Source organism: Pseudomonas sp. RIT288 (genome assembly GCF_000631985.1).
GTDB lineage: Bacteria > Pseudomonadota > Gammaproteobacteria > Pseudomonadales > Pseudomonadaceae > Aquipseudomonas.
In genome coordinates this window covers 1-56,974 of sequence record NZ_JFYN01000019.1, presented here as the reverse complement: position 1 = coordinate 56,974, position 56,974 = coordinate 1, and the positions used below count along the sequence as shown (strand labels likewise).

At 55.3% G+C, this 56,974-nt stretch carries 55 protein-coding genes, 5 tRNA genes and 2 pseudogenes (1 of these 62 cut by a window edge); 37 read left to right on the top strand and 25 right to left on the bottom strand.

The features are described 5' to 3' along the window. Positions 1-807 carry the end of a sensor domain-containing protein gene (locus BW33_RS17380; RefSeq protein WP_047600198.1) on the top strand. It extends 2,472 nt beyond the left edge of the window, so 807 of the gene's 3,279 nt are visible here — the last part of the coding sequence; its start codon lies off the left edge, out of view; its stop codon occupies positions 805-807. A gap of 48 nt (positions 808-855) precedes the next feature. Here the strand turns inward: BW33_RS17380 and BW33_RS17375 are convergent, their stop codons facing one another. The 10 genes from BW33_RS17375 to gltX all read right to left on the bottom strand — a co-directional run bounded on the left by BW33_RS17375 (position 856) and on the right by gltX (position 6,873). Next, positions 856-1,299, bottom strand: coding sequence for an Hsp20 family protein (locus tag BW33_RS17375; protein ID WP_007969230.1), 444 nt, complete (start codon positions 1,297-1,299; stop codon positions 856-858). 120 nt (positions 1,300-1,419) lie between these two features. Continuing rightward, a complete protein-coding gene (locus tag BW33_RS17370) occupies positions 1,420-2,379 on the bottom strand; it encodes a tRNA dihydrouridine synthase (RefSeq protein WP_047600197.1) in 960 nt (319 codons plus the stop codon). Between the two features lie 168 nt (positions 2,380-2,547). After that, entirely contained in the window at positions 2,548-2,985 is a 438-nt protein-coding gene (locus BW33_RS17365; protein ID WP_047600196.1) for an acyl-CoA thioesterase, read from the bottom strand. 46 nt (positions 2,986-3,031) lie between these two features. Continuing rightward, positions 3,032-3,865 (bottom strand): alpha/beta fold hydrolase, encoded by an 834-nt coding sequence (locus tag BW33_RS17360; protein ID WP_047600195.1) that lies wholly within the window; start codon positions 3,863-3,865, stop codon positions 3,032-3,034. A 30-nt stretch (positions 3,866-3,895) separates the two neighbouring features. Continuing rightward, a complete protein-coding gene (locus tag BW33_RS17355; RefSeq protein WP_047600194.1) occupies positions 3,896-4,435 on the bottom strand; it encodes a TetR/AcrR family transcriptional regulator in 540 nt (179 codons plus the stop codon). A 181-nt stretch (positions 4,436-4,616) separates the two neighbouring features. Beyond that, positions 4,617-4,692: transfer RNA gene (locus tag BW33_RS17350), tRNA-Glu, on the bottom strand. A gap of 81 nt (positions 4,693-4,773) precedes the next feature. Beyond that, positions 4,774-4,849: transfer RNA gene (locus tag BW33_RS17345), tRNA-Ala, on the bottom strand. Between the two features lie 53 nt (positions 4,850-4,902). Then, a tRNA-Glu gene (locus BW33_RS17340) sits at positions 4,903-4,978 on the bottom strand. A gap of 79 nt (positions 4,979-5,057) precedes the next feature. Continuing rightward, positions 5,058-5,133: transfer RNA gene (locus BW33_RS17335), tRNA-Ala, on the bottom strand. A 258-nt stretch (positions 5,134-5,391) separates the two neighbouring features. Then, positions 5,392-6,873: a glutamate--tRNA ligase gene (gene gltX, locus BW33_RS17330; RefSeq protein ID WP_047600193.1), complete on the bottom strand. Its 1,482-nt coding sequence runs from the start codon at positions 6,871-6,873 to the stop codon at positions 5,392-5,394. A 229-nt stretch (positions 6,874-7,102) separates the two neighbouring features. Here gltX and BW33_RS17325 point away from each other — a divergent pair, with 229 nt between their 5' ends. Both BW33_RS17325 and BW33_RS17320 read left to right on the top strand, forming a co-directional pair. Then, positions 7,103-8,152, top strand: a complete 1,050-nt coding sequence (locus BW33_RS17325; protein ID WP_047600192.1) for an HlyD family secretion protein — start codon at positions 7,103-7,105, stop codon at positions 8,150-8,152. Between the two features lie 49 nt (positions 8,153-8,201). Then, on the top strand, positions 8,202-9,692 hold the full coding sequence (locus tag BW33_RS17320; RefSeq protein WP_177327501.1) for an MDR family MFS transporter: 1,491 nt from the start codon (positions 8,202-8,204) through the stop codon (positions 9,690-9,692). A 117-nt stretch (positions 9,693-9,809) separates the two neighbouring features. On the opposite strand, the gene uvrB is transcribed toward BW33_RS17320, so the two are convergent. Continuing rightward, a complete protein-coding gene (uvrB, locus tag BW33_RS17315) occupies positions 9,810-11,825 on the bottom strand; it encodes an excinuclease ABC subunit UvrB (RefSeq protein ID WP_047600190.1) in 2,016 nt (671 codons plus the stop codon). A 337-nt stretch (positions 11,826-12,162) separates the two neighbouring features. Between uvrB and BW33_RS17310 the strand changes: the two genes are divergently transcribed. Beyond that, complete coding sequence (locus BW33_RS17310; RefSeq protein ID WP_027611521.1) at positions 12,163-13,359, top strand: amino acid aminotransferase; 1,197 nt, start codon at positions 12,163-12,165, stop codon at positions 13,357-13,359. Positions 13,360-13,584: 225 nt separating this feature from the next. Then, positions 13,585-13,785 carry a hypothetical protein gene (locus tag BW33_RS17305; protein WP_047600189.1) on the top strand — a complete coding sequence of 67 codons (201 nt, stop codon included), beginning with the start codon at positions 13,585-13,587 and terminating at the stop codon, positions 13,783-13,785. Here the strand turns inward: BW33_RS17305 and BW33_RS17300 are convergent. Then, complete coding sequence (locus BW33_RS17300) at positions 13,782-14,012, bottom strand: hypothetical protein (protein WP_047600188.1); 231 nt, start codon at positions 14,010-14,012, stop codon at positions 13,782-13,784. The two genes, BW33_RS17305 and BW33_RS17300, sit on opposite strands and share 4 nt — an antisense overlap. A 219-nt stretch (positions 14,013-14,231) precedes the next feature. Here BW33_RS17300 and BW33_RS17295 point away from each other — a divergent pair. From BW33_RS17295 to BW33_RS17285, 4 genes and pseudogenes are all read left to right on the top strand, one after another. Next, a tRNA-Asn gene (locus BW33_RS17295) sits at positions 14,232-14,307 on the top strand. A 162-nt stretch (positions 14,308-14,469) separates the two neighbouring features. After that, positions 14,470-15,792 carry a tyrosine-type recombinase/integrase gene (locus BW33_RS17290; protein WP_047600187.1) on the top strand — a complete coding sequence of 441 codons (1,323 nt, stop codon included), beginning with the start codon at positions 14,470-14,472 and terminating at the stop codon, positions 15,790-15,792. 27 nt (positions 15,793-15,819) lie between these two features. Beyond that, a pseudogene (locus tag BW33_RS30250) lies at positions 15,820-15,969 on the top strand (integrase domain-containing protein); the annotation flags it as partial. Beyond that, the gene (locus tag BW33_RS17285) at positions 15,966-16,301 is read left to right on the top strand and encodes a hypothetical protein (RefSeq protein ID WP_052032732.1); all 336 of its coding nucleotides are present in this window, start codon (positions 15,966-15,968) and stop codon (positions 16,299-16,301) included. The pseudogene BW33_RS30250 and the gene BW33_RS17285, both read left to right, overlap by 4 nt. A 379-nt stretch (positions 16,302-16,680) precedes the next feature. Here the strand turns inward: BW33_RS17285 and BW33_RS17280 are convergent, their stop codons facing one another. Further along, a complete protein-coding gene (locus BW33_RS17280) occupies positions 16,681-16,950 on the bottom strand; it encodes a hypothetical protein (protein ID WP_152546139.1) in 270 nt (89 codons plus the stop codon). Between the two features lie 443 nt (positions 16,951-17,393). Here BW33_RS17280 and aepX point away from each other — a divergent pair, with 443 nt between their 5' ends. The 7 genes from aepX (at position 17,394) to BW33_RS28570 (ending at position 24,909) form a co-directional block, all read left to right on the top strand. Beyond that, positions 17,394-18,299 carry a phosphoenolpyruvate mutase gene (aepX, locus tag BW33_RS17275; protein ID WP_052032731.1) on the top strand — a complete coding sequence of 302 codons (906 nt, stop codon included), beginning with the start codon at positions 17,394-17,396 and terminating at the stop codon, positions 18,297-18,299. A 53-nt stretch (positions 18,300-18,352) separates the two neighbouring features. Then, a complete protein-coding gene (gene aepY, locus BW33_RS17270; RefSeq protein ID WP_047600184.1) occupies positions 18,353-19,495 on the top strand; it encodes a phosphonopyruvate decarboxylase in 1,143 nt (380 codons plus the stop codon). 34 nt (positions 19,496-19,529) lie between these two features. Next, the gene (locus tag BW33_RS17265; protein ID WP_160168819.1) at positions 19,530-20,645 is read left to right on the top strand and encodes a nucleotide-binding protein; all 1,116 of its coding nucleotides are present in this window, start codon (positions 19,530-19,532) and stop codon (positions 20,643-20,645) included. Between the two features lie 28 nt (positions 20,646-20,673). Continuing rightward, a complete protein-coding gene (locus BW33_RS17260; RefSeq protein WP_047600182.1) occupies positions 20,674-21,405 on the top strand; it encodes a sulfite exporter TauE/SafE family protein in 732 nt (243 codons plus the stop codon). 30 nt (positions 21,406-21,435) lie between these two features. Beyond that, positions 21,436-22,815, top strand: coding sequence for a phosphonoacetaldehyde dehydrogenase (gene phnY / locus BW33_RS17255; protein WP_081794229.1), 1,380 nt, complete (start codon positions 21,436-21,438; stop codon positions 22,813-22,815). A 75-nt stretch (positions 22,816-22,890) separates the two neighbouring features. After that, a complete protein-coding gene (locus BW33_RS17250; RefSeq protein WP_081794228.1) occupies positions 22,891-23,946 on the top strand; it encodes an aspartate carbamoyltransferase in 1,056 nt (351 codons plus the stop codon). Positions 23,947-24,048: 102 nt separating this feature from the next. Then, on the top strand, positions 24,049-24,909 hold the full coding sequence (locus tag BW33_RS28570; protein ID WP_081794227.1) for a TauD/TfdA family dioxygenase: 861 nt from the start codon (positions 24,049-24,051) through the stop codon (positions 24,907-24,909). Positions 24,910-24,992: 83 nt separating this feature from the next. Here the strand turns inward: BW33_RS28570 and BW33_RS17240 are convergent, their stop codons facing one another. Next, positions 24,993-25,763 (bottom strand): class I SAM-dependent methyltransferase, encoded by a 771-nt coding sequence (locus tag BW33_RS17240; RefSeq protein ID WP_047600180.1) that lies wholly within the window; start codon positions 25,761-25,763, stop codon positions 24,993-24,995. A gap of 721 nt (positions 25,764-26,484) precedes the next feature. Beyond that, on the bottom strand, positions 26,485-28,011 hold the full coding sequence (locus tag BW33_RS17235) for a nucleobase:cation symporter-2 family protein (RefSeq protein ID WP_047600179.1): 1,527 nt from the start codon (positions 28,009-28,011) through the stop codon (positions 26,485-26,487). A gap of 253 nt (positions 28,012-28,264) precedes the next feature. Here BW33_RS17235 and BW33_RS17230 point away from each other — a divergent pair, with 253 nt between their 5' ends. Together BW33_RS17230 and BW33_RS17225 are read left to right on the top strand one after the other, a co-directional pair. Further along, a complete protein-coding gene (locus tag BW33_RS17230; RefSeq protein ID WP_047600178.1) occupies positions 28,265-28,549 on the top strand; it encodes a BrnT family toxin in 285 nt (94 codons plus the stop codon). Positions 28,550-28,552: 3 nt separating this feature from the next. After that, the gene (locus tag BW33_RS17225; protein ID WP_047600177.1) at positions 28,553-28,885 is read left to right on the top strand and encodes a BrnA antitoxin family protein; all 333 of its coding nucleotides are present in this window, start codon (positions 28,553-28,555) and stop codon (positions 28,883-28,885) included. A gap of 2 nt (positions 28,886-28,887) precedes the next feature. Here BW33_RS17225 and BW33_RS17220 read toward each other — a convergent pair whose 3' ends face one another. Beyond that, a complete protein-coding gene (locus BW33_RS17220) occupies positions 28,888-29,715 on the bottom strand; it encodes an arylamine N-acetyltransferase family protein (protein ID WP_047600176.1) in 828 nt (275 codons plus the stop codon). A gap of 100 nt (positions 29,716-29,815) precedes the next feature. After that, entirely contained in the window at positions 29,816-30,610 is a 795-nt protein-coding gene (gene xth / locus BW33_RS17215) for an exodeoxyribonuclease III (RefSeq protein WP_047600175.1), read from the bottom strand. A 127-nt stretch (positions 30,611-30,737) separates the two neighbouring features. On the opposite strand from xth, the gene BW33_RS17210 reads away from it, so the two are divergent. Beyond that, entirely contained in the window at positions 30,738-31,322 is a 585-nt protein-coding gene (locus tag BW33_RS17210; protein ID WP_047600174.1) for a GNAT family N-acetyltransferase, read from the top strand. Positions 31,323-31,412: 90 nt separating this feature from the next. Continuing rightward, on the top strand, positions 31,413-31,712 hold the full coding sequence (locus BW33_RS29885; RefSeq protein ID WP_047600173.1) for a hypothetical protein: 300 nt from the start codon (positions 31,413-31,415) through the stop codon (positions 31,710-31,712). 91 nt (positions 31,713-31,803) lie between these two features. Here the strand turns inward: BW33_RS29885 and BW33_RS17200 are convergent, their stop codons facing one another. Together BW33_RS17200 and BW33_RS17195 are read right to left on the bottom strand one after the other, a co-directional pair. Continuing rightward, positions 31,804-33,372, bottom strand: a complete 1,569-nt coding sequence (locus tag BW33_RS17200; RefSeq protein WP_047600213.1) for a sensor domain-containing diguanylate cyclase — start codon at positions 33,370-33,372, stop codon at positions 31,804-31,806. Between the two features lie 382 nt (positions 33,373-33,754). Next, positions 33,755-34,420, bottom strand: a complete 666-nt coding sequence (locus BW33_RS17195) for a ribonuclease T2 (RefSeq protein ID WP_047600172.1) — start codon at positions 34,418-34,420, stop codon at positions 33,755-33,757. A 255-nt stretch (positions 34,421-34,675) separates the two neighbouring features. Here BW33_RS17195 and BW33_RS17190 point away from each other — a divergent pair, with 255 nt between their 5' ends. The 8 genes from BW33_RS17190 (at position 34,676) to BW33_RS17155 (ending at position 42,152) form a co-directional block, all read left to right on the top strand. Then, positions 34,676-34,972, top strand: coding sequence for a hypothetical protein (locus BW33_RS17190; RefSeq protein WP_047600171.1), 297 nt, complete (start codon positions 34,676-34,678; stop codon positions 34,970-34,972). A gap of 73 nt (positions 34,973-35,045) precedes the next feature. After that, entirely contained in the window at positions 35,046-36,617 is a 1,572-nt protein-coding gene (locus tag BW33_RS17185) for a hypothetical protein (RefSeq protein WP_047600170.1), read from the top strand. 229 nt (positions 36,618-36,846) lie between these two features. After that, a complete protein-coding gene (locus BW33_RS17180; protein ID WP_047600169.1) occupies positions 36,847-37,317 on the top strand; it encodes a hypothetical protein in 471 nt (156 codons plus the stop codon). A gap of 102 nt (positions 37,318-37,419) precedes the next feature. Continuing rightward, a complete protein-coding gene (locus BW33_RS17175) occupies positions 37,420-39,126 on the top strand; it encodes a copper resistance system multicopper oxidase (protein ID WP_047600168.1) in 1,707 nt (568 codons plus the stop codon). 11 nt (positions 39,127-39,137) lie between these two features. Continuing rightward, positions 39,138-40,028, top strand: coding sequence for a copper resistance protein B (locus tag BW33_RS17170; RefSeq protein ID WP_047600212.1), 891 nt, complete (start codon positions 39,138-39,140; stop codon positions 40,026-40,028). A gap of 32 nt (positions 40,029-40,060) precedes the next feature. Beyond that, a complete protein-coding gene (gene copC, locus BW33_RS17165) occupies positions 40,061-40,435 on the top strand; it encodes a copper homeostasis periplasmic binding protein CopC (RefSeq protein ID WP_047600167.1) in 375 nt (124 codons plus the stop codon). 3 nt (positions 40,436-40,438) lie between these two features. Then, positions 40,439-41,308, top strand: a complete 870-nt coding sequence (gene copD, locus BW33_RS17160) for a copper homeostasis membrane protein CopD (protein WP_047600166.1) — start codon at positions 40,439-40,441, stop codon at positions 41,306-41,308. A 58-nt stretch (positions 41,309-41,366) separates the two neighbouring features. Next, complete coding sequence (locus tag BW33_RS17155) at positions 41,367-42,152, top strand: transporter substrate-binding domain-containing protein (RefSeq protein WP_047600165.1); 786 nt, start codon at positions 41,367-41,369, stop codon at positions 42,150-42,152. A gap of 135 nt (positions 42,153-42,287) precedes the next feature. Here BW33_RS17155 and BW33_RS17150 read toward each other — a convergent pair whose 3' ends face one another. Beyond that, the gene (locus tag BW33_RS17150) at positions 42,288-42,503 is read right to left on the bottom strand and encodes a hypothetical protein (RefSeq protein ID WP_047600164.1); all 216 of its coding nucleotides are present in this window, start codon (positions 42,501-42,503) and stop codon (positions 42,288-42,290) included. Positions 42,504-42,635: 132 nt separating this feature from the next. On the opposite strand from BW33_RS17150, the gene pseH reads away from it, so the two are divergent. Continuing rightward, positions 42,636-43,187 (top strand): UDP-4-amino-4,6-dideoxy-N-acetyl-beta-L-altrosamine N-acetyltransferase, encoded by a 552-nt coding sequence (gene pseH, locus BW33_RS17145; protein ID WP_047600163.1) that lies wholly within the window; start codon positions 42,636-42,638, stop codon positions 43,185-43,187. A gap of 75 nt (positions 43,188-43,262) precedes the next feature. On the opposite strand, the gene rimA is transcribed toward pseH, so the two are convergent. The 3 genes and pseudogenes from rimA to BW33_RS30520 all read right to left on the bottom strand — a co-directional run. Beyond that, positions 43,263-44,042, bottom strand: a complete 780-nt coding sequence (rimA, locus tag BW33_RS17140; protein ID WP_047600162.1) for a S6 modification regulatory phosphodiesterase RimA — start codon at positions 44,040-44,042, stop codon at positions 43,263-43,265. A gap of 135 nt (positions 44,043-44,177) precedes the next feature. Next, positions 44,178-44,957 (bottom strand): methyl-accepting chemotaxis protein, encoded by a 780-nt coding sequence (locus BW33_RS30525; RefSeq protein ID WP_442965404.1) that lies wholly within the window; start codon positions 44,955-44,957, stop codon positions 44,178-44,180. A gap of 78 nt (positions 44,958-45,035) precedes the next feature. Beyond that, positions 45,036-46,112: pseudogene (locus tag BW33_RS30520) on the bottom strand (methyl-accepting chemotaxis protein); the annotation flags it as partial. Positions 46,113-46,632: 520 nt separating this feature from the next. On the opposite strand from BW33_RS30520, the gene BW33_RS17130 reads away from it, so the two are divergent. The 3 genes from BW33_RS17130 to BW33_RS29445 are packed head-to-tail and all read left to right on the top strand — an operon-like array spanning position 46,633 to position 48,276. Further along, entirely contained in the window at positions 46,633-46,932 is a 300-nt protein-coding gene (locus BW33_RS17130) for a hypothetical protein (RefSeq protein ID WP_177327500.1), read from the top strand. Further along, the gene (locus tag BW33_RS17125; protein WP_052032730.1) at positions 46,929-47,285 is read left to right on the top strand and encodes a DUF7079 family protein; all 357 of its coding nucleotides are present in this window, start codon (positions 46,929-46,931) and stop codon (positions 47,283-47,285) included. The genes BW33_RS17130 and BW33_RS17125 overlap by 4 nt, the downstream gene beginning before the upstream one ends. Next, positions 47,278-48,276, top strand: coding sequence for a hypothetical protein (locus tag BW33_RS29445; protein WP_152546138.1), 999 nt, complete (start codon positions 47,278-47,280; stop codon positions 48,274-48,276). Before BW33_RS17125 ends, BW33_RS29445 begins: the two co-directional genes overlap by 8 nt. Positions 48,277-48,409: 133 nt before the next feature. Here the strand turns inward: BW33_RS29445 and BW33_RS17120 are convergent, their stop codons facing one another. After that, on the bottom strand, positions 48,410-49,357 hold the full coding sequence (locus tag BW33_RS17120) for a hypothetical protein (protein ID WP_047600158.1): 948 nt from the start codon (positions 49,355-49,357) through the stop codon (positions 48,410-48,412). Between the two features lie 252 nt (positions 49,358-49,609). Here BW33_RS17120 and dusA point away from each other — a divergent pair, with 252 nt between their 5' ends. Both dusA and BW33_RS17110 read left to right on the top strand, forming a co-directional pair. Further along, positions 49,610-50,596, top strand: coding sequence for a tRNA dihydrouridine(20/20a) synthase DusA (gene dusA, locus BW33_RS17115; protein WP_081794226.1), 987 nt, complete (start codon positions 49,610-49,612; stop codon positions 50,594-50,596). 75 nt (positions 50,597-50,671) lie between these two features. After that, positions 50,672-51,052, top strand: coding sequence for a DUF2388 domain-containing protein (locus BW33_RS17110; protein WP_047600156.1), 381 nt, complete (start codon positions 50,672-50,674; stop codon positions 51,050-51,052). On the opposite strand, the gene BW33_RS17105 is transcribed toward BW33_RS17110, so the two are convergent. Then, on the bottom strand, positions 51,053-51,883 hold the full coding sequence (locus BW33_RS17105; protein WP_047600155.1) for an undecaprenyl-diphosphate phosphatase: 831 nt from the start codon (positions 51,881-51,883) through the stop codon (positions 51,053-51,055). 507 nt (positions 51,884-52,390) lie between these two features. On the opposite strand from BW33_RS17105, the gene BW33_RS17100 reads away from it, so the two are divergent. The 3 genes from BW33_RS17100 to BW33_RS17090 all read left to right on the top strand — a co-directional run bounded on the left by BW33_RS17100 (position 52,391) and on the right by BW33_RS17090 (position 55,838). Beyond that, entirely contained in the window at positions 52,391-53,131 is a 741-nt protein-coding gene (locus BW33_RS17100) for a winged helix-turn-helix domain-containing protein (RefSeq protein ID WP_047600154.1), read from the top strand. Between the two features lie 278 nt (positions 53,132-53,409). Then, on the top strand, positions 53,410-54,054 hold the full coding sequence (locus BW33_RS17095; protein WP_047600153.1) for a winged helix-turn-helix domain-containing protein: 645 nt from the start codon (positions 53,410-53,412) through the stop codon (positions 54,052-54,054). A gap of 389 nt (positions 54,055-54,443) precedes the next feature. Next, positions 54,444-55,838, top strand: coding sequence for an undecaprenyl-phosphate glucose phosphotransferase (locus tag BW33_RS17090; RefSeq protein ID WP_047600152.1), 1,395 nt, complete (start codon positions 54,444-54,446; stop codon positions 55,836-55,838). The last annotated feature ends 1,136 nt before the right edge of the window (positions 55,839-56,974 follow it).

The window sequence follows — 56,974 nt, the reverse complement described above, 5'->3', positions numbered from 1 at the left end:
CAGATGTACCACAACACCATGCAGAAAGCGGCCAGCGAACGGCTGCGCATGGAGACCGATCTGCGCCTGGCGTTGTCACGCGGTGAATTCAACGTGCACTACCAGCCGCAGGTCGATGCGCAGGACAACCGCATCATCGGCGCCGAAGCGCTGGTGCGCTGGAATCACCCGGAACTCGGCGCGCAATCGCCCACCGAATTCATCAAGGTGCTGGAAGACAGCGGCCTGATTCTGGAGGTCGGCACCTGGATCCTCGATGAGGCCTGTGAGGCGTTCAAACAATTGATCGCGCTGAAACTGGTCGACCCGCTCAACTTCAGCCTGTGCGTAAACATCAGCCCACGGCAGTTCCGCCAGAACGACTTCGTCGAACGCATCGAACACAGCATGAGCAGCCACGGCCTGCCGTACTCGCTGCTGAAACTGGAGATCACCGAAGGCATCGTCATCCAGAACCTGGAAGACACCATCAGCAAGATGCGCCGCCTGAAAAAACTCGGCGTGAGCTTCGCCATGGACGATTTCGGCACCGGCTATTCATCGCTGACCTACCTCAAGCGCCTGCCGGTGGACACCCTGAAAATCGACCAGTCGTTCATCCGCGACGCGACCACCGACCCCAACGACGCCGAGATTATCCGCGCCATCGTCGCCATGGCCCGCAGCCTGGAACTGGAGGTGATTGCCGAAGGCGTGGAGACGCCGGAGCAACTGGCGTTCCTGCAAGGGTTGGGCTGCCATTTGTATCAGGGCTATCTGCACAGTCGGCCGGTGGCGCTGGAGGCGTTGAAAAAGATGCTCGAATGACGAGCACAAAAAAAGGGCGCCAGTGGCGCCCTTCTTTTTTGCTCGGCCTTATTGCAGAACCGGCTTCTGCGCTCCATTGATCGGGATGCGCTTGGCTTTCGCTTCTTCCGGGATCACCCGCAACAGGTCGATACTCAGCAGACCGTTGCTCAGATCGGCGGCCTTGATCTCGATGTGATCGGCCAGGCGGAAGGACAGCTTGAAAGCACGCTGGGCAATGCCTTGATGCAGGAAGGTCACGCCTTCGTTGGCATCACGCTTGCCGCCACTGATGGTCAGCACACCCTTCTCGACTTGCAGCTCCAGGTCTTCTTCCTGGAAACCGGCTGCCGCTACGACGATGCGGTATTGATCGTCACCGTGTTTTTCCACGTTGTAGGGTGGGTAGGTGCTGCCTGGCTCGTTGCGCAACGCGGTTTCGAACAGATCGTTGAAACGGTCGAAACCAACCGAGGAACGGAACAGTGGTGCCAGGGAAAATGCAGTACTCATGGTTCAAATCTCCTGAAAACAATCAGCAAGGTTTTGTGTCTCCGCGACCCGAATTCGGCATCGCGTAACCCTTAGATAGGGACCGCCAAAATGATTTCAAGAGCGTATTTGCAGATTTTTTCAGGCTGCTTCGGCGACCGGCAAGCCGAGTAAACGCGAGACCTGGTCCGGCTCTGTCTCGCGGCGCAGCACGGTAAACAGCTCGGTAGCTTCGGGATAATTGCGCGTCAGCATCGCCAGCCATTGCTTCAAGCGACCCGGCGATTGGCGTGCGGTCATCTGCGCCTTGGCTTGCAGCCAGAAATCCTGAATCAGCGGCAGCAGCTCGGCCCAGCTCATCTCGACCACTTCTTCACCGGCGCGCGCGGCAGCGATCTGTTTGGCCAGATCTGGGCGCGATACCAGACCGCGACCGAGCATGATGTCTTCGACGCCGCTGATCTCGCGGCAGCGGCGCCAGTCCTCGACGCTCCAGATATCACCGTTGGCGAACACCGGCACCTTGACCACGTCCTGCACCCGCGGAATCCACTCCCAATGCGCCGGAGGTTTGTAGCCATCAACCTTGGTTCGGGCGTGAACCACAATGTGTTCGGCGCCGCCCTCGGCCAGCGCTGTCGCGCACACCAGCGAGCCGTCCGGGCTGTCGAAACCCAGGCGCATCTTCGCGGTGACCGGGATATGTGCCGGCACGGCGCGACGCACGTGTTCGACGATGGCGTTGAGCAGCTCCGGTTCCTTGAGCAGCACCGCTCCACCCCGCGACTTGTTGACGGTCTTGGCCGGGCAGCCGAAGTTCAGGTCGATCACTTGCGAGCCGAGCTCGCAGGCCAGCGCAGCGTTTTCCGCCAGGCACACCGGATCGGAACCCAACAATTGCACGCGCAACGGCACACCGGAACGGGTGCGGGCGCCGTTGAGCAGCTCCGGACCGAACTTGTGGAAGTAGGCCGGGGTGAGCAACTGATCGTTGACCCGAATGAACTCGGTCACGCACCAGTCGATGCCGCCAACGCGGGTCAGCACGTCGCGCAGGATGTCGTCGACCAACCCCTCCATGGGCGCCAGGGCAATTTGCATGGGGAAAACACTACTCAGGAAGAAAAAACGTGCGGCAGTTTACTGGATTACGCAGGTTAAACCCACGACCACCTGTAGGAGCTGCCGAAGGCTGCGATCTTTTGACGTTGATTTTTAAAGATCACCATCAAAAGATCGCAGCCTGCGGCAGCTCCTACAGGGATCGGGTCAGGCCAGGGACAGGATCGCCGGGCCGTAGCCCTCGATGAACTCCGCCGGCATGCGCTTGGGTTTGCCGCTGGACAGTTCGATGCAGACGAAAGTGGTCTGGGCGCGCAGCAGGGTGGCGTTGTCGCTCGGGCGGATCAGTTGGAAGTGCCGGGTCATTTTCAGGCGCTGATCCCAATCGACGATCCAGGTCGCCAGTTGCAGTTCGTCGCCCTCGTAGGCCGCCGCCAGATAATCGATTTCGTGACGCACCACGGCCATCGCTCGATCCAGGCGCCGATACTCGACCAGGTCCAGCCCCAGACGCTGCGAGTGGCGCCAGGCGCAGCGTTCGAGCCAGGTCACATACACCGCGTTGTTCGCGTGGCCCAGCCCGTCGATGTCCTCGGCGCCTACTTGCAGATCAATGGTGAACGGCGTTGTCCGATCCCAGCCCATGCCCCACTCCCGGTCAGATTATTCAACCGGGGCAGTGTAACGGATGTCAGGCCGATTGCCGCGCTTGAAGGCTGCGCCCCGCCAACAGTGATAACACGCCATCAACCACCCGAGGGTCGGCCAGCACGCGCTGGTGGCCGCCGCTTTCCAGGCGGAGCAGGCGACTGTCGAACCATGACTCATGGATCAATTGCGATTCCTTGACCGAGACGAAGTTATCGTCCTCGGCATGCACGATCAGGCCCGGCATATCCAGTTGATAGTGCGCGACATCGAGGGTCGCGGCGCGCATGCCGACATCCTGCTCGACCTGGCGGATGAACGCCGAGCGCGCCCGCGGTGGCATGCCGACATAGCGAGCGAAACCGCGCAGCACGCCGAGGATTCTTGCGGGAGCTGCGATGCTGACCAGGGTTTCGGTGCGCAGGCCCAGTTGCACCGCGAGCATGGCACTGGCGCCGCCCATGGAGTGACCGATGACGGCTTGAAGTGGTGGCAGCTCCGCAGCGGCTTCGAGCATGGCACGGGCGAACAGTACGACGTTGGCTTCACGCCCCGGTGAGCGGCCGTGAGCCGGACCATCCAGCGCGACAACGGTGTAACCGGCCTCGACCAGCGCCGTGATCAACGCCGCAAACTGCGTGGGCCGCCCTTCCCAACCGTGCATCAACAGCACCGCCGGTCCCTGGCCCCAACGCAGCGCCGACAGGCCGAAGCGCAGCGTGATGCGTTCGGAACTCGCCAGCAGCGGCAACTCCCAATCGCGCAGTGGCAACGTGCGCGGCGTCATGAACGCTTGACGCATTTTGTTCGCTACTCGTTGCGGTGCAATCCAGCCCAAGGTGCCATTAACGCCACGAACCCACTTCAACGTGTTCATCGCTCTCTCCTCAGGCGTGTTGCCTTCAGGTCAACGCACCGCCGACTTGGCAGCGCGCAGCAATCGATCGGATAAATCGCCCGGGCCCAACGCGCGTGCCAGCGCCAGACCACCCACCATCAACGCCACATCGGCCAATGCTTTGTCGGTGTCCTCGGGGCTGGACGCCAACTGCGCAATCATCAGTTCCAGGTGTTCGTTCAGCGCGATGCGGAAGGATTCCGGCAGACGCCCCAATTCGCCAATGGACGCCGGAATCGGACACGCCGAATCGCTGGAATCACGGTGTTTGCGCGACAGATAGAATGCAGCGACCAAGGCACGACGCTCTTCACCGGTCAGCTCGGAGTCCATGTCGGCAATCAGGTCGCGTCGACGGCTGAGCAGTTGCTTGAACGCCTCGAGCATCATCGCGTCCTTGCTTTCGAAGTGCGCGTAGAAACCACCAACGGTCAGGCCGGCGGCGCCCATCACTTCGCCCACGCTGGGATCCGCCGGGCCACGCTGCATCAGTGCGGCGCTGGCAGCCTTGAGGATCCGTTCGCGGGTTTGAGCTTTTTTATCGTTCATCGTTGCCTCCGAATATTACGACTAGAATATTATTCTCATAATAATATTCTGCAAGTCGAGGATATGACCGCTGGTCTGAAGCACAGTGTAAGGAAAAAGGAGAGTTGGCCAAACGCCAGACAAACAAAAGGGCCATTCAATAATTGAATGACCCTTATAAATCCCGCAGAGCGGGTAATCGTGGCGTCCCCTAGGGGACTCGAACCCCTGTTACCGCCGTGAAAGGGCGGTGTCCTAGGCCACTAGACGAAGGGGACACAAACCCTTCTATACAGCTGATCAGTGCTGAGACCTGATCTGATTCAAGGCCGGTGTGGCCAGGCCTTGAACTGTAAAATTGGTGGAGCTAAGCGGGATCGAACCGCTGACCTCCTGCATGCCATGCAGGCGCTCTCCCAGCTGAGCTATAGCCCCGGATTTTTCGCCTCGCGGCGGAGCGACATCTTGCAACATCGCTTCTGTAAAACTGGCGTCCCCTAGGGGACTCGAACCCCTGTTACCGCCGTGAAAGGGCGGTGTCCTAGGCCACTAGACGAAGGGGACGCAAACCCTTCTATACAACTGATCAACGCTGAGTGTTGATCGCTTCGGAGCCGGTGTGGCCAGGCTTCGAAGTGTAAATTGGTGGAGCTAGACGGGATCGAACCGTCGACCTCTTGCATGCCATGCAAGCGCTCTCCCAGCTGAGCTATAGCCCCTCATCGTTGATGTCATCGCTGAGGACGGGGCGAATCTTAAGGGCGTATCGAAAGCCTGTCAAACTTATTTTTGAAAAATTTCAAAGTTTTTTGTCGGCATAACAATCACTTACCGCCCTCCCCCCGAAAATCCGGGAGGTTCACAACCAACGCCGACCTGTAGGAGCTGGCGAAGCCTGCGATCTTTTGACTTTGGTTGTTAGAAACAAGACCAAAAGATCGCAGCCTGCGGCAGCGCCTACACCAAGCCGCAAGTGCTTAGGCTATGGCGCCCAGCAGCTTTTCCCATTCTTTGTTTTCTTTCTTCGACACACCGCCCAACAGGTCGATCGCCTGGCGCAGACGGAAACGGGTCAGGTCCGGGCCGAGGATTTCCATCGCATCGAGCACCGACACCGAACTCGCCTGCCCGGTGATCGCGGCAAACATCAGCGGCATCGCATCGCGCAGCTTCAGCTCAAGGGATTCGACCACCGCCTGAATCGTTGCGGTGATGCTGTCCTTCTCCCACTGACGCAGGCTTTCCAGCTTCCACAGAATCAATTGCATCAGCTGACGCACCTGATCACCGGAAAGCTTTTTCGATTCGAACAGCCTGGCATCCGGATTGACGCCACCGGCAAAGAAGAAGCCGCCCAGCGGTGCAACCTGGCTGAAGGTTTCCACACGGCCCTGAACCAGCGGCGCGATCTTCATCATGTACTCGGAATTGAACGCCCACTTCTGCACACGCGCGGCGAATTCTTCCACCGGCAGATCTCGCAGCCACTGGCCGTTGAGCCACGACAGCTTCTCGATGTCGAAGATCGGCCCGCCCAGAGACACACGCTTGAGGTCGAAGTTGTCGACCATTTCCTGCAGCGAGAACTTCTCGCGCTCGTCGGGCATCGACCAGCCCATGCGACCGAGATAGTTGAGCATCGCCTCCGGCATGAAGCCCATACGCTCGTAGAACGTCACCGAGGTCGGGTTCTTGCGCTTGGACAGCTTGCTCTTGTCCGGGTTACGCAGCAGCGGCATGTAGCACAGCTCCGGTTGTTCCCAGCCGAAGTATTCGTACAGCAGAATCAGTTTCGGCGCCGACGGCAGCCATTCCTCGCCGCGCAGCACGTGGGTGATGCCCATCAGGTGGTCGTCGACCACGTTGGCGAGGAAGTACGTCGGCAGGCCGTCGGTCTTCATCAGCACTTGCATGTCCATGCGATCCCACGGGATCTCGACATCGCCACGCAGCATGTCCGGCACCACGCAGACGCCTTCGGTCGGGACCTTCATGCGGATCACGTGCGGTTCGCCGGCGGCCAGACGGGCCGCGACTTCTTCCTTCGACAGCAGCAGCGCGCGGCCGTCGTAACGCGGGGTTTCGCCGCGCGCCATTTGCTCGGCGCGCATCTGGTCCAGTTCTTCTGCGGTGCAGAAGCATGGGAACGCGTGCCCCATGTCGACCAGTTGCTGGCAATACTTCTGATAGATATCGCCACGCTCGCTCTGCCGGTACGGGCCGTGCGGGCCGCCAACGTCCGGGCCTTCGCTCCAGTCGATCCCCAGCCAGCGCAGGGCGTCGAAGATCTGCTGTTCAGACTCGCGGGTCGAACGCAACTGGTCGGTGTCTTCGATGCGCAGGATGAACTCACCGCCATGCTGCTTGGCAAAGCAGTAGTTGAACAATGCGATGTAAGCGGTACCTACGTGGGGGTCCCCGGTAGGCGATGGCGCGATGCGAGTGCGGACGGTGGTCATGGCATGTCTCGAAAAGAATGAAAAGCAAAACAATCAAGCGGCGAATGGTAACAGGCGACACCCGCCCCGCTCCAGCGGGCAGGGCATTTAAGCCAAGTTTGCGTCTGTAACGCCCATAGACCGTGGTGACGGGTCGAATCTCAGTCATTGGCATTTACCGTTTATCGGCGGTATGCCAGATTCAGCCGCAGATAACTTTCCTTACAATTCCTCGACTACAGTTTGCCTCATGCCTGCCCAACTCAAGCGTCGCCTGTTTATTTTCCTGCTGCTGGTTCTGTTGATTGCCGGGGGCTTCTTCGCCCACTGGTTTTTCAAGGGGCGCTTTTATGAAAGCACCGATAACGCCTATGTCCAGGGCGAGATCACCCGCGTCTCCAGCCAGTTGAGTGCGCGTATCGACGACGTACTGGTGCAGGACAACCAGCACGTGGAAAAAGGCCAGTTGCTGGTACGCCTCGAACCTAATGATTTCCGCCTCGCGGTCGATCGCGCCAATGCCGCCCTCGCCACTCGCGAAGCCGAGCGTTTGCAGGCACAGAGCAAGCTGACCCAGCAATCGAGCCTGATCGCCGCCAGCGACGCGCAAGTGGCCACCACCCAGGCCACGCTTGGCCGCTCGCAGATGGATTTATCGCGCGCCGAAACCCTGCGCAAACCCGGTTACGTTTCCGAGGAACGGGTAACCACCCTTTCCGCTGACGCCCATATCGCCCGTTCGCAAGTGGCCAAGGCCCAGGCCGATGCGCAGAGCCAGCGCCAGCAGGTCAATGCACTGACCGCCGAGATCAAACGCCTCGACGCACAGATCGCCAACGCTCGCGCCGATCTGGCGCAAGCCGAGCTCAACCTGACCCGCAGCGAAATCCACGCGCCGATCAGCGGCATGGTCGGTCAGCGCGCCGCACGCAATGGCCAAGTGGTGCAGGCCGGTGCGTATCTGCTGTCGATCGTCCCGGACGAAGACATCTGGGTGCAGGCCAACTTCAAGGAAACCCAGATCGGCCACATGCAGCCCGGACAGAAAGCCGAGCTGACCTTCGATGCCTACAGCGACACGCCGATCGAAGCGCGGGTCGACAGTCTGTTCGCCGCCTCGGGTGCGCAATTCAGCCTGCTGCCGCCGGACAACGCCACCGGCAACTTCACCAAGGTCGTGCAGCGGATTCCGGTGAAGCTGACCTTCAAGGCCGACAACCCGCTGCACGGCAAGATCCGCCCAGGCATGTCGGTCACCGCCACCGTGAACATCAAAGACGCCCCAGACAATGGCCGGTGATTCGCTGATCCGCCCGGTCGGCGAACCGACCCGGCGGGACTGGATCGCAGTGATGAGCGTAATGCTCGGCGCGTTTATGGCGGTGCTCGACATCCAGATCACCAACTCCTCGCTCAAGGACATTCAGGGCGCGCTGTCGGCGACGCTGGAAGAAGGCTCGTGGATTTCCACATCCTATCTGGTCGCGGAAATCATCATGATTCCGCTGACCGCATGGCTGGTGCAATTGCTCTCGGCGCGGCGCCTGGCGGTGTGGGTGTCGCTAGGGTTTCTGGTGTCATCGCTGCTGTGTTCGATGGCCTGGAGCCTGGAGAGCATGATCGTCTTTCGCGCCATGCAGGGCTTCACCGGCGGCGCGCTGATCCCGCTGGCGTTCACCCTGACCCTGATCAAACTCCCCGAACACCACCGCGCCAAGGGCATGGCAATGTTCGCCATGACCGCGACCTTCGCCCCGTCCATCGGCCCGACCCTTGGCGGCTGGCTCACGGAAAACTGGGGCTGGGAATACATCTTCTACATCAACATCCCGCCGGGGCTGATCATGATCGCCGGGCTGATGTACGGACTGGAGAAGAAAGAAGCGCACTGGGAACTGCTGAAGAGCACCGACTACACCGGGATTCTCACTCTCGGTGTCGGCCTCGGTTGCCTGCAGGTGTTTCTTGAAGAGGGCCATCGCAAGGACTGGCTCGAATCGAACCTGATCGTGGCGCTGGGCAGCATTGCTCTGCTGAGCCTGATCACCTTCGTCATCGTGCAGATTTCCAAACCCAATCCGCTGATCAACCTCGGCATCCTGCGCAATCGCAACTTCGGCCTGTCGAGCATTTCCAGCCTTGGCATGGGCGTCGGCTTGTATGGCTCGATTTATCTGCTGCCGCTGTACCTGGCGCAGATCCAGAACTACAACGCCCTGCAGATCGGTGAAGTGATCATGTGGATGGGCGTGCCGCAGCTGTTTCTGATTCCGCTGGTGCCGAAGCTGATGAAGTTCGTTTCGCCGAAGTGGCTGTGTACTCTGGGCTTTGGATTGTTCGGACTGGCGAGTTTTTCGTCGGGGGTGCTCAACCCGGACTTCGCCGGGCCGCAGTTCAACCAGATCCAGATCATCCGGGCACTGGGTCAGCCGCTGATCATGGTGACCATCTCGCTGATCGCCACGGCGTACATCCTCCCGCAGGACGCGGGGTCGGCGTCGAGCCTGTTCAACATCCTGCGCAACCTCGGCGGCGCGATCGGCATCGCCCTGCTCGCCACGCTATTGGATGCACGCACCAAGACTTACTTCGATTATTTGCGTGAAGCGGTGGTGCCAACCAATCCGCAAGTGGCCGAGCGGCTGGCGTCGATGACGGACCGGTTTGGCAGTGACACGGCGGCGCTGGGCAAGTTGAGTGAAATCGTGCATCAGCAGGCGCTGATCATGGCTTACAACGATGCGTTTCACTTTGTCGGGATTGCATTGGGGATCAGCATGCTGGCGATTTTGCTGACCCGGAAATTGCCGGCAGGGTTAAAGGCTGGGGAAGCGCATTAAACTGAACATACCCTACCTGCAGGAGCTGCCGAAGGCTGCGATCTTTTGATCTTGTTTTTTAAAATCAAAAGCAAAGACCGTAGCCTTCGGCAGCTCCTACAGTTTTAGCATCAGGCTTCAGACTGCCAAAAGCCGCTCGCGCAGTTTGGCAATCTCATCGCGCATCTGCGCCGCTGCCTCAAATTCCAGATCCCGTGCCAGCTGATACATCTTCTCTTCCAATGCGCGAATACGTTTGGTGATCTCGCTCGGCGAACGCAGTTCGGCTTCGTACTTGGCGTTTTCTTCGGCAGCCTTGGCCATGCCCTTGCGCTTCTTGCTGCGCGAGCCGGGCACGGTGGCGCCTTCCATGATGTCGGCGACGTCCTTGAACACACCCTTCGGAGTGATGCCGTTTTCCAGGTTGAAGGCGATCTGCTTGTCGCGACGACGCTCGGTCTCGCCAATCGCCCGCTCCATCGAGCCGGTGATGCGATCGGCGTAGAGAATCGCCCGGCCATTGAGGTTCCGCGCGGCCCGGCCAATGGTCTGAATCAGCGAGCGCTCGGAACGCAGGAAGCCTTCCTTGTCGGCATCGAGAATCGCCACCAGCGACACTTCCGGCATGTCCAGACCTTCACGCAGCAGGTTGATCCCCACCAGCACATCGAAGGCACCCAGACGCAGGTCGCGGATGATCTCGACCCGCTCGACGGTGTCGATGTCCGAGTGCAGATAACGCACGCGCACGCCGTGGTCGGCGAGATAATCGGTGAGGTCTTCGGCCATGCGTTTGGTCAGCGTGGTAACCAGCACCCGCTCCTCGACCGCCACGCGCTTGGTGATTTCCGAGAGCAAGTCATCGACCTGGGTCAGCGCCGGACGCACCTCGACTTGCGGGTCGACCAGACCGGTCGGACGCACCACTTGTTCGACCACGCGACCGGCATGCTCGGCCTCGTAATTGCCCGGGGTGGCCGAGACGAAAATGGTCTGCGGGCTGACCCCTTCCCACTCGTCGAAACGCATCGGCCGGTTGTCCAGCGCCGAGGGCAGGCGGAAGCCGTATTCGACCAGAGTTTCTTTACGCGAACGGTCGCCCTTATACATCGCGCCGACTTGCGGCACGCTGACGTGGGACTCGTCGATCACCAGCAAGGCGTCGGCCGGCAGATAGTCGTACAGCGTCGGCGGTGCGGCACCTGCCGGACGTCCGGACAGGTAGCGCGAATAGTTTTCGATGCCGTTGCAGTAACCCAGTTCGAGGATCATTTCCAGGTCGAAACGGGTGCGCTGTTCGAGGCGCTGGGCCTCGACGAGTTTGTTGTTACTGCGCAGGTATTCGAGGCGCTCCTGCAATTCGACTTTGATGTGCTCGATGGCGTCGAGCAGGGTCTCGCGCGGCGTCACGTAGTGACTCTTCGGGTAGAAGGTGAAGCGCGGCATTTTGCGGATGACTTCGCCGGTCAGCGGGTCGAACGCGGAAATGCTTTCCACCTCGTCATCGAACAGTTCGATGCGGATCGCTTCCAGATCGGATTCCGCCGGATAGATGTCGATCACGTCGCCGCGCACCCGGAACGTCGCGCGGGCAAAATCCATGTCGTTGCGGGTGTATTGCAGGTCGGCCAGACGCCGCAGCAAGGCACGCTGATCGAGTTTGTCGCCGCGATCGACGTGCAGCACCATCTTCAGATAGGTTTCCGGGCTACCGAGACCGTAGATGCACGACACCGTGGTGACAATGATCGCGTCCTTGCGTTCGAGCAACGCCTTGGTCGCGGACAGGCGCATCTGCTCGATGTGATCGTTGATCGACGCGTCCTTCTCGATGAAGGTGTCGGACGACGGCACATAGGCTTCCGGCTGGTAGTAGTCGTAGTAGGAAACGAAATACTCGACCGCGTTGTTCGGGAAGAACGCCTTGAACTCGCCATACAGTTGCGCGGCGAGGGTCTTGTTCGGCGCCAGCACCAGCGTCGGGCGCTGCACCTGCGAGATGACGTTGGCGATGCTGAAGGTCTTGCCCGAGCCGGTTACACCGAGCAGCGTCTGGTGCGCCAGCCCGGCTTCGATGCCCTCGACCAATTGGCGGATCGCTTCTGGCTGATCGCCGGCAGGTTCGAAGCGGGTGACTAGCTGGAATTCGGACATACACACCTCTGGGATCGCGGCTCGCGCAGAAAACAGCCAAGCCGCGGGGATGACCGCAAACGACCGTTGTCGCCCAAGGAAAAACGAAGATTGTGCTCAATGTGGAGCCGATTGCCTCGCCTTTCAAGGCAAACGTCCTACATCCGGTAAAGTCTCTGACAGAGTCAATCGACTAACGGTCAAGAAATAATCGGAAAAACTTGCCTTAAAAGCTGAATCGCCTGTCGCCATTGCTCAGTGATGGCCTCTATACTAGCTCCCCGTTTGTGCACCGCTCTAGTGCATTCGGCTGGAGCGCGACACGTCCCTCCACTCTCCATTCAGAGCCGCCGTAATAATGAGCCTGTTCTCCGCTGTCGAAATGGCACCCCGCGATCCAATCCTGGGCCTCAACGAAGCATTCAACGCCGATACCCGGACCACCAAGGTCAACCTGGGTGTAGGTGTTTACTGCAACGAAGAGGGGCGAATTCCCCTGCTGCGCGCGGTGATCGAAGCCGAAACCATTCGCGCTGCTCAGCACGCCTCCCGTGGCTACCTGCCGATCGACGGCATCGCGGCCTACGACCAGGCCGTGCAAAAGCTGCTGTTCGGTAACGACTCGCCGCTGATCGCTGCCGGTCGCATCGTCACCACTCAGGCTGTCGGCGGTACCGGCGCGCTGAAAATCGGTGCCGACTTCCTCAAGCAACTGCTGCCGAACGCCGTCGTGGCGATCAGCGACCCGAGCTGGGAAAACCACCGCGCGCTGTTCGAAACCGCTGGCTTCCCGGTGCAGAACTACCGCTACTACGACGCCGCCACCCACGACGTGAACCGTGCCGGTATGCTCGACGACCTCAACGCCCTGCCGAACGGCTCGATCGTTGTGTTGCACGCCTGCTGCCACAACCCGACGGGCGTCGACCTGACCCCGGCCGACTGGAAAAACGTGCTGGACGTGGTCAAGGCCAAAGGTCACGTGCCGTTCCTCGACATGGCTTACCAGGGTTTCGGCGACGGCATCGACGAAGACGCCGCAGCCGTGCGTCTGTTCGCTGAATCGGGCCTGACTTTCTTCGTTTCGAGCTCGTTCTCCAAGTCGTTCTCGCTGTACGGCGAGCGCGTTGGCGCCCTGTCGATCGTCAGCGAATCGAAAGAAGAAAGCGCGCGCGTGCTGTCGCAGGTCAAGCGTGTTATCCGCACCAACTACTCCAACCCGCCAACTCACGGTGCAAGCATCGTCGCCGCCGTGTTGAACAGCCCGGAACTGCGCGCCCAGTGGGAAGCGGAACTGGCTGAGATGCGCCTGCGCATTCGCGGCATGCGCGAGCAGATGGTTGCCCTGCTGGCCGAGAAAGCCCCGCAGCGTGACTTCAGCTTCGTTGGTCGTCAGCGCGGCATGTTCTCCTACTCCGGCCTGACCACCGAACAGGTGCACCGCCTGCGTAACGAGTTCGGCATCTACGCCCTGGACACCGGCCGCATCTGCGTCGCGGCACTGAACCAGAGCAACATCAAAGCGGTAACGGATGCGATCGTTCAGGTCATCTGATTTCGCCTGGCAATGAAAAACGGGAAGCCTTGGGGCTTCCCGTTTTTTATTTGTCCCGGAATGACGTCCACACCCTCTAGACTGCACACAAAACAAACTGTAGGAGTGAGCCTGCTCGCGATAGCGTCTGATCAGTTGACGCTTCACTGCTTGACACACCGCTATCGCGAGCAGGCTCACTCCTACAGGTTTTGTGTACACCCAAGATCTCTGAAGAGAACCCAAATGAAAAACGACAACCTGCGCGCCGACCGTGACGACCTGGATGATTTCATCCCCCGCGCCCCGGCCAAACGCGACAAAAGCCTGGTGCTGCAAGTCGCCGCCGGGGTGTTTCTCGGCGGTCTCGCCCTGTGGCTGGTGCAACTGGCGGCCACCGCGGCGTACGCCAAATTGATGCTCGGAACAATTACCTTCGGCAGTTAAGCCAGTTCACTCGCGCGCTGACTCGCGGCATCGTCATAGGCGACGTAGAGCGATTCGGCGATCTGGCTTTTGATCGCCTTGGTGCTTTCCAGGCCGAGCACGAAACCTTCGGCCTTGCCGCCAGCGCGGTTCAGCTCTTCGGCGGTGCTGGCCTGGGTGATCGCGTCGAAGAGTTTTTCGGCGTGGGGGCCAACGCCCTTGGGCAGACTGATTTGCGCGATGCTCATGCGAGCACCTCGTTGTTGCGAATTGCAGGCTTCATGGCGCGTACCTTTTCGGCGAATGGCCGGCAGCGCGTGTGACCACTTCCGGGCGACCATGGTAGACCTGTGAGGCGGTTCTGGTAATCGCTAATCACTGACAAATCACCGTCCGTCCTGCTGACATCAGAAAACTTACACCCAATGCTTGACTTCTCTTTTTGAATCAGTAACATACGCACCAATTCCGCAATAGCTCAGTTGGTAGAGCAAATGACTGTTAATCATTGGGTCCCTGGTTCGAGTCCAGGTTGTGGAGCCAGACAAGGTTCCAGAGAAGGCTTTCAAAATCTCTGAAACTCCCGAAAAACCCGCCTTCTGGCGGGTTTTTTCGTTTTGGCGTTCTGTCGGATTCCGGTGGGTACCAGCCATTTTAAGGGAAGAGTTTGGGATACAGGTCAGTTCGATAAAAGGGAGTACCCTTATGTCGCGCACGACTGCTCCACTCTCCGACGCCGCTTGCCGTTCGGCCAAGCCCACCGACCGCGCCTACAAGCTTTTCGACGGCGACGGCCTTTACCTTCTAGTCCAACCCAATAGCCGCAAAGGCTGGCGTTTCAAATACGTCAAACCTGATGGCCGGGAAGGACTGACCTCGTTCGGCAACTCCCCCATCGTTGGCCTCGCCGATGCGCGCCGCAAGCGCTTGGAGGTCAAGCGAATGCTGGCGGATGGCATTGATCCCATAGGAGCCAAGCACCAAGCCAAGACGCAAGCCCTAATCAAAGGCCGCACCTTTGAAAGCGTTGCTCTCGGCTGGCACACGGAAATGTCAGCCAAGTGGGCACCGGACTATTCCAAGACAGTGATGAGTCGCCTCAAAACTCACCTCTTCCCGCTGATCGGCGCCCGCTCCATTGTCGATCTAGATACCCACGACCTTATGCGGCCCCTGGAAGCGATCAAGAAGCGCGGAACGATAGACATTGCTTTAAGGGTACAAAACTACCTGCAGAGCATCATGCGCGAAGCAAAGCGCCTCCGGCTTATCACCGTAAACCCTGCTTACGACCTCGTAGGCTCGATCAAAGCCTCGCGGGTCGTTCACCGCCCCGCCTTATCCTTATCGCGCTTGCCTGAATTGCAGGAACGGATCGACACCTATAAAGGCCGCGCACTTACCCGGCTGACGGTCTTGCTGTCGTTGCACGTGTTTGTCCGCTCCAGCGAGCTGCGCTTCGCCCGCTGGAGCGAGTTCGACCTCAAGCGTGGTGTGTGGGAAATACCCGACACGCGACCAGCGTTGGAAGGCGTACCCTTTTCCACAAGGGGTACGAAGATGGCAGGCGATATCCATCTTGTACCCTTATCGCCGCAAGCGGGCGCCCTGCTCAAGCAGATCCACGCCCTCACCGGAAAATTTGATTTGGTGTTCGTAGGCGATACCAAGTCTTGGAAACCGATGTCCGAAAACACTGTGAACAGCGCACTTCGGAAGATGGGGTACGACACCAAAACCGAGATCTGCGGGCATGGGTTTCGTTCGATGGCCTGCAGCGCACTGATCGAGTCAGGATTGTGGTCGGAGACAGCCATTGAACGGCAGATGAGCCACAAAGAGCGCAACAACGTCCGCGCCGCTTACATCCACAAGGCCGAGTTCATCGAGGAGCGCAGGCTGATCATGAACTGGTGGAGCCGGTACCTTGAGGCTAATCAGCAGGAGCATGTCAGCCCACGCGAATTCGCCAATCAGACGGGTGCTAACGTCACTCGACTAAAAGCAAAACGTGGCGCAACCGAGTAAGCGCTCGGTCCTCATATCTCAGTGATCCGCTTGTCCACGCATCCTGCGCCCATCAGCGGCGGTAACTGGAGCCGGCTCGACCCACTCCTTGATCGGCGGGCGCGCTCACAAATCAGCTATGAATTAGGGCACGGTCGTACAGACGTAGTTTCGGCTTACATCGGGGGCCTAGCATGAGTAAGGTATTCGATATGGAGCTATTCCTTGCAGGCGTCCTGACCGGGTCGCATTCCACGCGCCAGCGTCACCTCCGCCAAGCGAAGGCCATTCAAGCAGCAATCGATAATCGCTGGCACCGAGATAACCCATGGACCTGGCAGCGAAAGCATCTGACATGGTTTCTAAATCACCACGTGAAGCAGCACGCTGAATCGACACGCTATTACCTTCTGACCGTGCACTTACTTGCTCATCGCCTAGGAAAGCCATGGCAGTTCAGCCGGCGAGCGAAGGCCAATAACCGGCTGGACGGTCAGCCGAAAAACCATCTTATGGCACTTGATGGGTAGCATTGCGATCTTGATCAGGCAGCAGTGGATGGAGTTATTCGATCTCCGGCTGCTCTCTTCCGATAACACCCAATAGGTAGCAGTCAGCTGATTCAAGTAGCGCTGAACTTTTCCTCCAGCGAACGGGTAAACCAACGCCGAGCCTATCCGGTAGTACGTTTGCAAACGAACGAGGTTATAAAATCTGGTCGCACAGCTTCGACTGGGCGTGAGACATCTCGAATAACCTCCGCACATAATTGAGCGAATACGTCGCCGATCTCAGAGAAAAACGTTCTCCCTGCATTTTCACCTTAAAATCCATATCCCCGGCTTTTTCTACCAGTTCGTTATATCCACGACGTTGATCATTCTTGAGCACGTTGATAGCTCGTGCGGGTCAGCACGCATATCCTTGTGAGCAATTTTGCTTTTCTGCTCCAGTGTTTCGCTGGCCTGCTTGAATCCGTTTTTGCAATCCGGCCAGCGCTGCAACGCGGCTTCGAATATCGATAACGTTCCTACAACCAAGATCACTCTCTGTAATCGCACCATCTGAACCGTTTTCACTAGGGCAATTGCGGCAATAGCTTGCCTTTTCGTTCGCCACCGCTCGAACAGCAAGCGTGAACGCGGTACTTCGGTCTAAGAGATCCGTAAAGGTCCGCATGGGCCGCTCCTTCAGTGACGCCTAGAGTTATGCTTATCGACTGAAGGAAACCATGTACTTCTGCTCGCAATGCCCCCCCCCAAAGTCGCTTCCAAACTCTTATCGCTTTGCGCTGAATGTCAGCGACGAGCTGTATCTCATCATCGCGGTAAAGAAAAATAAAATAACTTCATTATCGAATGTAACTTATTTTTCATCTTTGCCCCTTCGAGGAAATGTAACAAATTAGTGACGCACACTTTATGATTGTTTTTTATAGAAAAAATAGTGCTTATGCCAATTTACAAATAAACCTATAACCAATAATCATAAGCCGCCATATTGTAATGTTTCAGTTTGATGATGCATCGTTATATCGAACTTTAAATCGGATCCAAAAATCTAACTGCAAGTATATAGTTCGTTGATAGTCACTATCTTTCCGTCAAAAAAAGGTGCTACAAATGGAATTGCCTATGAAATCTGTTACCTCAGAATTGCGCGGTCAATCTTTAAGAAAGCTCCTCTCGAAAAAAAAAGGAATAAGAGTTATTGAAGCACATAGCCCTCTTTCGGCGATGTTAGTTGAAAAAGCCAGCTACACCAACGGCAATGTTACTGTTGAATTTGATGCCTTCTGGTCAAGCTCCCTGACTGACTCTACAGTGCGGGGAAAACCTGATACTGAATTACTGGATCTTAAAAGTAGACTGAATGGTGTTTCTGATATTTTTGAGGTGACGACCAAGCCTTTAATACTTGATGGTGATACCGGTGGAAAAGCCGAGCATTTGCCCTATCACATCGCAACGGCCGAACGCATGGGGGTATCCGCAGTAATAATTGAAGATAAGACCGGATTAAAGAAAAACTCACTATTCGGAAATGATGTAAAGCAGACCCAGGCGGATCCGATAGAGTTTGCCGAAAAAATCAGACTGGGAAAATACGCTCAGTTGTCATCAGATTTTATGCTTATCGCTCGTATCGAAAGTCTCATATTGGACGCAGGGCTCGATGATGCGCTCAAACGTGCATTGCTTTATGTAGAGTCTGGCGCAGATGGTGTAATGATTCATAGCAGAAAGAAAGACCCCAGTGAAATTATCGAATTCGCAAAACGATTTAGATCACACTACCCATCTGTTCCACTGGTCTGCGTACCTACAAGTTTCAATGACATAAAATTTGATACTCTCGTCGAGAATGGATTTAATGTCGTAATTTACGCAAATCATATGCTCCGAGCAGCTTATCCTGCGATGTTATCGGTGGCCAATCAAATATTAAAATATGGCAGAACACTGGAGGTTGAGGATAGATGCCTTGACATTCAAGAGATTCTATCCCTTATACCTGGAACACGATGATATTAGACGTTCGAACGTGCAAGTTTTGCTGATTAAACTCATAGGACGTTTTTATGATTGTCGCAAAGAATTTTCTTACACTTTTGTTCAGTAAAGGTATTGAGTTTTATACGGGCGTCCCTGATTCATTGCTGAAAAGTTTTTGTTCCGCCATTCAAAATTCAAATCTGGATATCAACCATGTCACCGCTTGCAATGAAGGGACAGCATTAGGTGCAGCAATTGGACATCATCTCGCAACCGGCAAGGTCCCATTGGTCTATTTGCAGAACTCCGGTATTGGAAACCTTATCAATCCCTTCTGTTCGCTTGCTGCTCCGGAGGTATACGGAATTCCTATACTGATGATTATCGGGTGGCGCGGGGAAATTGATGCTACAGGAACCCAAAAGCATGACGAGCCTCAGCATGTAAAGCAGGGAAAAATCACTCTGCCTCAATTGAACGTACTCGGCATTCCTTACTTAGTGATATCAGAATCAGACGCTGATGATATCTCCACCGAGTTGGACTCGCTCTTGGAGATCTCAGTAAATAATGGCTGCCCTGTCGCCATTGTCGTGCGCAAGGGAACTTTCGGAGGTGATAAGAAGGAACACACGAATCCATTTCTCCCGGAACTGATGTCTCGAGAAGAGGCAGTAGCTTGTTGCGTGGATATTCTTCCCGAGGCAATGCCGATAGTGAGTACTACTGGTATGTTGTCAAGAGAACTATATGAACTCAGGACCAGTCTGGGTCAATCCCATGGAAAAGATTTTTTAACCGTGGGTGGGATGGGGCATGCATCACAAATTGCGATGGGGATATCCATAAGTAAACCTTTGATAAAAGTTGCGTGCCTGGATGGAGATGGCGCAGCAATCATGCACATGGGGGGACTACTTAATTCAGCCATGTCGAACATCATTCACGTACTAATTAATAATGGAGCGCATGACTCCGTCGGTGGACAACCGACTATGGCGGCCACTCGAAGCATGGCCGACATTGCCAAAAGCTGCGGGTATACAACGTCCAAAACTGTAGTATCCAGACCTGAGTTAGTCATGAGCTTGATTGATGCGATCGAAACACAAGGAAGCGCGTTTATTGAAGTTCGTTGCAGGACGGGATCTCGTCAAAATCTAGGGAGGCCTGTGGACACACCAAAAGAAAACAAAGTGCGATACATGGATTTTCTGGATGGACTTTGAATTCTGCTGCGCTACTTCTATGAGAGAGCTATTTATGAGCGAGTTGAAAGAGTCAGGATTAAATAAGATTGCTGGTAATGTAAAGTTTGGGGACGTCACCGTCAAATCCATCGCGTCTAACATTAGGAATTTACCTGCCCATGTATTGCAGCAAGCAAGTTTAATAACATCCGGCGAAGGCATAGAAGGCGACATCGTTCTAGGGAAAGTTATTAGTAGCGTCGGCGCGGTAAATCACATAGAAAACAATAATGGTCGAGATGTCACCCTCTATAAAGGAGACCTATTCTTTGGCGTGTTAGGCAATAGAAAATCCAGTACTTCAGAATACGGCGGCATTTATGACAAAATAACTATTTCTCCGGATGCCCCAATCACCCTTGATCTACTTGCAGTTGGCGGAATTCTAGGTTACGGGAAAGCCGTTTCCCCCTTACGAACAGTCAAACAATTCTTAAAAGTGCAAGTCGAAGGTTTTCTTGGGATTCCTGGAGTACATAGCAACTTAAATATTGGAGATCTACGTGGTAGCCCATATAGCGAGAAGCCCCCGACCGACACTCCAATTTTATTTATATGTGGAACCTCAGCCGAAGTAGGCAAGACGACGGCGACAACCAATTTGATTAAAGCACTAAAAAGAAAAGGACTTCGAGTATCTGCCACAAAGCTTACTGGAACGGGACGACTGAGAGATATTTTGGCCATGCAGGACGCAGGAGCGGACTTTTGTCTAGATTTTCCGAGCGTTGGTTTGTCTTCTACCTATACCGATAAAGAAAAAGCCATATCAGCGATATCAGACGTTTTGAATACTGCGTCTGTTGGTGCTGACATCATATTAGCTGAGCTTGGAGGCGATATCATTGAGGCCAATATACCAGCCATATTTGAAGATCAAAGCATAATGAATCGGGTAGTTGGAGTTGTACAAGTCTCAGGCGACGTGCTAGGTATAATTGGTTCACTTGAGCTGTATAAAAAAATGAATTACTCGAAACCAGTCTACTTAACGCTGCCAAAAGGTCGCAATCCGATAGGAACTAAAGAGCGTCTTTTTCAATTCGGACTGGAAGCATATGACCCTCTTTCAGATGAAGACTCCGATGCTACCGTAGAAAAGGTGATGGCCAGCATTAATCCGCTGTAGGTTCAAGACTAACTAGCAAAGGGTAGCGATGATTATAGTTTATAAGGTGATAGCGCTTTACCTCCTGGTGTTGATTTCCTCTGTTTTATCAACGGCCTTCGGTGTTGGTAGCTTTGTACTAATCCCTATATTCACTTTCTTTTTTACTGCAAAAGAAAGCGTTGCAATGGCGTCACTTTACTTCACGTTTCAAAACATAGTAAAGCTTGGTTTTTTTTGGCGATTCATCGACTGGAATATCTCAAAGAAAATTCTGCTTTATGGACTTCCGGGAACTATCGCAGGAAGCGCTTTACTTCTCTATATAAATATCAGCTTTTTTCAGAAAATGTTGGGGATTGCAATACTTGCATATGTCGTAAAGGACTTACTTAAGCTTAAGACTAAGGAGGTTACACCAGCGCAACTCAAGCCCTATCAAATCCCCCTCTTTAGCTTTTTATATGGCGTTAGCTCAGGAGTAGTAGGGAGTGGAAACGCAGTAAAGGGTCCGTTATTTAGCTCCGCAGGTTTGACTAAAGAGACATATGTTGCAACGTATGCGGCAACCTCGTTTCTATTGAACATCCCCAAGATTTTTATCTATGTACAGGGAGGAGTTATCAGCAGAAATGTGCTCTTCGAGTCGTTGCCATTACTGATTGTTTCACTATTGGGAACTTATGTCGGCAAAAAACTTATCTCAAGTATTTCCGAGTCAAGCTTCACACTAATTATAAATGTATTTTTTGTATTTAGCGCTATAGCGTTGATGCTATAGCGTCACTATGAATACCAAGGAGTATATGACATGCAACCTCAGGTTATCACTATCAGAAATCCCTTTAACGGGAGTAGAGTAGGTGAGTTAGCACAGTCTACAAAGTATGATATAGATCGTGCATTATCAATTTGTTCTGATTACAAATCCGAACTATCTCGTTCCGACCGCTCAAAAATATTGCGTCATGCGGCTCATGCACTGTCCGAAAAAATAGATTCTGCATCCGATTTAATTTCCAGTGAAAGCGGCTTATCGAAACAAGACTCTATCTATGAAATAGGCCGAGTTATTGATGTACTGACTTTTTCAGCCATTGAGGCTTTACGAGATGACGGCGAGGTTTACTCATGTGATGTAACCGACCATGGAAAATCTCGCAAATTATTGACAATGAGAGAACCATTGGATGGAATAATTTTTGCAATAACCCCATTCAATCACCCGATCAACCAGGTGGCTCACAAAGTTGCCCCGGCCATTGCAGCCAACAATAGAGTTATTTTAAAGCCGTCAGAAAAGGTCCCACTATCGGCTCTGTTTTTCGCTCAACTTCTTTACGACGCAGGACTGCCAGAGCCAATGTTGCAAATTATTGTGGGGGATCCAGATCGAATCACGTCTATCGTTCTAAATTCACCTAGCGTTAAGTTAGTCTCTTTCACCGGTGGAGTAGAGACAGGTAAGAGGCTCCTGGCAGCTGCGGGTTATCGACGTACCATTCTTGAGTTGGGTGGGAATGATCCTTTGATTGTAATGGAGGATGCTGACTTGGACTTGGCCTCAGATCTTGCTGTTAGAGGTTCCTATGCTAATTCGGGTCAAAGGTGCACAGCAGTAAAACGGCTGCTGGTACAAAAAAGCGTTGTCAAAAAATTTACGGAGCTTGTAGTTGAAAAGACCAGACAGTGGGAGTTCGGTGATCCGTTCTCCCCTACCGTTAAAGTTGGAACGGTTATTAATGAGGCCGCTGCGCAACATATTCAAGAGCGGGTCAACGGCGCCATGTTGGGAGGGGCCCGACTGTTACTAGGGAATAATCGTTGCGGGGCGCTGTATTCCCCGACTGTTCTGGACAATGTTACGCCCAAGATGGAAGTGGTCATGCGCGAGACCTTTGGACCAGTCACCCCGATTTTGACTTTCAACTCAATCGATGAAGCAATATTTATAAGCAACGCGACCTCTTACGGATTATCTGCCGGGATTTGCAGCAATAGGCTGGATTGGATTACTCAGTTCTCCAAAGAGTTGAATGTTGGTTCAGTTAATGTCTGGGAGGTACCTGGCTTTAGAATTGAACTAACACCATTTGGTGGCATTAAAGATTCCGGACTTGGCCATAAAGAAGGTGTGCGAGAAGCGTTCAAGAACTATACAAATTTAAAAACATTAAGTTTTCCTTGGTGAATCTTATGCCCTCGGAATAAATGCTGGATTCGCTCACCCCATAAACTACGCAAATATAAATGTGGACTTTAACAAATGTCGTATTCAATTTCGTACAACGCTAACCCTCAACTGTTGTCTGTAGGACAGCTTACATTGGACAGTATTGCTGAGCTTTTTCACTACGCGGACATGCTCAGGCCTGTGGCATCACGTGTAAAAGTGTGCAGGATTCTTGAAGGCGCTGTTTTAGCTAACTTATTTTTCGAAGCCAGCACGAGAACGCGCATAAGTTTTGGTGCTGCATTTTCTCGACTGGGGGGTGCTGTATGCGATACAACGGGATTCACTTTTTCGTCAATGGCAAAGGGAGAGTCAATTTCAGATACCAGCAGGGTAATCAGCGGTTACGTAGATGCAATCGTTGTACGCCATCCCGAAAAAGGTGCAGTTTCTGAATTTGCTGCTGCCACAAACTTACCCCTCATTAACGGTGGCGACGGACCTGGAGAACACCCGAGCCAGGCACTTCTTGATCTGTATACCATAATCAACGAGTTCTCCAGAGTTGGGAAAAGCATTAACGGATCTCACATCGCGATGGTGGGGGATTTGAAGTATGGGCGCACAGTTCACTCACTTATCCAATTGCTGTCATTATACAAAGGAATCAAATTCACACTCATATCTCCAACCTCATTGCAAATGCCAAGTTATATTCTCGACGCGGTGGAACATAGTGGAAATGTAATTGAACAGCGAACAAGTTTCGGCGAGGAGTTAAAAGGAATTGATATAATTTATGCCACCAGGATTCAGAAAGAGCGTTTTACTTCTGAAGAGGTCGAAGGCTATTCACCTAATTTCCAGGTGAATAAATCTTTTATTGAGGCTCACTGCAAATCTAACGCAATTGTAATGCACCCGCTACCCAGGGATAGCAGGGAAGAAGCTTATGATTTGAGCACAGATTTAGACAGTGATCCCCGGCTCGCAATTTTTCGTCAAACCGACAATGGCGTCCCTATTCGAATGGCTCTATTTTCAATGTTAATGGGTGTAGAGTCTCAGATCGAAAGAAATCTAAGGAATGCCACTTGGAAGTCTCCGAAGTTCATAGGACCTAATGATCATTTTGCCCTGCGTGAGTGATTCACTGATCATCAGCAGCTTGTACTTATCTAAGTATTCACTCATGGTATTAACGAAGGAATATCCATCCTATATTTTGTTTCAGCTTGAGAGGACTTAAAAATGATTATTGCGACCAAGCAGGAATTTAATTGCATTAGTTACGAAACCAATCACCTACTAATCGAACGTACAAAAGAAAATCTACGAGACAGCGGTATAGCATATATAAAACACTTCCCTTTAGCCTCAAGTACATACGTGTCATTGGCGGAACAACTTGGAACACCGCTGATCAACTATTCTTCAAAAAGCACGCTTAACGATGACGCTCCCGACCCAGTGATAAACCGGGTAAAAGTAAAAAAAACCAGTACTAATGAAGCGGCCTCTGTTCGTTATATTAGTGACGACTTGAAGCCTCACAATGCCCGCTCCTGGCTTAACCCAAGACCCTCTTATTTTGCAATGCTCATGGTCAATTCTGGCTGGGTTGATACCCATCAAGGTAATAGAGGCGAGTCTAAAATTGTCAGATGGGAGTCTTTTTTTAAGAAGTTTCATTCGTTGAGCCCGGAGAAATACGACAGATGCTTGAAACGCCTCCTTAATACCAATATAAAATTTTCTGCTGACAACGTCAAAGAAGACACTCTGAATTCACCCTTGATATATACACTTTCGGATGCAAAGAGCGAGTTCGACTACGGCGTTCGATTAAAACAGGATCTTCTTGAAAAATTTTGTACATTTTCCGATTCGCTGGAAAATGCCGAGAGCTATTATTCCGAACTCAAATATTTTGTTGAATCTGTCAGACAATTAGATGCGCACAACTACTACACAATGGAAGAAGGAGATTTAATAATAATGGATAACAATAGGTATGCACACGGACGATACCCTATACTAAGTGAGCGACTAAATAGCGAGAGCATAGTGGAGTCCAATCCGCGAGAGATTTGGAGTTTGACGATAAGCTAACGTTTTTTGCCTTTGAGGGCGACTTTAGTCGCCCACAATCCGTAATGCCTCCGGCAACGATTTAGCAGGCGTAACTCTGTCAATCAATCCAAACGGCGGCATAAATAGGCTTGGGTTTGATATGGGAACTCAATAGTTTCACGCCCGCGCAAGAATGGGTGAGTTTCGATCAGGTACTGCAACTGCTCGGTTACTTTCGCCTTTTCGGCAGGAGGCAGAGCTGCGATGAAGCTTACCGACAGGATCCGGTCAATGATGACTTCCTTGGCACTACCTGAATGCGTGTATCGAAAACAGGTCAGTTCGGGGGTAGAAAAGTGGTGCCCCGTGAATGGTAACCGCCAGAACCCGGTATGAAAGCGCGGAGTATCGCCTTCGTAAGGAGTAATGATGTCAGTGATGGCAGCCACCCAGTCCACCGACTCATCGCGTACGTTCCAGATCAGTCCCAGTCGGCCGTTCGGTTTGAGCACTCGATGAATCTCGGCAAGAGCCCTTTCGTTTGCAAACCAATGGAAGGCTTGGGCGCACACCAGTGCTTGCGCTGTTTCAGATCCGAACGGGATACATTCGGCCGTCCCGTCCAGAATCCTGATGTCCGGTAGGCTCTTGGCAAACTCGGTTCGCATAGCCTCAACAGGTTCGACTGCAACAACATCGATCTCCATGGATTTCAACAATCGAGTGAATTTTCCAGTGCCAGCCCCTAAATCGATAACCGTCGATCCCGGAAGGGTGCCGAGTACGTCTCTAAGCCATGTATGTAGTTCGATTGGATAGCCCGGGCGCCCTTTGGCATAGGTACTGGCTTGCGATGAGAAGCCAATCTGAGCAATCTTTTGAATACCTGCCATGAGTAGCGAACCTCGTTGTGAATGTAATCGAGTTTATAAAGTGTTTTGTGTGCAGCCAAGACTTCATGCCTCACTTGGAGCCGCCTGCGGCAACCGGGTAGCGGCGGTCTGAGCCTGGTCCTCGCTATCGGGCCATAAGCCGTCCTCCAGCGTTACGTTCTCAGCGCGTAAATTTCCTCCTAGAGGTGGACATCGTCACCTTAAGCGTTGGGATGAGGATGCTTTGTAGACCGGATGCTTGCAAAACAGACTACATAGCGCTTGGCCGACTGGCTTGAAGTTTTGACAGGCCGCCACAACCAAAAGCAGTCACTCGGATTTGCTTTTCTGATCCAGCACAGAATGGCCTGCGTACGCCACCTTTGGCAGCTTGCTGCTTCCGTGCTGATGGGTATAGAAAGAATTTGCACAAAATACGGGCTAGATTAGGATAATAGTAAGAATACAAATTTTAAAAATCAGCATAATTTCAATGTAAAACAGATGCTTATTGTTCTATTCGAGTCCAGGTCGTGGAGCCAAATAGCAAAGCCCCTGAATCTAAAGATTCAGGGGCTTTTTTGTGGGCGCTCGAAAAGATTAAAAGATCGCAGCCTGCGGCAGCTCCTACATTTGGAATGCGTTCCCCTGTAGGAGCTGCCGCAGGCTGCGATCTTTTGATCTTCAAATGAAAAAGGCCGATCAGTCTCGTACTAATCGGCCTTTTTCATTCAATCAGCGATCAGACGTGTTCGCTGCTCTTCACCTGGGGCTTCGCCGCGCTGTGCCCATGATCGTGATCCGAATCGACTTCGATCACCGGCACTTCCTTGCCATCGCAATCATGCAGCTTGCCGTCGCTGAAGTAATCGCCCTCACGCAGCGCCGCCAGATCGCGATAACGCAGGGTGCGTTCTTCCGCCGCGGCAAACACCGACTGCTGGTCAGAGTTGCCGGCAGTGAAGTGGTTGAAGGTCAGGTTCAGCACAATCGCCATGATCGCCGACGAGCTGATGCCCGAGTGGAAAATGGTCGCGAACCAGCTCGGGAAATGATCGTAGAAGTTCGGTGCGGCAATCGGGATCATGCCGAAGCCGATCGAGGTTGCGACGATGATCAGGTTGACGTTGTTGCGGTAATCGACCTTCGACAGCGTGCGAATCCCGCTCGCCGCCACCGTCCCGAACAGCACGATACCGGCACCGCCCAGCACCGAAGTCGGCACTGCAGCGATGACCCGGCCCATGAACGGCAGCAGACCGAGAATCACCAGGAAGATACCCCCGGTGGCCACCACAAAACGGCTCTTGATCCCGGTCACCGCCACCAGCCCGACGTTCTGCGCGAAGGCGCTCTGGGTGAACGAACCGAAGATCGGCGCAAACATGCTCGACAGCATGTCCGCCCGCAGACCGTTGCCCAGGCGTTTGGAATCGACTTTGGTGCCGATGATCTCACCGACCGCCAGAATGTCCGCCGAGGTTTCCACCAGGGTCACCATGACCACGATGCACATCGACAGGATCGCGGCGAAGTGGAAGGTCGGCATGCCGAAGTGGAACGGCGTCGGGAAGCCGAACATCGGCCCTTGAGCAACACCGGAGAAATCTGCCATGCCGAGGAACACCGCCAGAATCGTGCCGATCACCATGGCCAACAGGATCGACAGACGCGAGATGGTCGAGCTGCCGACCTTGCTCAGCAATAACACCAGCACCAGCGTCACGGCCGCCAGACCGATGTTCTGCATGCTGCCGAAGTCCGGCGCATGGCTGTTGCCGCCCATGGCCCAGCGCGCAGCCACCGGCATCAGCGTCAGGCCGATGGTCGTGATCACGATGCCGGTGACCAGTGGAGGGAAAAACTTGGTGATTCGCGAGAACACCGGAGTGATCAGCAAGCCGATCAACGACGCGGCAATCACCGCGCCCAGCACCGACTGAAAACCGCCCTCCCCGCCACTGCTGACGATCGCGACCATGGTCGCCACACCGGAGAACGACACGCCCTGCACCAGCGGCAACTGACAGCCAAAAAACGGAAGACCCAGGGTTTGCAGCAGTGTCGCCAGTCCCCCCGCAAACAATGAAGCAGCAATCAACAAACCAATGTCCGCCGGCGACAGCCCGGCCGCCTGGCCGATGATCAGCGGCACCGCAACGATACCGCCGTACATGGTCAGAACATGTTGCAGGCCGTAAGCCATATTCGCGCCGACCCCGAGATTTTCGTCCTCGGGCCGTTGGTGTGAAACATGGGGCGTTTTCATGTGGGGGGTTCCCTGGTTTTTGTTATGCGCACACTGTATTCAATACTCGTGACAAATGTCCATAGAGTTGTATACAACTTATCAGTCACATAATGGATAGGTAGCCACCCAAGCTTCTATCTCGCCACCTCCATCTCCCACAAATCCGGCAACACATCCCCTCCTGTCCCCGGTTTTTATCCCACTAGGCTGAAGTATTCATGGCGACCAGCGGTGCACCGGCGCTCTTTTTTATACATATAAAGTATGCATAATGAAGTCATTCGAAATTCAGTACGACAAAAGCAAGAACGCGGCCAACAAACTCAAGCACAGGGGCGTCAGCCTTGCCGAGACCGAGCCGGTCTTTCACGACGAACGCGCGCTGACGATCGAGGACAACGACCATGACCAACAGCGCTGGATCACCCTCGGCCTCGACGGCAAAGGGCGTTTGCTGGTGGTTGCGTACAGTTATCGCGAAGGCAACGTCGTACGAATCATTTCTGCACGTGTCGCCACACCGAGCGAACGTCGCGCTTATTTTCAGGAGGCTTGATCGATGAAAGACGAATACGACTTCTCGCAGGGCAAACGAGGCGCCTTGGCGCCCCACAAGGGCAAGACCCGCATCACCATCATGCTCGATGACGCCGTCATCGAAGCCGCGCGCAACGTGGCGGAAAACGAAGGCTTCGGTTATCAGACGGTGATCAACAACACCCTGCGCCATGCCCTGCTGGAAGCTGGCAGCAAAACGCAGGAGGCCGAGCCGCCCCACTCCGGGCAATTCAAGAAAGGCATCACCGCCGCCGACCTCAAAAGCCTGGAAAAAAAGCTCTCGGCGGCGGTTGGGGAAATCCGCCGGGTGCTGGAACCGGAGGCCAAGCCCTGAGATCAGGCCGGCACGAGCATTCGCGCCAACGACTGACGCACGTGCGGCTGGTCAGGCAGGCGCAGGCCGAACTCCTGCTCCAGCACCTCGATCAACTCATCGACATCCGCCACCTCGCGCCGCTCGCTGTCGGCGCCCATGTGATGAATCGCGAAGCTGCCGTTGTTCAGGGTGCGGCGCCAACCATTGCCGGTGCGCGCAACCATCAACCGGTTGGCAAATGGTGACTCGGGATGGGTCGAGACGTACCAGTTGCCGAGGGTGTAATCGATGTCTTCCTGGCGTTGCAGATCAAACAGGTACATCGCGCGCCATTCGTCCGCGACACTGGCGCGCAGCATGTAGCCGTCGGACTGCTTCTCGATGCGATAGGACTCATGCGGGGTCGACTGTTCAGCCTCGGTATCGAGCAACAGCGGCGCGGTCGGCACCATGCCGCCAAAACCGACGTCGGTGATGTAGCGCTCGCCCTCGATGATCACCAGGCTCAAGCGATGGGTGCGCGCCGTCCACGTACCCTCGGGTTGCGCCAGCACCACGCGCCCGGAGATGCCACGGGCCTCGAAGCCCAATTCCTGCAGCAACGCCAGAAACAGATTGTTCAGTTCGTAGCAGTAACCACCCCGGCCCCCGTAGAGAACCTTTTGTTCGACCGACGCCAGATCGATCAGCACCGGCGCGCCAGTGATCGTCGACAGGTTCTCGAAGGGGAAGACCCCGGTATGGCGCAACTGCAACTGTCGCAGGGTTTCCAGGGTCGGTGCCGGTGGAGCGTCGAACCCCAGGCGTTGCAGATACAACGTCGGATTCGCCAGACGTGGCTCGCTCATTGCTCAGTCCTTATGCATGTGGCCGCGGCTCGCTGCGCCGCTGGCCGACAGGTATACGGGATTGGGCCCCGACTCCGACAATTGATTTCGCCAATCACCGCTACCGGCGCTTGCGCGAACCGATGCGAATCCAGGTCGGCGCATGGTCGCTGGCGTGCGGTTCGTTGCGCACCCAGGCGTCGACTCCGGCCTCATGCAAATACGGACTGAGTGTCGGATTGAGCAGCAGATGATCAATGCGCAGACCAGAGTTGGTTTGCCAATGCTGGCGGAAGTAATCCCAGAAGGTGTAGAGGCGATCCTCGGGATACAGATGCCGCAGCGAATCAGTCCAGCCCTGATCAAGCAGCCGTTGATAACACTCGCGGCTTTCGGGTTGCAGCAGCGCATCCTTGAGCCAGGAGCGGGTGTTGTAGATGTCCATGTCGGTGGGCACCACGTTGTAATCGCCGGCCAGCACCACCGGATGGTCACTGCTTTGCAGATCTTTTGCGTAGCGGATCAAACGCTCGAACCAGGCCAGTTTGTAGTCGAACTTCGGCCCCGGTTGCGGGTTGCCGTTGGGCAGGTACAGGCAGCCGACCAGCACCCCGTGCACCGCCGCCTCCAGATAACGGCTGTGCTTGTCCTCGGGATCGCCCGGCAGACCGCGACGGCTCTCCAGCGGTTGCGCATCGCGGGCGAGAATCGCCACGCCGTTCCACGACGCCTGCCCGTGCCAGATCGCGCCGTAACCAGCGGCTTCCAGTTCGGCGGCCGGGAAAGCACTGTCGACCGACTTGAGTTCCTGCAGACAAGCGATGTCCGGTTGCTCGCGCTTGAGCCACTCCAGCAGGTTCGGCAAGCGTGCGCGCAGGCCGTTGACGTTGAACGTGGCGATCCGCAGGTTTTTCATCGTCCAGACTCCGGCGAACAGGGTGTGAAATTTGTGACCCTGTGCTAACGGCGGTGGTTGCATCGGATCAACCGGCTGCGGCGTAATAGGCGCTCGCCACTGCCCCGAACTGCCGAGACCTGCTCCCATGCTCACCACGCTGCAAGGCCCGCGCATCCTCCTGCGCCCGCTTCAGTACACCGACGCCGACGCCCTGCTCCAGGCTGCCGCCGACGGCGAACTGTGGAACCTCACCGTTACCGTGGTGCCTTCGGCGAGCACCATCGACAGCTATCTGAAAAAAGCGCTCGACGGTCGTGATGCCGGCAGCGTCATGCCATTTGTCATCGTGCTGAAGGATAGCGGCGAAGTGATCGGCTCGACCCGGTTCTGGAAGATCGATCCGATGAATCGCAAACTGGAAATCGGTAGCAGCTGGATCTCGGCACGCTGGCAGAAATCCTTCGTCAACACCGAAGCCAAATACCTGATGTTGCGCCACGCCTTTGAGGTGCTCGACTGCGTGCGAGTGCAGTTCACCACCGATGAGAACAACCAGAAGTCGCGCAACGCGATTCTGCGCCTCGGTGCGCAACAGGAAGGCATTGTGCGCCACGAGCGGATCATGCCGGACGGCCGCAAGCGTAACTCGGTGCGTTTCAGCATCATCGATGACGAGTGGCCGCAGGTGCGTCAGGCGCTGGAGCAGAAACTGGCTGAGGATCGAGGCTGAGGCTCGACAACCGCTCGTCAGCCAATCGGCACCAACGATTGCTGCCTTCAGACCAAAGTCAGGTAACCGAGCCTTTCTGGAGACGTAACCATGACATCGCGCAAACTGACTTCCCTGTTGCTCGCCGGGCTGCTGGCCACCGCCTCGGTCGGCGCTTTTGCCGCCAATGACGGGGCAGATGCCTCAGGCACCAAATCCGGTGCTACAAGCGGCACCAACATGCCACCCAACACCAACCCCGGCGCACCAAAAAACGGTGACAGTACCGATGGCGCCGGCAAGGGTACCGGCACTAACAGTGGCACCATGGGTTCTGGATCGGGGGCGGGGGGCGGCACCGGTTCGGCCGGTGGCGGAACTGGCGGTGCCGGCGGTGGGACAGGCAGCTGAACGAACAAGCGTGACCGCTGGTGATCCGGCATGAAGGCATGAATCTGTGGCGCTGGAATCTGATTCCTCGCCACAGATCAAACGCGGGTCTTCAGCGATCCGAACGCATCAACTCGGCAACCCCGGCCTCCAGCGACAACACCGCCGCACGATTGCGCCCGGCATTTTTCGCCTGATACAGCGCCGCATCGGCACACTGGATAAACGCCTCCAGGCTGTCATTGCCGCTGGGAACAAACGAGTAACAGCCCAAACTCACCGTCAGATACCCGGTCGGCGATCCGCTGTGAGTTATGTACTTTTCCATCACACTGCGGCGGATCTGCCCGGCAATCGCCAGCGTACCGTTGATGTCGGTGTCCGGCAGCAGCACCGCAAACTCCTCGCCACCATAACGCACCGCCAGGTCAGCCTTGCGCTGGCAACAATTCTTCAGCACCTGCGCCACCTGCGTCAGACAATGATCGCCTGCCACATGGCCGTAGGCATCGTTGTAGCGCTTGAAGAAATCGATATCGAGCATGATCAGCCCGACCGGACTCGACTGCCGTGCACCGCGAGCAAATTCGATCTCCAGCGATTGCTCGAACAGCCGACGATTCGCCAGCCCCGTCAGGCTGTCGTGGGTAGCGATCTGCTCCAGTGTGCGCTGTGCCTTGCGCAGGTTTTTCTCGATTCGCTCGCCGTCGCGCACCTGATGAATGAACACCCAGCCGAACAGTCCGACGCCAAGAATCACCAGCGCCACAATCACGCTGGACTGAAAGGCTCGCTCATACCACCCCTTGAGAATCGTGTCGCGCGAAGAGGCGGACGCTACCACCAGCGGGTAAGCCGCCAACTGGCGGTAGCCGTACAAGCGCACCACGCCGTCGACCACCGACTTGATCATTGCAGTGCCGGCCGGGGCTTCGGGCAGCAGCTTCTGGTAAATCCTGCCTTGCGCCAGCGACGAACCGATCAGGCCTTCGTCGAACGGCCGCCGCGCGAGCAATGTGCCGTCCTTGAGTCCGAGAAACATGATGCCGCTGTCATCAAGGCTGAAGCTTTTGAAGAACCGGTCGAAGTACGCCATCTTGATCCCGGCCATCAGCACGCCCTGAAAATTGCCGGCGCGATCGTTGATCCGTTTCGAGATCGGGATGACCCACTCGCCATTCTCGCGGCTGCGAATCGCCGGACCGATGTGCGCCACGGTGGAAACATTCTGCTGGTGAAACTTGAAGTACTCGCGGTCAGCGACACCCTTGCCACGGGGCAGGTCCGGGAACGAGGTGATCACCCACTGGCCCTCGCGGTCGAACAGGAACATGCCGTGCAACTGCTCCAGTTGCTGCACCCGACGTGCAAAAGTTTTTTGCAGACGTGGTCGCTGTGCGGCGCCGTATCCGTCGTCCTCGACCCAATCAGCGAGACTGGTGAGCACCAGGTCGGCGGCCAGAAACGTGTCTTCGGCCTGCTGCGCCATGGCCCGGGTCAGGTTGGTGGAAGCGATCTGCGCATTTGCCAGATCCTGGCGTCGTGTCTGCTCCAGTTGCAGATAGAGCAAGCCGGACAGACACAGGCACACCGCAACGATGAACAGCGCTGCCGCCTTGCGCAGCGGCAGGCGTTTAAGCGTGCCGGGGGTCTGATGCGGGTCGTGAATGGGGATTGGCAAAAACATGTCCTGGGCAGGTACGACAGGGGCCGCAGCCCGAAACCCTTACTTTTTGTGAGCGTAGCCCACCGGGGTGCGCACAGCAAACCCGCAGCGCCATCACACTCCCGCCCAGTTGTATCGGCGCGCAAGAGATTTGGATGAACGCTGCGCGGCGATTTATTTTCAGTTGTCGTTTTGCGGGTGATCGTGCCCATTGATCAGGCAAGCGAGTCTTGGCCCGAATACTCGAGTTCACCAAAACCCTGTGGCGAGGGAGCTTGCTCCCGCTGGGGGCGAAGCGCCCCGTCTTACCCTAAAAGCAGGGGCCTGCTGCGCAGTCCAGCGGGAGCAAGCTCCCTCGCCACGGATTCAGTGTTTGTCTTGGCTGTTTTGAATCACATCAACGCGACGGCGGCACCCGGATATCCCCTGCCCGGCACTGGGTCTTCACGCCCTTGCCGCACGCGCCGAACTGCAGATCCTTGCCCATGCACACCCGCACTTCCGAGAGTTCCGGGCCGCTGCAGATCACCGCGATGCCATTGGCCGGGATCCCCGGATTGGCCTTGCGGAACAGGTCAGCGATTTCCTGGGCTTCGAAGTAATACGAGGAGCTGAACGGTTGCAGCTCCTGCGGGATTTTCACCGCGCCAAGCGCTTTGTCCGCTTCGTCCAGATAACCCATCGCGCCGAGACCGCTGCAGGTGCCGTGTTTGGACCATTCGTGATCGAGCAGTTTCCTGGTCGGGAACAGCGTCAGGCCCCTGGTGGTTTCCGCCGCCGACAGCGTGGTCAGTGGTGGGCAGGATTCCGGCCAGCCACCATTGGCGTATTGCGGCCACAAACCATGCAGCACGAAGCCGTAGCCCTTGCCGGAACATTGCACGTCATCTTTGTGAGTGAGGCAGAACGTCGGTGACCAGGACAACGTCAGCAGGTAGTAATCGAACTGCCCCGCCACCGCTTCCGTTTGCACTTTGCTGGCGTTCGACTGACGCGCCGAACTCAGGCCGATGCTACCGGCCGTCAGCGCGATCAGCGCCACAACTGTAAAAAGCTTTTTCATGTAACCGCTCCTTGCGTTTGATTACCTGTTCCAGTTAGGGCTGATTTGAACAGCCGGAAACATTTTTTCATAAAGAAATTTCAACCCTGTGACGAGAACAGTCGGTTGGAATAGGCGTGAAAAGTGCCGGACAACGGGGAGAAGGCGATATCACCTTGACATCACCCCATCACACCTCTAAAAAGTCCGGGTAAATTGGATCCGAAGTAAAAATCTGATAGGGCCAGAGGCCAAATCGCCAAGGAGCTGTAAACAATGAAAAAAATCTTTATAAGAATTCTTGCTGCAGCAGGAATCACAGGCATCGTTTTTACTATATTGGCAAATGGCTATCTGATCTACTTGAGAGACCAGCCGATCTTTATAAAGATCGCAGCGGCGTTGATAGCCATGCTCTCCGCGTTTAAAGCCTACAAATATCTCAAGCACGCAATAGAACATGCCCAGGGCAAAAAAGACGCACCAAAGCTGAGTACTCCAATCTTTATGGTTGCCGTCGCGGTATTGGTGTTTTTCGTAACCCGCTATCTAAGCAACAACCCACTGATTTAAGAAACCATTCCCTTTACGACTCAATACGCACATCACGCGCCCTGATCATTTAAACACAAGGACAGCCAAAACAATGGACTTTAAAAACATGGCGAATGCCGAGTACTTGTTGATGCACAAGGACTTTTACAAAACACAAGAAAGCATCGAAGAGATCCTCGACAACAAAGCAGATGAAAACTCCCTGACATTGCTTTCCTCTCTTTCATTCAAGCATCATCAAGCGAAAGTCTTTAAGGAATGGTCCATTTCCAGGCTCGCAAATAACAAATCTCAACAGCAACTGCTTGAACAACACACCCCTTATGGCAGATTACAGATCTGGACCTGCTGGAAACACTATCTTTCCCATTTGAATCAGAAGCCATCGCAGCAATCATTGCAGGATAGCTTAGCGACATTACACCGCACCTTTTGCAAACTAAACGACTCCGATGGCGAACAACAACACCCGCAACAGTACTTTTTGACTACGACAACCGCATTTTCCAGGGACAGCTGGGAATTTCAGTTTATTCGAGCAAAAAAAATCTTCCTGGAAAACAAAACCCTCGCCCCTTACATCTCCGACTTTGAAAGCCACTACAATATAAAGCTTGTCGACTATTTGAATATTATTTATTTAATGGTCAACATCTACCATTTGAAGGACGACATCGATTATCTCAACCCCACCCAGCTTGATCGATGGGTGCTCGATATCGACCACATTTGCGCAAGCGTTCCGATTAATCGCAAAACGCTCACCGACGTGCTCGGCCTCATTTCCAGCACCCTTGAAGAAAGCCAGTCATTTGCAAAAAGCACGATAGACGAACCAAACAACTTTACACTGTTCCGAAACCGTCCTTTTATAAAACTGAGCGAAACTCGATACCTCCCTATCGAAGGCAAGCTTGTTGAAGATCTACTATTCAACAATCTGTATTACAAGATCAAAGATCTTTATGTTGGAAAGTCACCATTCATGGATGATTTTGGAGGTGCCTTCGAGACGTATGCCGTCAATCTCTCCAACACGGCATTTTCAGAAAAGAAAGACCAATACAAAATCATCCCCGAATTTCCTTTCGGCAAACCCCAACGCATGTCTCCTGACTTGATGATTTCCTGCCCGGAGAACAACTCAGTAACTGTAATCGAAATAAAGTCGGCACGGGTTCTCGACCGGGTGTTTTCAACCGAGCGCGATGATGAAGCGGTCGACAACTCGTTCGAGAAAACCAAGGCGCGCCCGCTGATTCAAGCTCGCACTCGCATAGGGGAAATAGTTCAGCGCAAGGTTCACCCGGATCTGACTGACAGCAAATACTATCAGTTCCTTGCGGTCACAATGAATGACTTCCCGCTTATACTGGAAAACATTGTCTTCACGGGCCCAGCCGGCGAAGACATCAGTTCGTCATTTTTCTCGATGAACATCGAAGCATATGAAGTCCTTTTAAAAATTATTTCCTGCGATTATGAGATAACACTGGACAACATACTTAATGGCTACAATCATTACAAACACAAAATGTCGATAAAAACCTATCTCAGCAGAGTATTCACGCACAACAACCTTCATAGCGAAACGTTCGTGCAGATCATCAATGGTTCAAGATCCGAATACATCGACTACTTACGCGCTTCTCGTAATTCTTGATAAACTCCTGATCAAAAAAAGACAGACCGAAACTAATGTTTCGGTCTTTCCATTTTCCTGAAACAGCCCCTTCCAGAGAAGTCATTCATCTGAACGCAGTCCAGAATTCACGGCTGACTTCCAGGCTGTCTTCTTGCGGTTTTGGCGTTACCTTCATGACGCAAGGCAACGCCACACCCCGTTGAACGGTCTACGATTAACAGGCAGACATCAAACCAAGGGATCCGAAATGAGTAAAGCAGACGAACTCGCCGCCAAACTCAAGCAAACCCGGCACACCCATGCGGATGCCGCGCTGGAGATCGATTGCTGGCCGGCGCAGGTCTACGATCTGTACCACCGCATCGAGGTCTGGCTGCAACCCGTCACCGAAGTCGGCCTGAAAATCCGCCGCAATCCGACCCACGTTTGCGAGAGCTCACCCGATGGCGAAAGCCACGATTACGCGATCGACCAACTGGTGATCGAAGCCAATCAACAAACCCTGACCTTTGATCCCATCGCACGGTTTACCGAAGACGGCGCCGGCCGCGTGCAGATCACCCTGCCGGATCGCAACACCTACCTGCTGCGCACTGTCGATGAGCATCATGAAAGCCATTGGTGGCTGCAAACGGTGGAAACCGGTCATGAACTGGATGCGATTGCGCTGACCGAGAACAACCTGTTGCAGGTGGTGCAGGAAGGGCTCGGCCTGTAACGCGAGCGGTCAAACTGTCAAAACTGTAATCCTCCTCTCAGCCAACTGAAAGCCAGCGCTGGTTAGCCTCTCCGTCATGTATCAAACGGGGACTTCCAGCGCATGCCTTCCAACACCTCAAGACGCACCTTCGTCAAAGGCCTGGCCGCCAGCGGCCTGCTCGGCGGCCTCGGTCTGTGGCGCGCGCCGGTCTGGGCGTTGACCCCGCCCGGGCAGATCAACGAACTGAGCGGCAGCGAATTCGAGCTGTTCATCGGCGAAACCCCGGTCAACCTCACCGGCAGCCCGCGCACTGCGCTGACCATCAATGGCAGTCTGCCCGGCCCGTTGTTGCGCTGGCGCGAGGGTGACACGGTGACGCTGCGGGTGCGCAATCGGCTCAAGGACAGCACCTCGATTCATTGGCACGGCATCCTGCTGCCGGCCAACATGGACGGCGTGCCGGGTCTGAGTTTTCACGGCATCGAACCGGGTGGCGTGTACGTTTACCAGTTCAAGGTGCGGCAGCACGGCACTTACTGGTATCACAGCCATTCCGGCCTGCAGGAGCAGGCCGGGGTCTACGGGCCGCTGGTGATCGACGCGAAAGAGCCGGAGCCGTTCCAGTACGACCGCGACTACGTGGTGATGCTCAGCGACTGGACCGACGAAGACCCGGCCAGCCTGATGAAGACCCTGAAAAAGCAGTCCGACTACTACAACTACCAAAAGCGCACCGTTGGCAATTTCATCGACGACGTCAGCGACAAAGGCTGGGGCGCCACCGTTGCCGACCGCACGATGTGGGCGCAAATGAAGATGAACCCCACCGACATCGCCGACGTCAGTGGCGCCACCTACACCTTCTTGATCAACGGCCACACGCCCGACAGCAACTGGACCGGGCTGTTTCGCCCCGGCGAAAAACTGCGCCTGCGGCTGATCAACGGCTCGGCCATGACTTACTTCGACGTGCGCATTCCGGGGCTGAAAATGACCGTGGTCGCGGCGGACGGCTTGCACGTCAAACCGGTCAGCGTCGACGAGCTGCGCATCGCCGTGGCGGAAACCTACGACGTGATCGTCGAGCCCGCCGCCGACGCCTACACCCTGTTCGCCCAGACCATGGACCGCAGCGGTTACGCCCGCGCCACCCTCGCCACCCGCGCCGGTCTGGTAGCACCGGTGCCTGCGCTGGATCCGCGCCCGCTGGTCACCATGGACGACATGGGCATGGGTGGCATGGATCACGGCTCGATGGACATGAGCAACATGGCAGACATGGATCACTCGGCGATGGGCCCGATGCAATCGCACCCCGCCAGCGAACAGGACAATCCGCTGGTGGACATGCAAGCCATGAGCACCGCGCCGAAACTCGACGACCCCGGCCTCGGCCTGCGCAACAACGGCCGCCGCGTGCTGACCTACGCCGACCTGCGCAGCACCTTCGAAGACCCGGACGGCCGCGATCCCGGGCGCACGATCGAGCTGCACCTGACCGGGCACATGGAGAAATTCGCCTGGTCGTTCAACGGCATCAAGTTCTCCGACGCCGAGCCGCTGCGCCTCAAGTACGGCGAGCGCATTCGTCTGGTGCTGGTCAACGACACGATGATGACCCACCCCATCCACCTGCACGGCATGTGGAGTGATCTGGAAGACGAAAACGGCAACTTCCAGGTGCGCAAACACACCATCGACATGCCCCCCGGTACCCGTCGCAGCTACCGGGTCACGGCCGATGCACTGGGCCGCTGGGCCTATCACTGCCATCTGCTTTATCACATGGAAACGGGCATGTTCCGCGAAGTGCGGGTGGAAGAATGAAGGGGCCGATCATGACTCGAATCGCAACGTTCTCCTTGTTGCTCATCAGCACTTCCGTCATGGCCGCCGCCGACATGCAAGGCATGGATCACAGCCAGATGCCCGGCATGGATCACAGCCAGATGCCCGGCATGGATCACTCGATGCAAAGCATGGACGACGGCATGATGCAGCCCGCCGCGCCGACAGAAAGTCGCACGCCGATCCCGGTGCTGACCGACGCCGACCGCGCCGCCGTGTTCGTCAGCCCCGGCGGCCATCAGGTGCATGACAGCGCAATCAACAGCTACTTCCTCGCCGACAAACTCGAATGGCAAAACGCCGATGACGGCAGCGCTTTGGCCTGGGATCTGTCCGGCTGGATTGGCGGCGATATTGATCGCCTGTGGCTGCGCTCCGAAGGCGAACGCAGCAACGGCAAGGCCGAGGACGCTGAGCTCCAGGCATTTTGGGGCCACGCGATTTCGCCGTGGTGGGACGTGGTCAGCGGCGTGCGTCAGGACTTCAAACCCGGCGCCCCACAAACCTGGGCTGCGTTCGGTGTGCAGGGCATGGCGCTGTACAACTTCGAAGCCGAGGCCACGGCGTTTCTCGGCGAGGGCGGACAAAGCGCACTGCGGCTGGAGGGCGATTACGACATTCTGCTGACCAATCGGCTGATCCTGCAGCCCACCGCCGAGCTCAACGTCTACGGCAAAAACGACCCGCAACGGGGCCTCGGCTCCGGCCTGTCGAACACTGAAGCCGGCCTGCGCCTGCGCTACGAAATCCGCCGCGAATTTGCGCCGTACCTCGGCGTGACGTGGCACCGCACCTACGGCAACACCGCCGATTACGTCCGCGAAGAAGGCGAAAATCGCAGCGAAGCACGGCTCGTGCTTGGTGTGCGGCTGTGGTTCTGAATCCCATTGAAAAACAACCCCGGAGGTCTTGCATGCGCACGTTGAATATCACCCTTGTACTCGCCAGCGGATTGCTCCTGAGCAGCCTCGCTCAGGCTCACCCGAAACTGCTGTCATCAACCCCGGCCGAAGGTGCCGACGGCGCGGCACCCGACAAGATCGAACTGCACTTTTCCGAGAATCTGCTGACCCAGTTCTCCGGCGCCAAACTGGTGATGACCGAGATGCCCGGCATGGCCCATTCGCCGATGCCGATGAAGGCCAGAGTCAGCGCCGGCAGCGACCCGAAATCGATGCTCATCACCCCGCTCGCGCCACTGCCCGCCGGCACCTACAAGGTCGAGTGGCGCGCGGTGTCGTCCGACACGCACCCGATCACCGGCAACGTCACGTTCAAAGTGAAATGAGCGATGGCTGAACTGATCAACATCATTCTGCGCCTGGCGTTGTATGTGGATTTGTTGCTGTTGTTCGGGGTGGCGTTGTTTGCGCTATACAGCGTTAACGCGCCGCTGCGTTTCAAGCCGCTGTTGCGTGGTTTGGCGTTGATCGGGGCACTGCTGTCAGTGGCTGGACTGCTGCTGATGACGAGCGCCATGAGTGGCGAAACCAAACTTGCCGCACTCTGGCCGCACCTGCAGATGATGCTGCTGGAAACGGACGTCGGGTTGGCGTGGGCGCTGCGCATGATTGCACTGATCGTGGTGCTGGTTCAGCCGGGGATGTGGCTCGCGTCGATGGCCGGCGCAGTCGCCCTCACTTCCCTTGCGTGGAGTGGGCACGGGGCAATGGATGAGGGCTCGCTGCGGTTCTGGCATTTCCTCAGCGACATCCTCCATCTGCTGGCGGCGGGTGCATGGTTGGGGGCCATGCTGGCGCTGGTGCTGCTGGCCCGGGGGCGTGTGGATGAAGCGCGGATTCGCCTGTTGGCAGAGGCGGTGAAACGCTTCGAATGGATCGGCGCGGCGATTGTGCTGACGCTGTCGGTAAGCGGCGTGGTGAATTACCTGTTCATCGTCGGCCCGAGGCTGGATGACGTGCTGCTCGGCACCTATGGGATGTTGCTGGCGATCAAGGTGCTGCTGTTTGCCGCGATGCTGGTTCTGGCGGCGCTGAACCGCTTTCACCTTGGGCCTGCGCTGGAGCGATCCATACGCGATGGACAGCCTGTGATCGCGGCGAATGCACTCAGGCGCAGCGTGCTGCTGGAGCTGGGCATGGCGCTGCTGATCGTGGCGTTGGTGGCGTGGCTCGGCACGTTGAGTCCGGATGCGGGATGACACCCGCGAAGGCCTTTCACTACACTGGCTCACCGTCCTCTGCAGAAGCCCAATGTCCATGACCATTCTAAAAAGCACGATGATCCTTTGCGGCGCGCTGACCCTGGCCGCCGGCGTTCAGGCGCAGGAAAGCCCTTCGCACCTCGACAGCATCCAGCAACAAGGCCAATTGCGCGTCTGCACCACTGGCGACTACAAGCCCTACACCTTCAAGCGCACCGACGGCGACTTCGAGGGCATCGACATCGCCATGGCACGCTCGCTGGCCGACAGCCTCGGGGTCAAGGTCGAGTGGGTGCAGACCACCTGGAAAACCCTGATGCCGGACATGCAGGCCGGCAAGTGCGACATCGGCATGGGCGGCATTTCAGTGACGCTGGAGCGGCAGAAAAAAGCCTTCTTCAGCAACACCCTCGACAGCGACGGCAAAATCCCGCTGGTGCGTTGCGCCGACCAGTCCAAATACCAGACGGTCGAGCAGATCAACCAGCCCAACGTGCGCCTGGTTGAACCGGCGGGCGGCACCAACGAAGCCTTCGTCCACGCCTTCCTGCCCAAGGCGCAACTGGCCTTGCACGACAACGTGACGATCTTCCAGCAACTGCTCGACAACAAGGCCGACGTGATGATCACCGACGCCTCGGAAGCGCTGTACCAGCAGAAACTCAAACCGGGGTTGTGCGCGGTAAATCCGCACCAGTACATGCAGTACGGCGAGAAGGCGTACCTGCTGCCGCGTGATGACATCAGCTGGAAGCTGTACGTAGATCAGTGGCTGCATTTGAGCAAAGTCACCGGCACTTATCAGAAGGTCCTTGGCGAGTGGCTGGCGCTGCCGCAGTAATCTCCCAGGCACAAACATTTGTGGCGAGGGCGCTTGCTCCCGCTGGACTGCGCAGCAGGCCTTCTTTTGAGGGGCCGCTTCGCGCCCAGCGGGAGCAAGCTCCCTCGCCACATTGACCTTCAGCCGGGAAATCTATCAGTCGTCATGCAACATCCCGGAACTGTACTGATTCAAGCTGCTGCCAATACTGTTGCCACCAAACTTGAGGGTCGTCGCATGACTGCGTCCCTCCGGCGACTGACAATCCGAAGAAAAACAACTGGTGGTGGTCAGCCCACCCGCGCCCGAACAGGCACTCAACACCGATACCGCTGCAGCGATCAACAGCACTTTGATGACATTCAGGCGCATGGCACGATTCCCTGGGATAAACACCGCAATCTTCTGCCAACATCCTAGGCCTGCGTCGCGCACGGCAACATGAAACTTTGCTGATCGACAGCGCCGGTTCAGAATCGCTTATCCGCCGACAAGGACATCCCCATGCAATTCCTGCCCCTCACCAACGCCAGCCCCGCAATTCAGGCCCATATCCGCACCCTGCGCAATCAACCGGATGTGCGCAAGTTCATGTACACCGCGCATGAAATCAGCGAACAGGAACATGCCAACTGGCTGGCCTCTTTGCAGGGCAACTCACGGCAACAAGTGTTTGTGGTGATCAAGGATGAGCAAGCGGTGGGCGTTGTTTCGTTGAATGCGATCAACGTTTTACACAAGAGCGCGGACTGGGCGTTTTATCTGGACGTCGGGTTGCAGGGCAAGGGGTTGGGCAGTGTGATCGAGTTCTGGATGCTTGATTACGCGTTTGATGTCGCCGGTCTGGAAAAGCTCAACTGCGAAGTGCTGGCGATGAACGCGGCGGTGGTGAAGATGCATCAGAAATTCGGCTTCGAGATTGAAGGCGTTCGCCGGCAGAACATCCTGAGGGAGGGAGCGCGGATCGACGTTGTTCTGCTCGGTATCACCAAAGACGAATGGCGGAACAAGCGCCCTGCACTGGCGCCAGTGATCCAACGGCTCAACACCGTTTAAAGTCGCAAGGCCGTCACTTGGAGATGACGGCCTTCGCTGCCAGTGAGCGTAAAGACTTTGAGTGTGAGTCCAGCGTCAAACCGCCCGCCACGCCTGCGTCGGAATCTGCGCCATCGACTCAAACGCCGGTTTGGCAAACCAGAAACCCTGCATCAGATAAATCCCGCAATCGGCAAGAAAGTCCCGCTCCTCCGGGTGCTCAATGCCCTCGGCAATCACCTCGATATCCAGTTCGGTACACATGCCCACCACGCCCCGCACAATCGCCTGACGCACACGGTCGCGGTGGATATCGCGGATCAACGCCATGTCCAGTTTGATCAGATCCGGCTGAAAGTCCGCCAGCAGATTCAGCCCGGAGTAGCCGGCGCCAAAGTCATCGATGGCGGTCTTGAAGCCGAACTCGCGGTACTCGCGCAAAATGTTCATCAAGTGTTTGTTGCTTTCGACGTGCTCGCCCTCGACCGCTTCGAAGATCAACCGATCGAGCGGGAACGCATGCGCGCGAGCCGCCTCCAGCGTGCTGCGAATGCACAGGTCCGGACGATAAACGGCGTTCGGCAAGAAGTTGATCGAGAGAAACCCGGTGAGCCCCAACTGCGCTGCCGTGGAGATCGCCCGTACGCGGCACAGTTGATCGAAGCGATAGCGGTTCTGGTCATCGACCTGCTGCAGAACCGATAGCGCCCCCTCGCCCTGCACGCCCCGGACCAGCGCCTCGTGGGCGAAGGTCGATTGATCACGCACATCGACAATCGGCTGGAACGCGAAGGAGAACGCCATATCGGCCTCGCCTTTTTGCCGGCATCCTTGGCACCCCCCGCTGGGCTGGGGGAAAATTGGTGTATTGGTCATGACGCCCCCTGAGAGCGGGTTGCAACCATCCATGGCCCAGAAAAAATAACTGCACGGACCGGGTGGCGCCGCTTGGCGGCCCCCGCTTATACAGGCTGACCGGTCAATTCCGGCCAAGTTCATTGCGAAATGCCATCAGGTGCGGAAATGTGCCGTCATGCGCTGCAGGTCCTGCCCCAGCGATGCCAGCTCAATGGTCGCGGCAGCACTTTCTTCGCTGGCGACGGCCGACTGATCGGCCACATCGCGCACACTGACGATGCTGCGATTGATCTCATCGGCCACCGCGCTTTGCTGCTCGGCGGCGGCGGAAATCTGCAGGCTCATTTGCTGGATCGTGCCGATCGAATGGTTGATCTCGGTAATCGCCTGCTCGGCTTTCTGCGCCAGCACCACCGTGTCCAGCGTGCGCTCGCGGCTGGATGTCATCAGTGTCGAAGCGGCTTGCGTGCCCTGCTGCAACGTGACAATCAGCGCTTCGATTTCCTTGGTTGAATCCTGAGTGCGCTGCGCCAGCGAGCGCACTTCATCGGCAACCACCGCGAAACCACGGCCCTGCTCCCCCGCCCGCGCCGCTTCAATCGCCGCGTTCAGCGCCAGCAAATTGGTCTGCTCGGCGACTGCCTTGATCACATCGATGACCTTGCCGATCTGCTCACTGTCCTGGGACAGCACGTTCATCGCCGCGCCCAAGTCTTCGATCGCCACCGACAGTTCGCTGATCTGCACAGTCGCCTGCTTGACCACCGCACTGCCGTGACGCGCCTGCTGATCGGCCAGGGTCGCGGCGGCCGATGCGTCGGTGGTGTTGCGCGCCACCTCCTGCACCGTCGAGGCCATTTCGTGCATCGCCGTGGCGACCTGATCCACCTCGACTTTCTGCTGGCGCACGCCGGCGCTGGTCTGCTCGCTCATCGCCGAAAGCTTCTCGGCCGACGTCGAAATATGTGTCACGCCGTTACCAATCCCCTGCACCAGCGTGTTCAGACTTTGCGCCATGTCCTGCATCGCGTTTTGCAGATCGCCCAACTCATCCTTGCGGCTGGATTTGGCCTGCACAGTCAGATCGCCCTTGGCAATCCGTCGCGCCAGCTCCACCGTCAGCGCCAGCGGTCCGGTGATCTGCCGCGAGATCAGCACCGCAGCCAACAGACCGACCACCAGCGCTAGCACGGTCAGCACTGCAATCTGGATAAACGCACGATGTTGATCGTCCCGCGCCAGGCGCTGCTGAGTGTCCATCAGGCCGGTCATGATGCTGTCCATCGCCTGGCTCTGTTGATCCACCTGCTGGCGCAGGTTCTGCTTCTGCTCGAACAGCGCGGCAACCTCAACCAGCACCTCGCGATAACGGCGAATCCCGGCCTGCGCCTCTTCAAGCTGACTCGACAGAGCCGTCGGCAAACCGCTGCGTGCCTTGCTCATGTCGGCCAGAAACGCATCAGTGGTGTCCAGCAGCACCTTCTTGTTGGCCTCGCTCGGCACGGCGATATAACGCCGCAGCATCAGACGAAACATCGTCATGCCATTGCGCAGATCCGCCACCGTGCGCAAGTCCGCCACCCGCGCACTGTCGGCAGACGCCAACGCACTGGCCGTGGTGCTCTCAAACATGCTGGTGAAAGTCTCGGCGTACTTGTCCGACATCGCCCCCAACGGTTTCAGCGCATCGCTGGTCGCCTTGTCCGCCTCGACCAAGCGCTTGACCCGCTGATCGTAGGCCAGCGTAGTGTCCTGCAACTGCTTCAAGGCCTGCTGGTTTTCCGCCCGCGTCAGGGTCTGCAACGCCTTGGCGATCAGCCCCTGCAACACCGTCAGCTGCGACTGATAAGCCTCGGCATAAGCGACATCCGCCGCCGCTTCGTACTGCTTCTCCGACAGCCGCATGTCCTGCGTCGCATCGTTGAGCGTGCCGATCAGACGCGTGGTGTCCAGGCGATCAACCAGCACATTGCTGCTGCTGTAGCCAATGAAGGCCACCGCCCCCACCGCCAGCAAAAGAACGCCAAACCCGGCCCCCAACTTTCGGGAAACCTTGATGTTGCCCAGGAAACTCGATGCTTCTGCCATGTTCAGCCTCTAACGCCCTGACGCGATTCAGCGTCAGGCACAAAAAGTAGATCTCTGATAACCGGAGTTACCGCTCATATTCGGGGTCGTCGTCCTGGGCGAAATACGGGCAGCTTCCACTGACCCGGCTGCAATAAGCTGACGCGAAAAGCCGTACCGACGGCCCACGCACCAGCGGACAAATCCAGGAATCACGCTGGACTTATCGTTTCAGCAAAGGTGTTGGAACGGATGCTATAAATTTTGGGAAAAGTTGTACAACTTTATATTTTTGTACAATCGTTGAACTTTTTTGAGCGCGTGATGACGCATTGCCATCATTTTTTGTGGCACATCGCTATTGCTGCGGAAACAGGCTGAAAACCGCCATCTGGGGCAATTGTTTTGCGCATCGACAGAACGCCCTCCGCGACCACGACCTCGCCGCTCGCCATGGAGGGCAGCGATCTACGCCTTGAGCTCGACGTTATCCAACGCCTGATTCACCGCCAACTCCCCCAACATCACCACCTGCACAAAGATGATGAAAGTCACCGGAAAAGTCGCATGGGTTATAACTGCCGCCTTCGCCGCGTCAGAGATCTACAAAGCAGACAACAAGCCAAAAGAAGCCGGACGCCAAGGGATTATCCTAGGTGGAGGCGCCGCCGGTGGTGCGTTAGCTGGATTGAGTATTTCTATGCTGTGCGGCCCCGCCGCCCCGGTCTGTGCAATCGCAGTTGTGGTTGCGGGAAGCGTAGCAGGAGGTATTGTTGGGGACTTGGTGGCAGATAGTCTGGATGAAGAACTGGAGGAGTTTCTGACATGGAACGTTCAATGACGGATGAGGAACTCGCTTACGTCTATTGGGCGCTATCTGACGCTTTTGTTGATACAGAAGTTGATTATGAAGCTATTGCGCGTCAGACGGAAGACTACGATCCTAACGAAATCAAGAGGATTCTTTATCATGAGGTAGCACCGGTCTGCCATACAAACTTAGAGACCATTATACCAATAATATGGTCTGCTTTTAATTTGGAAAACCTGAAAAATGATATTAAAGAAACTTTAAGAGCTCGAGAAGCGAGCGCTTTACGAAGAATAAAAGATAAGCTATTGATCCGATGGCTTGAGTTTAGATACAGATACATATGGACCGAAATATCAAAAAATTACAAAAAACATGACTAAAGAAAAACACCACAACTTGCTTCCCATCGACAAAAGGCACTCCCCCCCGATGGATAAATTACAGACACTTATAACAACTATAAAAGACCACACCTCACCTTTAATAGACAACCTATTCAATCTTTCAACCTGGGAAACAATAAAGTCTTTTTCAAACTCTTCATTCACCACATCATTAGTTGGTGCGTTAGCTGGTGCATTTGCTGGTGCCATGGCTGCACAACGGATAGCTGAGCGTAGCAAACTACGGGATGAGCTCACCAAAGAGATCCGCAACGTAAATGCCGGGATGACAATAGCACTATCGATTGCGAGCTCAGCCATTGGACTGAAGAAACAATACCTACAACCAATAAAAGAAAAATACGCCACTGACAAAAAAACAATTGAACAGATAATAAAAACCAGAAAAAGCCATCCTGAAAGTTCAGAAACTTATGCATTTTCAGGTGACCTTCGCACGCTATCAACTTCAAAACCACCGATTGATCCGCTGAAAGAAATTGTGTTCACACGACTATCAATAAACAACCGATCGCTAAGTTTAACATCTGCCATCGCCGAATCACTTGAACATTTGAACTACTCCATCGCTACCCGAAACGAATTGATCAAGTCATTCAAATCTGGAAATTTCTCTTTTGGCGCGGATATCATCTCTATGTACTTTGGACTTCCTTTCGGTGACGGACACGTAAATCAAGAATTTGGAGACTGCATAGAAGGAATGGCCTCCCACAATGACGAAATTATTTTCTTTAGCGTTTTACTATGCAAAGACCTGCACCAACATGGATTATATACCGCCACACGATTCGAAAAAAAACTAACATCCACGGCGCCAAACATTAACGAAGTTTCTTTCGACGAAGCCCGTAGAGAGGGATTAATTCCAGAGAATGAAGAATACCCCACCTGGTTCTCTAGCTTTCAAGAAAAACCGAAAAAAAACGAGAATTTCTGGCGCCGACTATGCAATAAAAATCCTTGATCAAAAAAACCAAAGGGGACGAAATTATTTTTCGCGAGAAGTTTCCTACTGAAACTAACACTGTATAAAAACAAAGTTAACGAATTATCTAGCCCCCCCTTTTCTCTTTATATAAATCCGCTAACTTATTTATCTAAAACCTAAAAACCACTCCGACAATGCTAACCAACAAGTAAATAACAACAATAACCAACCCAGACAAAACAGAAAGAACCAATAAAGGCTGCTCCTCTATTCTCACCCACTCCCACAACACCGGCTTGAATCGATCAATGCGCACGCACACATATGCAATGCTGTATGCCGCAATGTACCCCCACAACCATATCGAAGTAAGAAGACTTGTAAAAAAGAATACACCTTCAGGAAATGCGTAAACCACCTCGGTAGATAAAGGTACGTCTGTTGTGAAACGCCCCTGCCCATCCGCTTTAAAGTTAGACATATCAAAGTCTTCTACAACCCTTAGTAACGTGGTCAGATTATTAGGATCTAACCACACACCCAGAGACGTCACTGGAGAAGCTGCGCCATGGTGCAATAAAATAAATTTAGCAACCGTCAGCCCTACGTAATACAATACTACAGAACCAACAACATCAAAAATTAGCGCCCAACCAAATGTTTTCTTCCCATCAGACAAAGTGACTCGATATATCTTCCGAGTAAGGCTTATCGATAAAAACTCAACGATCAAGATGGTGCAGTAGATAGCTAAAGCAGGCCACCTCAAACTGCTTAACTCAACAATATTCAGCATCCACTCTCGAAATAAAGAATATTTAAAACTGAACACCAAGATAAATATCCCAGCCCAAACATTTGTTAGTAAAAAACTAACCCAAAGCGCCCTCCATGAAAAAATCCTGCTCCCAAAAACCGCATTATTCATATGCAACCATAATGCAATAATTTTTCTCGCCCCAACACGAAAACTTACCTCCATAACCCCAACCACTACGCGCTGCAACTTCTCTTTTCTAATAATTTTTTCGAAGGTTTCACACAACTTACACCATGCTAAAAACGCACCGATTGCACACCCAATAGCCAAAAGAAAACTCTGAATAGCATCAACCACTGATTACTCTCCGCTCACTCAAGAATATTTTTGAAAATCATGCCGCTATCATTTGGCCATACCCCAGTAAGCGTAGCAACTTTTCTCAAGGACCGTGGAAAGGGGACTGATTTATTCAAGACACCTATCTACACGCTTTCTCCTTCGCCCATAAACCTCTGAAGATCTCCAACTTCAGAGCCTCGCCCATGCCCCTCCCCACCATTCCTGATAAACTCCCTCGCCTTCGCCCCTGTGATTCAGATCTTCCCAATGTCTCTAAATCCCGCCCCACTCTCCCGCCGCTTCTCCGTCGCCCCGATGATGGACTGGACCGACCGCCATTGCCGTTTCTTCCTACGCCTCCTGTCGAAGAACGCCCTGCTCTACACCGAAATGGTCACCACCGGCGCTCTCCTCAACGGCGACCACGAACGTTTCCTCCGTCACAACGAAGCCGAGCACCCGTTGGCGCTGCAGCTCGGCGGAAGCGTCCCGCTGGATCTGGCCGCTTGCGCGCGCATGGCCCAGGCGCATGGTTACGACGAGGTGAATCTGAATGTTGGCTGCCCGAGTGATCGGGTGCAGAACAATATGATCGGTGCGTGCCTGATGGGGCATCCGCAGTTGGTGGCGGATTGTGTGAAGGCGATGCGCGATGCGGTGTCGATTCCGGTGACGGTGAAGCATCGGATCGGGATCAATGGGCGGGACAGTTACGCCGAGTTGTGTGATTTCGTCGGGACGGTGCGGGATGCCGGGTGTACCAGTTTTACCGTGCATGCGCGGATTGCGATTCTGGAGGGCTTGTCGCCGAAGGAGAATCGCGACATTCCTCCGTTGCGGTATGACGTGGCGGCGCAGTTGAAGGCGGATTTTCCGGAGCTGGAGATTGTGCTGAACGGCGGGATCAAGACGATGGAGGCCTGCCATGAACATTTGCAGACCTTTGACGGTGTGATGCTCGGGCGTGAGGCTTATCACAATCCGTATTTGCTGGCGGAGGTTGATCAGCAGTTGTTCGGCAGCAGCGCGCCGGTGATCAGCCGTGCCGAGGCGCTGGCGCAGTTGCGGCCTTATATTGCCGAGCATTTGCAGGCGGGCGGTGCGATGCATCACATCACCCGTCACGTGCTGGGGTTGGGCACCGGGTTCCCGGGGGCGCGTAAATTCCGTCAGTTGTTGTCAGTGGATATTCACAAGGCCAAGGATCCGCTGGCGTTGCTGGATCAGGCTGGCGAGTTGCTTGAAGGCCGTTGATTGATGGTTTGACTGTGCGGGCAACGAATGAGCGTTGCCCGGAATTTTGCTGTGCTGACAGGATGTCTTTTGTTTATGCCCGCGTTTCGCTGTGTTTCGTTCAAGCGTTTTATCCTCCTCACTTTAATCTCGACTATCTCTTCTAGCGCCCTCGCCTCCTGCGACTTTGTGAAGGGGTGTGGCAAGGGGGATGGTGGCCCTTTCGAGTCGACTCAGCTTTCCGGCTTTCTGTTTTTCACGGCGACGGTGGCCTCGTTCGATGCGACCTCAGATGTGTCCAGACTCAAGAAACGTGTTTACTCGCCAGAGGAAATCGAAGCGGCGCGCTATTACCTCGCCAGCGACGGCATGCTGCAAGCCGCGTATTTCACATCAGCCTTGCAGCGCTACCGCCAAGAATTGCCCGACTCGGCGTTGAACGACCTCGCGGTTGCTACATTGATCAGCAGTCAGTGATCAGGCTGCCGCTTCCGTCCAGTTCACCCAACCAAACACCCACGTCGCCAGAATCAACAAGCCAAACGCGATCCGATACCAGGCGAACGCGGCGTAGCTGTGGTTGGCGATGAATTTGAGCAGGCCGCGCACGGCGATCATGGCGAAGATGAACGCGATGACAAAACCGAGGGCGAACACCGGCAGGTCGCTGGCCTGGAACAGGTCGCGGTATTTGTAGCCGGAGTACACCGCGGCGCCGACCATGGTCGGCATGGCGAGGAAGAACGAGAACTCTGTGGCGGCTTTCCGGGACAAGCCGAACAATAAACCGCCGATGATGGTCGAGCCGGAGCGCGACGTGCCGGGAATCATTGCCAGGCATTGTACGAAGCCGATTTTCAACGCATCTGACCAGCGCATGTCGTCAACGTGATCGACGCTCACCACATGGCTGCGCTGTTCGGCCCACAACATCACAATGCCGCCTACCACCAAGGCCATGGCCACGGTGATCGGGTTAAACAGGTATTGATGGATTTTGTCAGCGAACAGCACGCCGAGGACCACCGCCGGGAGGAAGGCGATCAGCAGGTTGAGGGTGAAACGTTGCGCATTGCGTTGGGTGGGCAGGCCTTTGACGATGTCGAAGATCTTCGGGCGAAACTCCCAGACCACGGCCAGGATCGCCCCCAGCTGAATAATGATGTTGAACGCCATCGCGCGTTCGCCGCCGAAGTCCAGCAGGTCGGCGACGATGATCTGGTGGCCGGTACTGGAGATCGGCAAGAACTCGGTCAGGCCTTCTACCGCGCCCAATATCAACACCTGGATAAAGGTCCAGAAATCCATTAATCCTCCGTCAGAGCGCTCTTGATGAGCGACCGGTCAACTGCATTCAGGAATTGAGTATCTGAAGTTAAACAATCGGTATAACGCGACACCCATTGCCTGATCAGGCGACGGAGAATATGTCTTATCAAAAGACACACTCAAGCCATGTTAATAAACGTCCGCCTACGAACCACTCGGAAAATATTTAGGCATTTAGTAGAAAAAAGTTCGATCGGCCAATAAAGTGTGATCAAGCTCACACTATGTCAGGATCGTGAACAGTGGCAATTGGACATGAATAAAGCCGTGGCCATGGATTCAAAATAGTGGCACAATTCCACATCGCCATCATGTAACGACTAGTTCACAACCCCGAGAAAATCAACTAAAAGCTTGAAATGCTTAATTATTGTTAGAAAACTCGGGAGCCACGTCTAAAAATCGCGTGAATGTTACCAATTGTCAGTCACAGACGAGAACCGGTGCTTTAACATCCCGATGTCAGCACCTAATTCGAGTCAAAGCATGATGCTCTCAGGGAACTTGGCGACTAGAAGTCCGCGCCCGACAAACGACGTACCCGGTGTTCTTACTCTGGGTCGTACCCGTGGCGTGGCCGAACATTTCAGGGCGCTGATCGCAAAGCACGTACGCACTGATATGGCACTTGAGGCCGGTTCGTACACTAGTTCCTATAACAATGAACTTTCTGGTTCGTATCGAGCCATTTTCATCGTTATCGACACTCCCCAAGCGCTGGAAGACAATCTTGCGCTGATCGAGAGCCTGCGCAGCGACAACTTGAAGCCGATCATCTGCGCGGTCATTACCGGTCGCGGCGCTTTCAACAAGATCAAGTACTTCCTGGCCGGTGCCGACTTCTGTATCAAGCTCAATACCCTTTCCGACGAGGGCGACGAGTTGCTCGGTGAGTTCTTCAACAGCGAAGAATGGCAGCGGGATATCAACCTCACGCTCGACCCGACGCGCATCTGCCTGCAGGGCGGCACCAGCCAGAAACTCGACATCTCGTTCGCCGAGATGAAGATCCTCGAAGCCTTTGCGCAGACCAGCAATCACATTCTCAGCCATGATGAAATCGCCGGCATCATGGGGCTCAATACCAATTTCTACGACCCGAGGGCGCTGGAAAAATCCATCAGCCGCTTGCGTGGAAAAATCAAGGACATGTATGGTACCAACGCGATTCAGAGCATCCGCGGCTACGGCTATCGCCTGATGCGGGGTCTGATATCGACTGCCTGACTCTCGGGCAGCCATCCTCTTTGCATAATCACGAAGGATCGTCATATGCAACCATACCGCTCAAGTTGTACTTCAAATCTACTAATAATCAAGCCATTGAATGAGCACGGCTACACCGAACCATAACAATAAACTTAACAACATAGCAGCAGAACGAGTGGAATTTATCGAGGCCATTTTGGGCCCAGACCCTGCCTGTCGGTTACTTCCAAGGAAGTCATTGCTCGCCTGCCGATTTACCTTTTCGCCCATTTTGGTGCAAATTTTAGGAGAGAGACATGGAAACTAGTACAACCCTCCCAAGAAAATATTTTGTCGTCGTGACCAACAGTACAACGTCGCAGCGTGAACTTGAGAGCATTCTGTCCAGCGAGCGCTTCAATTCGTTTGGCACGTCTCAGGCACAAATGTTTATTGAAGGTGCTACTTCGCCCTCTTCCGCTCCCATGCTGATGGAGTTCACTTACCCAAGGGGCACCCGGAAAAACGTTGCCCGCACGATTGAACACGACACCCAGCGCATATTGGCCACTCTCGAATCGGAATGGCTGTCCGCACAATCGGCGAAGCCGTTTCAAAGTGCAGAGAGCGACAACCGCACTGCCGCCATCGAAGACGCCGCCACTTGCAACGAAACCTGGCATCTGGACAACGATCAAGGCGCACTGGTCAAGGAAGGCGTCGAGATCAGCCTTACCGGACTGGAAACCGCACTGGTGCGCAAGATGCTCCATCACGAAGAGCGTGTAGTCAGTCGTGATGACCTGATCCTCAGCATCGGCCGCGAGCCGGAGCAATACCGGGGCCTGGAGATGTGCCTGAGTCGCCTGCAGGACAAGTTCAAAAGCGCGAGTAATGGTGAGCGATTGTTCCGTGCCGTAAGAAACCGCGGTTATTGCCTCATCCAGGAAATCGTTGCGTAAACACGCACGATATCCACAAGCAAAACAAACAGAAAACAGTGCGATTACAAAAACAACAAGAGCACTCTGTTTGGCTTCCCCCCCATAGTAATAATAGCTCCCTGCCTCCACCCCTCCTACAGTAACAAACACAACATAATTTATTCACCCCCTGCTCTGCGACCTTTTCTAACACCCTTGCATTTGATTATTAAAAAGTTGGCACTGTGCCATCTTGTTAGAACTCGTCAGACACCCTCTCCAGCAATAACTTAGTCTATTGATTGACGACAGTTCGGCCTATCGACGTTGTTACCTCAGGACACTCGTCCAATAACAACAACAAGCCTATCTAGCAACTCGGACTTCAACTGTCGAAACCTGAATGGACGTATTTCTGGGGATATCTCATGGAACTTTCTCTACGGATCAATCGAAATAACGGCCTCAAGGGACTTACCTTCTGGGGCCAATGGGCACTGGCGCAGGCTTTCATTGTTGCGTTGTTATTCATACTGGCTGAACGGCAGACGGGCACCGTCGAGTTCTATTACCGCATGTGCGCGACACTGGCGGTACTGGCCTCGGTGCCGGCGTATACGTTCAGCGGCGTGTATCGCAAGCAGGACAATTACCTGACCGGGCTTGGACGCCTGTTCATGGGCTGGTCGATGACCATGGTGGCGCTGGCCGGCATCGCGTTCGTGTGCAAGGCCGACGAGGTGTTCTCCCGCGAGGTGACGCTGAGTTGGGCGGTCTACGGCTTCCTCGGTCAGGCGTTGATGTACGCGCCGCTGCATGCCTTTTCCAAGTACTACCAGCGTTCCCGCACCAGCGCACAGAAGACGTTGATCGTCGGCACCGGCGAGCTGGCTCTGGGTCTGGCGAAGAAGATCAGTCAGGTGGAAAACCTGCCGCTGGTAGGTTTGGTCAGCAATGGCGCGACACCGAATCTGGATTCGGATGCACCGCGTGTGGTCGGTGATCAGGAGGATTTGCTCGAGCTGATCAAGGATCATGACATCCGCCGGTTGTACATCACCCTGCCGCTGGCCGAGGCCGCGAAAATCGAAGCGATGTACGTCGATTTGCTCGGCGCCAACGTCGATGTGGTCTGGGTGCCGGACTTGAACAGTCTGACCCTGCTCAACCACTCGGTGAAGGTCGTGGATGGTCTGCCGGCAATCTGCCTCAACGAAAGTCCGCTGACCAGCCGCCCTACTGCTGCGTTGAGCAAGAGTCTGGTGGAAAAAGGCGTGGCGCTGCTGGCGATCATCCTGTTGAGTCCGGTGCTGCTGTTCATTGCGCTGGCGGTGAAGATCAACTCGCCGGGCCCGGTGTTCTTCAAGCAGGATCGTCACGGCTGGAACGGCAAGGTGATTCAGGTCTGGAAATTCCGCTCGATGCGCGTGCACGATGACCGTGAAGTGATCCAGGCCAGCCGCAATGATTCGCGCATCACCGCCGTCGGGCGCTTCATCCGCCGCACGTCGCTGGATGAGCTGCCGCAGTTGTTCAACGTGCTGCAGGGGCAGATGGCCCTGGTCGGCCCACGTCCTCACGCTGTAGCGCACAACCACTACTACTCGGGGAAAATCCTCGCGTACATGGCCCGCCACCGAATCAAACCGGGCATCACCGGGCTGGCGCAAATCAGCGGTTGCCGTGGCGAGACCGACACCATCGACAAGATGCAGCGTCGGGTGGAGATGGACCTGCATTACATCAACAACTGGTCGTTGTGGCTGGATCTGAAGATCCTGGTGAAGACTCCGTTTACGTTGTTGTCGAAAGATATTTATTAATGAACTGGTGATCGGCCAGGCGATACCGCAAGGGGACGAAAGTCCCCTTTTTTGTGGGCGGGATTTGGTGGTGGGTCAGGCTGTTGCGATGGAGGCAGTGCCGACGCCTTCGCGAGCAGGCTCACTCCTACAGGGATTGGGGGTATGGATCGGGTATTTGGTTCATCCCACAGGGATCGGGGGGCGGGTCGGGATGCGTGCCTTCGCCGCAGCCCATTGTAGGAGTGAGCCTGCTCGCGATAGCGGTGTGTCAGGCGACATGGATGTTGTCTGGGCTGACGCCTTCGCGAGCAGGCTCACTCCTACAGGAATTGTGGGTGTGGATCGGGTATTTGGTTCATCCCACTGGGATCGGGGATCGGGTCGGGATGCGTGCCTTCGCCGCAGCCCATTGTAGGAGTGAGCCTGCTCGCGATAGCGGTGTGTCAGGCGACATGGATGTTGTCTGGGGTGACGCCTTCGCGAGCAGGCTCACTCCTACAGGGATTGTGGGTATGGATCGGGTATTTGGTTCATCCCACAGGGATTGGGGATCGGGTCGGGATGTGTGCCTTCGCCGCAGCCCATTGTAGGAGTGAGCCTGCTCGCGATAGCGGTGTGTCAGGCGACATGGATGTTGTCTGGGCTGACGCCTTCGCGAGCAGGCTCACTCCTACAGGGATTGGGGGTGTGGATCGGGTATTTGGTTCATCCCACAGGGATCGGGGATCGGGTCGGGATGTGTGCCTTCGCCGCAGCCCATTGTAGGAGTGAGCCTGCTCGCGATAGCGGTGTGTCAGGCGACATGGATGTTGTCTGGGCTGACGCCTTCGCGAGCAGGCTCACTCCTACAGGGATTGGGGGTGTGGATCGGGTATTTGGTTCATCCCACAGGGATCGGGGATCGGGTCGGGATGTGTGCCTTCGCCGCAGCCCATTGTAGGAGTGAGCCTGCTCGCGATAGCGGTGTGTCAGGCGACATGGATGTTGTCTGGGCTGACGCCTTCGCGAGCAGGCTCACTCCTACAGGAATTGTGGGTGTGGATCGGGTATTTGGTTCATCCCACTGGGATCGGGGATCGGGTCGGGATGCGTGCCTTCGCCGCAGCCCATTGTAGGAGTGAGCCTGCTCGCGATAGCGGTGTGTCAGGCGACAT

Coding starts and splice junctions, on each gene's coding strand:
- BW33_RS17325 (WP_047600192.1), top strand. CDS start 7,103: ATGCCTGCCCAACTCAAGCGTCGCCTGTTTATTTTCCTGCTGCTGGTT.
- BW33_RS17280 (WP_152546139.1), bottom strand. CDS start 16,950: ATGCGGACCTTTACGGATCTCTTAGACCGAAGTACCGCGTTCACGCTT.
- BW33_RS17250 (WP_081794228.1), top strand. CDS start 22,891: ATGTCGTATTCAATTTCGTACAACGCTAACCCTCAACTGTTGTCTGTA.
- BW33_RS17375 (WP_007969230.1), bottom strand. CDS start 1,299: ATGAGTACTGCATTTTCCCTGGCACCACTGTTCCGTTCCTCGGTTGGT.
- copC (WP_047600167.1), top strand. CDS start 40,061: ATGCGCACGTTGAATATCACCCTTGTACTCGCCAGCGGATTGCTCCTG.
- BW33_RS17100 (WP_047600154.1), top strand. CDS start 52,391: ATGATGCTCTCAGGGAACTTGGCGACTAGAAGTCCGCGCCCGACAAAC.
- BW33_RS17125 (WP_052032730.1), top strand. CDS start 46,929: ATGACGGATGAGGAACTCGCTTACGTCTATTGGGCGCTATCTGACGCT.
- BW33_RS17355 (WP_047600194.1), bottom strand. CDS start 4,435: ATGAACGATAAAAAAGCTCAAACCCGCGAACGGATCCTCAAGGCTGCC.
- rimA (WP_047600162.1), bottom strand. CDS start 44,042: ATGACCAATACACCAATTTTCCCCCAGCCCAGCGGGGGGTGCCAAGGA.
- BW33_RS17235 (WP_047600179.1), bottom strand. CDS start 28,011: ATGAAAACGCCCCATGTTTCACACCAACGGCCCGAGGACGAAAATCTC.
- BW33_RS29885 (WP_047600173.1), top strand. CDS start 31,413: ATGACATCGCGCAAACTGACTTCCCTGTTGCTCGCCGGGCTGCTGGCC.
- BW33_RS17290 (WP_047600187.1), top strand. CDS start 14,470: ATGTCGCGCACGACTGCTCCACTCTCCGACGCCGCTTGCCGTTCGGCC.
- BW33_RS17175 (WP_047600168.1), top strand. CDS start 37,420: ATGCCTTCCAACACCTCAAGACGCACCTTCGTCAAAGGCCTGGCCGCC.
- BW33_RS17090 (WP_047600152.1), top strand. CDS start 54,444: ATGGAACTTTCTCTACGGATCAATCGAAATAACGGCCTCAAGGGACTT.
- BW33_RS17180 (WP_047600169.1), top strand. CDS start 36,847: ATGAGTAAAGCAGACGAACTCGCCGCCAAACTCAAGCAAACCCGGCAC.
- BW33_RS17220 (WP_047600176.1), bottom strand. CDS start 29,715: ATGAGCGAGCCACGTCTGGCGAATCCGACGTTGTATCTGCAACGCCTG.
- BW33_RS17195 (WP_047600172.1), bottom strand. CDS start 34,420: ATGAAAAAGCTTTTTACAGTTGTGGCGCTGATCGCGCTGACGGCCGGT.
- BW33_RS17110 (WP_047600156.1), top strand. CDS start 50,672: ATGCCCGCGTTTCGCTGTGTTTCGTTCAAGCGTTTTATCCTCCTCACT.
- dusA (WP_081794226.1), top strand. CDS start 49,610: ATGTCTCTAAATCCCGCCCCACTCTCCCGCCGCTTCTCCGTCGCCCCG.
- BW33_RS28570 (WP_081794227.1), top strand. CDS start 24,049: ATGATTATTGCGACCAAGCAGGAATTTAATTGCATTAGTTACGAAACC.
- BW33_RS17285 (WP_052032732.1), top strand. CDS start 15,966: ATGAGTAAGGTATTCGATATGGAGCTATTCCTTGCAGGCGTCCTGACC.
- BW33_RS17305 (WP_047600189.1), top strand. CDS start 13,585: ATGAAAAACGACAACCTGCGCGCCGACCGTGACGACCTGGATGATTTC.
- BW33_RS17260 (WP_047600182.1), top strand. CDS start 20,674: ATGATTATAGTTTATAAGGTGATAGCGCTTTACCTCCTGGTGTTGATT.
- BW33_RS17150 (WP_047600164.1), bottom strand. CDS start 42,503: ATGCGCCTGAATGTCATCAAAGTGCTGTTGATCGCTGCAGCGGTATCG.
- BW33_RS17365 (WP_047600196.1), bottom strand. CDS start 2,985: ATGGGCTGGGATCGGACAACGCCGTTCACCATTGATCTGCAAGTAGGC.
- phnY (WP_081794229.1), top strand. CDS start 21,436: ATGCAACCTCAGGTTATCACTATCAGAAATCCCTTTAACGGGAGTAGA.
- aepX (WP_052032731.1), top strand. CDS start 17,394: ATGGAATTGCCTATGAAATCTGTTACCTCAGAATTGCGCGGTCAATCT.
- BW33_RS17210 (WP_047600174.1), top strand. CDS start 30,738: ATGCTCACCACGCTGCAAGGCCCGCGCATCCTCCTGCGCCCGCTTCAG.
- xth (WP_047600175.1), bottom strand. CDS start 30,610: ATGAAAAACCTGCGGATCGCCACGTTCAACGTCAACGGCCTGCGCGCA.
- BW33_RS17105 (WP_047600155.1), bottom strand. CDS start 51,883: ATGGATTTCTGGACCTTTATCCAGGTGTTGATATTGGGCGCGGTAGAA.
- BW33_RS17190 (WP_047600171.1), top strand. CDS start 34,676: ATGAAAAAAATCTTTATAAGAATTCTTGCTGCAGCAGGAATCACAGGC.
- BW33_RS17095 (WP_047600153.1), top strand. CDS start 53,410: ATGGAAACTAGTACAACCCTCCCAAGAAAATATTTTGTCGTCGTGACC.
- BW33_RS17360 (WP_047600195.1), bottom strand. CDS start 3,865: ATGAACACGTTGAAGTGGGTTCGTGGCGTTAATGGCACCTTGGGCTGG.
- BW33_RS30525 (WP_442965404.1), bottom strand. CDS start 44,957: ATGAGCGAGCAGACCAGCGCCGGCGTGCGCCAGCAGAAAGTCGAGGTG.
- BW33_RS17130 (WP_177327500.1), top strand. CDS start 46,633: ATGATGAAAGTCACCGGAAAAGTCGCATGGGTTATAACTGCCGCCTTC.
- pseH (WP_047600163.1), top strand. CDS start 42,636: ATGCAATTCCTGCCCCTCACCAACGCCAGCCCCGCAATTCAGGCCCAT.
- BW33_RS29445 (WP_152546138.1), top strand. CDS start 47,278: ATGACTAAAGAAAAACACCACAACTTGCTTCCCATCGACAAAAGGCAC.
- copD (WP_047600166.1), top strand. CDS start 40,439: ATGGCTGAACTGATCAACATCATTCTGCGCCTGGCGTTGTATGTGGAT.
- aepY (WP_047600184.1), top strand. CDS start 18,353: ATGATTGTCGCAAAGAATTTTCTTACACTTTTGTTCAGTAAAGGTATT.
- BW33_RS17225 (WP_047600177.1), top strand. CDS start 28,553: ATGAAAGACGAATACGACTTCTCGCAGGGCAAACGAGGCGCCTTGGCG.
- BW33_RS17265 (WP_160168819.1), top strand. CDS start 19,530: ATGAGCGAGTTGAAAGAGTCAGGATTAAATAAGATTGCTGGTAATGTA.
- BW33_RS17155 (WP_047600165.1), top strand. CDS start 41,367: ATGACCATTCTAAAAAGCACGATGATCCTTTGCGGCGCGCTGACCCTG.
- BW33_RS17300 (WP_047600188.1), bottom strand. CDS start 14,012: ATGAGCATCGCGCAAATCAGTCTGCCCAAGGGCGTTGGCCCCCACGCC.
- BW33_RS17370 (WP_047600197.1), bottom strand. CDS start 2,379: ATGCAAATTGCCCTGGCGCCCATGGAGGGGTTGGTCGACGACATCCTG.
- BW33_RS17310 (WP_027611521.1), top strand. CDS start 12,163: ATGAGCCTGTTCTCCGCTGTCGAAATGGCACCCCGCGATCCAATCCTG.
- BW33_RS17170 (WP_047600212.1), top strand. CDS start 39,138: ATGACTCGAATCGCAACGTTCTCCTTGTTGCTCATCAGCACTTCCGTC.
- BW33_RS17185 (WP_047600170.1), top strand. CDS start 35,046: ATGGACTTTAAAAACATGGCGAATGCCGAGTACTTGTTGATGCACAAG.
- BW33_RS17230 (WP_047600178.1), top strand. CDS start 28,265: ATGAAGTCATTCGAAATTCAGTACGACAAAAGCAAGAACGCGGCCAAC.
- gltX (WP_047600193.1), bottom strand. CDS start 6,873: ATGACCACCGTCCGCACTCGCATCGCGCCATCGCCTACCGGGGACCCC.
- BW33_RS17240 (WP_047600180.1), bottom strand. CDS start 25,763: ATGGCAGGTATTCAAAAGATTGCTCAGATTGGCTTCTCATCGCAAGCC.
- uvrB (WP_047600190.1), bottom strand. CDS start 11,825: ATGTCCGAATTCCAGCTAGTCACCCGCTTCGAACCTGCCGGCGATCAG.